Annotated in this window: 52 protein-coding genes and 1 riboswitch (2 of these 53 only partly in view); of the genes, 25 read left to right on the top strand and 27 right to left on the bottom strand. The window is 33.5% G+C overall.

What is annotated here, in order from left to right:
• Both DKT72_RS01650 and DKT72_RS01645 read right to left on the bottom strand, forming a co-directional pair.
• Nucleotides 1-318, bottom strand: partial view of a putative antibiotic biosynthesis monooxygenase gene (locus DKT72_RS01650; protein WP_111306971.1) — the 5' portion only. The gene continues 234 nt to the left of window position 1, outside the view; the window shows 318 of its 552 coding nt (coding positions 1-318); its start codon is at nt 316-318; its stop codon lies off the left edge, out of view.
• Between the two features lie 60 nt (nt 319-378).
• A complete protein-coding gene (locus DKT72_RS01645) occupies nt 379-1,677 on the bottom strand; it encodes an SGNH/GDSL hydrolase family protein (RefSeq protein ID WP_111306970.1) in 1,299 nt (432 codons plus the stop codon).
• Nucleotides 1,678-1,936: 259 nt separating this feature from the next.
• Between DKT72_RS01645 and DKT72_RS01640 the strand changes: the two genes are divergently transcribed.
• Both DKT72_RS01640 and DKT72_RS01635 read left to right on the top strand, forming a co-directional pair.
• A complete protein-coding gene (locus tag DKT72_RS01640; protein ID WP_111306969.1) occupies nt 1,937-2,704 on the top strand; it encodes a threonine/serine exporter family protein in 768 nt (255 codons plus the stop codon).
• A gap of 9 nt (nt 2,705-2,713) precedes the next feature.
• Complete coding sequence (locus DKT72_RS01635; protein WP_111306968.1) at nt 2,714-3,202, top strand: threonine/serine exporter family protein; 489 nt, start codon at nt 2,714-2,716, stop codon at nt 3,200-3,202.
• 64 nt (nt 3,203-3,266) lie between these two features.
• Here DKT72_RS01635 and DKT72_RS01630 read toward each other — a convergent pair whose 3' ends face one another.
• Both DKT72_RS01630 and DKT72_RS01625 read right to left on the bottom strand, forming a co-directional pair.
• A complete protein-coding gene (locus DKT72_RS01630; RefSeq protein ID WP_111306967.1) occupies nt 3,267-3,668 on the bottom strand; it encodes a MotA/TolQ/ExbB proton channel family protein in 402 nt (133 codons plus the stop codon).
• 10 nt (nt 3,669-3,678) lie between these two features.
• Entirely contained in the window at nt 3,679-5,019 is a 1,341-nt protein-coding gene (locus DKT72_RS01625; RefSeq protein WP_162623212.1) for a serine hydrolase domain-containing protein, read from the bottom strand.
• Between the two features lie 189 nt (nt 5,020-5,208).
• Between DKT72_RS01625 and DKT72_RS01620 the strand changes: the two genes are divergently transcribed.
• Together DKT72_RS01620 and DKT72_RS01615 are read left to right on the top strand one after the other, a co-directional pair.
• Entirely contained in the window at nt 5,209-6,261 is a 1,053-nt protein-coding gene (locus DKT72_RS01620) for a sensor histidine kinase (RefSeq protein ID WP_111307048.1), read from the top strand.
• Nucleotides 6,262-6,978 carry a LytR/AlgR family response regulator transcription factor gene (locus tag DKT72_RS01615; RefSeq protein ID WP_111306965.1) on the top strand — a complete coding sequence of 239 codons (717 nt, stop codon included), beginning with the start codon at nt 6,262-6,264 and terminating at the stop codon, nt 6,976-6,978. It abuts the gene before it with no gap.
• A gap of 33 nt (nt 6,979-7,011) precedes the next feature.
• Here the strand turns inward: DKT72_RS01615 and DKT72_RS01610 are convergent, their stop codons facing one another.
• The 3 genes from DKT72_RS01610 to DKT72_RS01600 form a co-directional block, all read right to left on the bottom strand.
• Nucleotides 7,012-7,848, bottom strand: a complete 837-nt coding sequence (locus DKT72_RS01610) for a hypothetical protein (RefSeq protein ID WP_111306964.1) — start codon at nt 7,846-7,848, stop codon at nt 7,012-7,014.
• 69 nt (nt 7,849-7,917) lie between these two features.
• Nucleotides 7,918-9,318: a dihydrolipoyl dehydrogenase gene (lpdA, locus tag DKT72_RS01605; RefSeq protein WP_111306963.1), complete on the bottom strand. Its 1,401-nt coding sequence runs from the start codon at nt 9,316-9,318 to the stop codon at nt 7,918-7,920.
• A 113-nt stretch (nt 9,319-9,431) separates the two neighbouring features.
• A complete protein-coding gene (locus tag DKT72_RS01600; RefSeq protein ID WP_111306962.1) occupies nt 9,432-11,018 on the bottom strand; it encodes a S41 family peptidase in 1,587 nt (528 codons plus the stop codon).
• A gap of 141 nt (nt 11,019-11,159) precedes the next feature.
• Here DKT72_RS01600 and smpB point away from each other — a divergent pair, with 141 nt between their 5' ends.
• The 3 genes from smpB to DKT72_RS01585 are packed head-to-tail and all read left to right on the top strand — an operon-like array spanning nt 11,160 to nt 12,963.
• A complete protein-coding gene (smpB, locus tag DKT72_RS01595) occupies nt 11,160-11,618 on the top strand; it encodes an SsrA-binding protein SmpB (RefSeq protein ID WP_111306961.1) in 459 nt (152 codons plus the stop codon).
• Nucleotides 11,619-11,636: 18 nt separating this feature from the next.
• The gene (locus tag DKT72_RS01590) at nt 11,637-12,386 is read left to right on the top strand and encodes a phosphatase PAP2 family protein (RefSeq protein WP_111306960.1); all 750 of its coding nucleotides are present in this window, start codon (nt 11,637-11,639) and stop codon (nt 12,384-12,386) included.
• A 46-nt stretch (nt 12,387-12,432) separates the two neighbouring features.
• Nucleotides 12,433-12,963 carry a hypothetical protein gene (locus DKT72_RS01585; RefSeq protein WP_111306959.1) on the top strand — a complete coding sequence of 177 codons (531 nt, stop codon included), beginning with the start codon at nt 12,433-12,435 and terminating at the stop codon, nt 12,961-12,963.
• 7 nt (nt 12,964-12,970) lie between these two features.
• On the opposite strand, the gene DKT72_RS01580 is transcribed toward DKT72_RS01585, so the two are convergent.
• Nucleotides 12,971-13,627: a TrmH family RNA methyltransferase gene (locus tag DKT72_RS01580; protein ID WP_111306958.1), complete on the bottom strand. Its 657-nt coding sequence runs from the start codon at nt 13,625-13,627 to the stop codon at nt 12,971-12,973.
• Between the two features lie 172 nt (nt 13,628-13,799).
• On the opposite strand from DKT72_RS01580, the gene DKT72_RS01575 reads away from it, so the two are divergent.
• Entirely contained in the window at nt 13,800-14,474 is a 675-nt protein-coding gene (locus DKT72_RS01575; RefSeq protein WP_111306957.1) for an SIR2 family NAD-dependent protein deacylase, read from the top strand.
• Between the two features lie 7 nt (nt 14,475-14,481).
• On the opposite strand, the gene DKT72_RS01570 is transcribed toward DKT72_RS01575, so the two are convergent.
• From DKT72_RS01570 to DKT72_RS01550, 5 genes are all read right to left on the bottom strand, one after another.
• A complete protein-coding gene (locus DKT72_RS01570) occupies nt 14,482-17,064 on the bottom strand; it encodes an FIDD domain-containing protein (protein ID WP_111306956.1) in 2,583 nt (860 codons plus the stop codon).
• 173 nt (nt 17,065-17,237) lie between these two features.
• Nucleotides 17,238-18,377 carry an efflux RND transporter periplasmic adaptor subunit gene (locus tag DKT72_RS01565; RefSeq protein ID WP_235841577.1) on the bottom strand — a complete coding sequence of 380 codons (1,140 nt, stop codon included), beginning with the start codon at nt 18,375-18,377 and terminating at the stop codon, nt 17,238-17,240.
• A 17-nt stretch (nt 18,378-18,394) separates the two neighbouring features.
• On the bottom strand, nt 18,395-22,729 hold the full coding sequence (locus tag DKT72_RS01560) for a CusA/CzcA family heavy metal efflux RND transporter (protein WP_111306954.1): 4,335 nt from the start codon (nt 22,727-22,729) through the stop codon (nt 18,395-18,397).
• Between the two features lie 74 nt (nt 22,730-22,803).
• A complete protein-coding gene (locus DKT72_RS01555; RefSeq protein WP_111306953.1) occupies nt 22,804-24,177 on the bottom strand; it encodes a sensor histidine kinase in 1,374 nt (457 codons plus the stop codon).
• A complete protein-coding gene (locus DKT72_RS01550; protein WP_111306952.1) occupies nt 24,174-24,842 on the bottom strand; it encodes a response regulator transcription factor in 669 nt (222 codons plus the stop codon). Before DKT72_RS01550 ends, DKT72_RS01555 begins: the two co-directional genes overlap by 4 nt.
• 269 nt (nt 24,843-25,111) lie before the next feature.
• Between DKT72_RS01550 and DKT72_RS01545 the strand changes: the two genes are divergently transcribed.
• On the top strand, nt 25,112-25,906 hold the full coding sequence (locus DKT72_RS01545; protein ID WP_111306951.1) for a transglutaminase domain-containing protein: 795 nt from the start codon (nt 25,112-25,114) through the stop codon (nt 25,904-25,906).
• Between the two features lie 48 nt (nt 25,907-25,954).
• On the opposite strand, the gene DKT72_RS01540 is transcribed toward DKT72_RS01545, so the two are convergent.
• The 4 genes from DKT72_RS01540 to DKT72_RS01525 all read right to left on the bottom strand — a co-directional run bounded on the left by DKT72_RS01540 (nt 25,955) and on the right by DKT72_RS01525 (nt 33,260).
• Nucleotides 25,955-27,382, bottom strand: coding sequence for an SDR family oxidoreductase (locus DKT72_RS01540; protein ID WP_111306950.1), 1,428 nt, complete (start codon nt 27,380-27,382; stop codon nt 25,955-25,957).
• Between the two features lie 116 nt (nt 27,383-27,498).
• Entirely contained in the window at nt 27,499-29,088 is a 1,590-nt protein-coding gene (locus DKT72_RS01535; protein ID WP_162623211.1) for a serine hydrolase domain-containing protein, read from the bottom strand.
• A 132-nt stretch (nt 29,089-29,220) separates the two neighbouring features.
• Nucleotides 29,221-31,362, bottom strand: coding sequence for a family 43 glycosylhydrolase (locus tag DKT72_RS01530; protein ID WP_111306948.1), 2,142 nt, complete (start codon nt 31,360-31,362; stop codon nt 29,221-29,223).
• Nucleotides 31,363-31,622: 260 nt separating this feature from the next.
• Nucleotides 31,623-33,260 carry an ABC-F family ATP-binding cassette domain-containing protein gene (locus DKT72_RS01525; protein WP_111306947.1) on the bottom strand — a complete coding sequence of 546 codons (1,638 nt, stop codon included), beginning with the start codon at nt 33,258-33,260 and terminating at the stop codon, nt 31,623-31,625.
• A gap of 371 nt (nt 33,261-33,631) precedes the next feature.
• Between DKT72_RS01525 and DKT72_RS01520 the strand changes: the two genes are divergently transcribed.
• Nucleotides 33,632-34,078, top strand: a complete 447-nt coding sequence (locus DKT72_RS01520) for a KTSC domain-containing protein (RefSeq protein WP_111307047.1) — start codon at nt 33,632-33,634, stop codon at nt 34,076-34,078.
• 54 nt (nt 34,079-34,132) lie between these two features.
• Nucleotides 34,133-34,699 carry a hypothetical protein gene (locus tag DKT72_RS01515; RefSeq protein WP_111306946.1) on the top strand — a complete coding sequence of 189 codons (567 nt, stop codon included), beginning with the start codon at nt 34,133-34,135 and terminating at the stop codon, nt 34,697-34,699.
• On the opposite strand, the gene DKT72_RS01510 is transcribed toward DKT72_RS01515, so the two are convergent.
• Together DKT72_RS01510 and DKT72_RS01505 are read right to left on the bottom strand one after the other, a co-directional pair.
• Nucleotides 34,692-35,930: a glycosyltransferase gene (locus DKT72_RS01510; RefSeq protein ID WP_111306945.1), complete on the bottom strand. Its 1,239-nt coding sequence runs from the start codon at nt 35,928-35,930 to the stop codon at nt 34,692-34,694. The genes DKT72_RS01515 and DKT72_RS01510 overlap by 8 nt on opposite strands.
• 7 nt (nt 35,931-35,937) lie before the next feature.
• On the bottom strand, nt 35,938-36,411 hold the full coding sequence (locus tag DKT72_RS01505) for a heme-binding domain-containing protein (RefSeq protein ID WP_111306944.1): 474 nt from the start codon (nt 36,409-36,411) through the stop codon (nt 35,938-35,940).
• A gap of 40 nt (nt 36,412-36,451) precedes the next feature.
• Between DKT72_RS01505 and DKT72_RS01500 the strand changes: the two genes are divergently transcribed.
• From DKT72_RS01500 to DKT72_RS01490, 3 genes are all read left to right on the top strand, one after another.
• Nucleotides 36,452-37,027 carry an adenylosuccinate lyase gene (locus tag DKT72_RS01500; RefSeq protein ID WP_111306943.1) on the top strand — a complete coding sequence of 192 codons (576 nt, stop codon included), beginning with the start codon at nt 36,452-36,454 and terminating at the stop codon, nt 37,025-37,027.
• 63 nt (nt 37,028-37,090) lie between these two features.
• A complete protein-coding gene (gene purB / locus DKT72_RS01495; RefSeq protein ID WP_111306942.1) occupies nt 37,091-38,434 on the top strand; it encodes an adenylosuccinate lyase in 1,344 nt (447 codons plus the stop codon).
• A gap of 9 nt (nt 38,435-38,443) precedes the next feature.
• Nucleotides 38,444-38,635, top strand: a complete 192-nt coding sequence (locus tag DKT72_RS01490; RefSeq protein WP_111306941.1) for a hypothetical protein — start codon at nt 38,444-38,446, stop codon at nt 38,633-38,635.
• Nucleotides 38,636-38,698: 63 nt separating this feature from the next.
• On the opposite strand, the gene DKT72_RS01485 is transcribed toward DKT72_RS01490, so the two are convergent.
• From DKT72_RS01485 to DKT72_RS01470, 4 genes are read right to left on the bottom strand one after another with little or no spacing between them, the layout of a single operon-like run.
• A complete protein-coding gene (locus tag DKT72_RS01485) occupies nt 38,699-39,241 on the bottom strand; it encodes a GFO_1091 family lipoprotein (RefSeq protein WP_111306940.1) in 543 nt (180 codons plus the stop codon).
• A gap of 15 nt (nt 39,242-39,256) precedes the next feature.
• On the bottom strand, nt 39,257-39,814 hold the full coding sequence (locus tag DKT72_RS01480; protein ID WP_111307046.1) for a GFO_1090 family protein: 558 nt from the start codon (nt 39,812-39,814) through the stop codon (nt 39,257-39,259).
• A 43-nt stretch (nt 39,815-39,857) separates the two neighbouring features.
• On the bottom strand, nt 39,858-40,334 hold the full coding sequence (locus DKT72_RS01475; RefSeq protein ID WP_111306939.1) for a PG0215 family putative anti-sigma factor: 477 nt from the start codon (nt 40,332-40,334) through the stop codon (nt 39,858-39,860).
• The gene (locus tag DKT72_RS01470; RefSeq protein ID WP_111306938.1) at nt 40,321-40,830 is read right to left on the bottom strand and encodes a GFO_1088 family ECF-type sigma factor; all 510 of its coding nucleotides are present in this window, start codon (nt 40,828-40,830) and stop codon (nt 40,321-40,323) included. The genes DKT72_RS01475 and DKT72_RS01470 overlap by 14 nt, the downstream gene beginning before the upstream one ends.
• A 147-nt stretch (nt 40,831-40,977) precedes the next feature.
• Between DKT72_RS01470 and DKT72_RS01465 the strand changes: the two genes are divergently transcribed.
• Nucleotides 40,978-42,471 (top strand): GFO_1087 family putative carboxy terminal peptidase, encoded by a 1,494-nt coding sequence (locus DKT72_RS01465; RefSeq protein WP_111307045.1) that lies wholly within the window; start codon nt 40,978-40,980, stop codon nt 42,469-42,471.
• Here DKT72_RS01465 and DKT72_RS01460 read toward each other — a convergent pair.
• Nucleotides 42,468-44,339 carry a TonB-dependent receptor plug domain-containing protein gene (locus tag DKT72_RS01460; RefSeq protein ID WP_111306937.1) on the bottom strand — a complete coding sequence of 624 codons (1,872 nt, stop codon included), beginning with the start codon at nt 44,337-44,339 and terminating at the stop codon, nt 42,468-42,470. The genes DKT72_RS01465 and DKT72_RS01460 overlap by 4 nt on opposite strands.
• A gap of 67 nt (nt 44,340-44,406) precedes the next feature.
• Nucleotides 44,407-44,710, bottom strand: a riboswitch (cobalamin riboswitch).
• 207 nt (nt 44,711-44,917) lie between these two features.
• Between DKT72_RS01460 and DKT72_RS01455 the strand changes: the two genes are divergently transcribed.
• From DKT72_RS01455 to DKT72_RS01420, 8 genes are all read left to right on the top strand, one after another.
• On the top strand, nt 44,918-46,063 hold the full coding sequence (locus tag DKT72_RS01455) for an ABC transporter substrate-binding protein (RefSeq protein ID WP_111306936.1): 1,146 nt from the start codon (nt 44,918-44,920) through the stop codon (nt 46,061-46,063).
• Nucleotides 46,064-47,095 (top strand): FecCD family ABC transporter permease, encoded by a 1,032-nt coding sequence (locus DKT72_RS01450; RefSeq protein WP_111306935.1) that lies wholly within the window; start codon nt 46,064-46,066, stop codon nt 47,093-47,095.
• A 103-nt stretch (nt 47,096-47,198) separates the two neighbouring features.
• Nucleotides 47,199-47,993: an ABC transporter ATP-binding protein gene (locus tag DKT72_RS01445; protein WP_111306934.1), complete on the top strand. Its 795-nt coding sequence runs from the start codon at nt 47,199-47,201 to the stop codon at nt 47,991-47,993.
• Between the two features lie 94 nt (nt 47,994-48,087).
• On the top strand, nt 48,088-49,404 hold the full coding sequence (locus DKT72_RS01440; protein WP_111306933.1) for a DNA recombination protein RmuC: 1,317 nt from the start codon (nt 48,088-48,090) through the stop codon (nt 49,402-49,404).
• A gap of 11 nt (nt 49,405-49,415) precedes the next feature.
• A complete protein-coding gene (locus DKT72_RS01435) occupies nt 49,416-49,760 on the top strand; it encodes a DUF8785 domain-containing protein (protein ID WP_111306932.1) in 345 nt (114 codons plus the stop codon).
• 156 nt (nt 49,761-49,916) lie between these two features.
• On the top strand, nt 49,917-50,552 hold the full coding sequence (locus DKT72_RS01430) for a SatD family protein (protein ID WP_111306931.1): 636 nt from the start codon (nt 49,917-49,919) through the stop codon (nt 50,550-50,552).
• Complete coding sequence (locus tag DKT72_RS01425; RefSeq protein ID WP_111306930.1) at nt 50,549-51,265, top strand: DUF3307 domain-containing protein; 717 nt, start codon at nt 50,549-50,551, stop codon at nt 51,263-51,265. Before DKT72_RS01430 ends, DKT72_RS01425 begins: the two co-directional genes overlap by 4 nt.
• Nucleotides 51,252-51,794 (top strand): acyl-CoA thioesterase, encoded by a 543-nt coding sequence (locus DKT72_RS01420; protein WP_111306929.1) that lies wholly within the window; start codon nt 51,252-51,254, stop codon nt 51,792-51,794. Before DKT72_RS01425 ends, DKT72_RS01420 begins: the two co-directional genes overlap by 14 nt.
• A gap of 32 nt (nt 51,795-51,826) precedes the next feature.
• Here the strand turns inward: DKT72_RS01420 and carB are convergent, their stop codons facing one another.
• Together carB and rpmH are read right to left on the bottom strand one after the other, a co-directional pair.
• The gene (gene carB, locus DKT72_RS01415; RefSeq protein WP_111306928.1) at nt 51,827-54,679 is read right to left on the bottom strand and encodes a carbamoyl-phosphate synthase large subunit; all 2,853 of its coding nucleotides are present in this window, start codon (nt 54,677-54,679) and stop codon (nt 51,827-51,829) included.
• Between the two features lie 112 nt (nt 54,680-54,791).
• Nucleotides 54,792-54,953 (bottom strand): 50S ribosomal protein L34, encoded by a 162-nt coding sequence (rpmH, locus tag DKT72_RS01410; protein WP_038527912.1) that lies wholly within the window; start codon nt 54,951-54,953, stop codon nt 54,792-54,794.
• Nucleotides 54,954-55,204: 251 nt separating this feature from the next.
• Here rpmH and DKT72_RS01405 point away from each other — a divergent pair, with 251 nt between their 5' ends.
• Complete coding sequence (locus DKT72_RS01405; protein ID WP_111306927.1) at nt 55,205-56,104, top strand: DUF6263 family protein; 900 nt, start codon at nt 55,205-55,207, stop codon at nt 56,102-56,104.
• Nucleotides 56,094-56,669 carry a tetratricopeptide repeat protein gene (locus tag DKT72_RS01400; RefSeq protein ID WP_111306926.1) on the top strand — a complete coding sequence of 192 codons (576 nt, stop codon included), beginning with the start codon at nt 56,094-56,096 and terminating at the stop codon, nt 56,667-56,669. The genes DKT72_RS01405 and DKT72_RS01400 overlap by 11 nt, the downstream gene beginning before the upstream one ends.
• Nucleotides 56,670-57,048: 379 nt before the next feature.
• On the opposite strand, the gene DKT72_RS01395 is transcribed toward DKT72_RS01400, so the two are convergent.
• Nucleotides 57,049-57,671, bottom strand: partial view of a lytic transglycosylase domain-containing protein gene (locus tag DKT72_RS01395; protein WP_111306925.1) — the 3' portion only. 298 nt of this gene lie beyond the right edge of the window; only the last 623 of its 921 coding nucleotides appear in the window; its start codon lies off the right edge, out of view — the gene reads right to left on this strand; it ends in the stop codon at nt 57,049-57,051.

The raw sequence follows: 57,671 nt of genomic DNA, 5'->3' as shown, positions 1-57,671 counted from the left end.
TTCCGATACAAACAAAAAATCCAATCCACTATTTATATAATAATGATCGTCTTTAGCAAAGAGCGGTTTTACTTTTTCAATGAATCGTTTCCGGTCTTGAGAATCCATCCAATTTTTGAGATTTTCAATAGTATCAAATCTTATAATAACGGTATAAATAAATGTTAAGTTAGGAATGGGACGAATGATCTGCCAATCGATATGTCCGGGATAGCTTTTACAAATAGGAGCAATGTCGTTTAGCCATGCTTCGTATTGCTGATGTTTACCATCTAAAATGTGATGAGATATTACGACAGAAGCGCCTTGTTTTTCCATATAAAATCATATTAATTACTCAAGTAAAGTTAATTAATATGATTTATTTTTAATACTATCTTATTGAAACAATCCCAAATCGACGTATTCCCCCATTAACTTATAGCCTAATTCATTAGGGTGTAGAAAATCGCCTGAATGCGCATTCGGCAAAATAACTGATGGATTTTCAGGATCGCTCATCGCTTTATCAAAATCAATAACGGCATCAAAATATCCACTGTTTCTTATCCAATCGTTCACTTTATTTCTCACAGGTTCTCTAAAATCTTTATAATAAAACGATTTATCAATGGGCAAAATGGTAGCACCGTAAACAAGAATGTTTTGTGCATGGGCCTGATCTATCATCTTTTTATAAGCTGCAATTAAACCATCTCCAACCCTTGCTGCTGACACGCTATCGCGAGTACCTCCAAGATCATTAACGCCTATTAGTATTATGAGCCATTTAACGCCATGTTGTTTTAGAACATCCCTATCGAACCTGTTTAATGCGGTAGGTCCCAAACCGCCTCGAAGCACAGCATTTCCTCCAATTCCCATATTCAGAACCCCTACTTGCTTTGTTGCAGGGTTTTTAAGAAGTCGCTCCGATAAAACATCTGGCCATCTATTTTGCTTATTCGTTCCAGAACCTCGCCCATCGGTAATGGAATTTCCTAGAATAGCAATGGCTTTGGCCCCTTCTGGTGCTTTTACATCCATCCCGCTAATAACATACCAATGGTCTGTTTTGACCGCTTCATTAAAATCTGGTTCTGAAATTTTATTGCCGTCATATAAAAAAGATGTAGTACGAGAGCCTGGGTGACCCGTAACATCTGGTGATGTGTCCCCAAAATAAATGCTTATGGCTACATCCATTCTTGGCATTAATTTAAAAGCTATTGGATCGGATGTCATGGTCGTCCCAGGTTGCATCGTCACTGCTGAATTTCCATGAAAGGTTATATTTTTAATGGTATTAGGATCTATAACACTACTATCTTTTGATACGGCTATTTGCACGGCATTCATAGTAACGGGTGATTTACTGAATTCATTATTAAATCGTAACCTCACACTATCGCCCCCAATTGACACTCTTACTATTTGACGTATGGTATTATTGGATAACCCTGGTGCTGGTGGCATATTGTTCGGTTCTACAAGTTGTGGGGCTGTACCCCAAGTACCAACCCATACTTTACTTAAACCTGAATCGGTAATACTCGTACTTTTAGCAGGTTTATAACTCGAACAATTAAAAAGTATAAAAATAAATAGAAACAGAAAAAAAGAGTTTGAGAATAACTGTTTTAATAATAAAACGTCTTTCCTTAATTTGCTTGATAAGGCTTGTGGTTTAAAATGCATATTTAGTTTTTAGTGGTAAATAAAAGTAGCCTATCGGTTTAAAATGTATATTAAATAAATTAACTTATCCTTTTAAAAATTGAACATTTTTATATTTATTTGATTAAAAAAACACGTATATATTTCAAAAACACGCTTTATCGTTACGGAAAGTGATGATTATTTTGAGTATTTTTTTCCGTCTTTTAAAAAAATTTAAAGACCTTTAAATAGATAAACATACCTGAAACCCGTAAATTTACATCCAATTTTTAAATCGATGGATTCTTCAAAAGAACTTATAAAAACAGTGGATTTACTTTTAGATATTTCATCAGTTTTGATGGTATCTGGAGCGAATACATCTCGAGTAAATTTAAGTATAGACAGATTTGCTTCAGCTCTAAATTTTAAAGCATCTTGTTTTATAAGTCATAAAAGTATTATTATGACTTTATATGAAGAACACACTACGCTAAGTTGTACCAGGGTTAAAAATATTCCGCCACATGCTATTAATTTTTCAATCATTTCAGCCATAAGTAAGGCCAGTTGGAATGCTGTAGAAGAACGTTGGACTTTAAGTCAAATAGAAAGAGAAATTGAAATCATAAAAAAACAAACCAGATACCCTAAACTAGTGGTGCTTATGGCTGTTAGTTTGGCCGGTTCTGGGTTTTGTAAAATTTTTAATGGCGATTATTTTAATATGGGCGTGGCTTTTATTAGCACTTTTATTGGATTGCTTATTTTTCAATTAACGCATAAAGAAAAATTTAATGTATATCTCCGTATTTATTTCGCATCCCTTATAGCTTCTATAGTGGCAGCGACAGGTATTATTTTCCATATTGGAGAAAATCCCCAAACAGCTTTGGCAACATCTATTTTGTTTTTGGTGCCTGGGGTTGCTTTGATAAATTCGTTTACAGATCTTTTAGAGAATAACATCATTAATGGTATGGTTAGGTTTACAACAGGTTTAATGACCGTACTTGCCATTGCATTAGGGCTTTTTATTACAATGCTGTTATTTCAATTAAATTAAACAATAAATATGCTAACAACCCTTTTAAATTTACTGGAAGTTGCCGTTTGGTCTGGGATTGCAGCCTTAGGCTTCGGTATCTTATTCAACATACCGAGAAGTACCATTTTCACTGTTTTTATGCTGGGTTTTGCGGCAGGTTTCATAAAATTTACCCTCATACATTTTCACATCCACATTGTATTAGCCACCTTTATCGCCGTATTTGTTATTGGCATTATTTGCATGCCCATTGCCCATAAAATACATCATCCACCTGTGGTATTTTGTATTCCGCCAGCAATCCCCATGATACCAGGATATTTTGCCTACGAAACTGTTTTGTCTGTCATGAATTTTCTTTTTATGGAAGACAATAGTACCAAAAGAGCTGACCTTATAGACGCTATTTTCACGAATGGGTTTACCATGTTTTTTATATTGATTTCTATAACAATAGGTATTTCTTTACCGATGTTATTATTAAGAAAAAGTAGCGTTAAGAAGTTGGGGGATTAAATTTAAAAACAAAAGACTGTTTTAAAAAACAGCCTTTTTATGCAAAATATATGATTAAAAACTACTAAGCTTTTTTAATCCCTTTCAAAATAACCATTCCAATTCTGGAAACAATAAAGGTAAATGTGCCAAATAGCATGGTTAAAAAGGTCACTTTTAAACCTCCTGCCATCTTAGACATATCACCCGATCCATCTACAGTATCAAAGGCCGTAATTAGCCCTATTATGGATGCCAAAACTCCCAAAACCAATCCTAATAAACTCATCTCAGACACCAAAGAAATCATTTTTTTAAACTTGGCTTCGTTCTTATTTAAACTTAAGGCTGCTCTAATTAAAAAGAAAATGGACAGTAATAAAGAAATTAAAATAAGGGACATAAAAAATGGCCCACCTTCATGGAATCTTTGAACAAATACATTTCCCCTTGAAGAATTTTGAGTAATAAGAAATAATGTTTTCATAATTATAAATTTACTGTTTTTTAGTTAATGTTTTTGGATCCATACCTGCTTGCGAAAAAATTAAAGTTTTATTTTCTATATCAAACTTTAAATGAATTCCAAATTGTTCATTTACAAACTCATCTTTATTTATGGCTTTTAATGGAAATAATACATTAGGATTTGGTCCACCTTTAAGAAATTTACCATCAGCTACAAAAGTAAAAGCTACCTTATCATTCTCGATATAAGTTTCATATTCTCCAGCTATTATCTGTATCTGTTCCTCTGTTAACTCTATAGTTGGTGTGTTATCCATAGACTTTATCAAATCTTTATTTTGACTTGCTAAAAAGCCATTACTAGCAATAATGTCCATTGGATAATCTAAAGCATTGGTTAGTAGTACAATGGTCATTTTTTCCTTAGGAATATAAGCCACCTTTGACCTAAACCCATCTATACTTCCCTCATGCCCATATGCATCTTGACCATACATTTCTCCTTTCATTATACCAGATCCATATGGGAAATTTTTAATGTTAATCATTTTAGAAAAACTTTCTGAAGACATTAATCCTCCATTAAATAACGCTTCATAAAATTTAACTAGGTCATATGGTGAAGCTACTATACCACCAGCCCCACCAGGAACACTCATATCTGTTTCTTCGGATAATGTTGGCTCACCTTTATTATAGTTATAAGAAGAACACTCATTATTTGTTGCATTAATTTTACGTCCATAGTAGGTGCTTTTAAGACCTAGTTTATCTGCAATTCTTTTTTGAAGCGATTCTGCATAAGTCATTTTATCTATATCTTCAATTATGTAGCCCAAAAGGATAAAATTAGTATTAGAGTATTCGCTTTTTTCATTAGGCTTAAAAACCCCTGGATGTTTTTGCATCCTTTCCAACATCTCATTTCGGGTTGTTGTCTCCAAGTGCCATGTTTTAAAATCGGCATCTTTAGTAATTTCATATAAACCACTACTGTGAGTTACTAAATTTGCAATCGTAATATTTTCTGCATTTGGTATCTGAGGAAAATACTTTGAGAGTTTATCTGTTAGCTTTAATTTGCCTTCATCAACCAATTCATATACCATGGTCGCCGTATAAGTTTTCGTAATGGAGGCAATCCTGAATTTTGTTGCTTTTGTAATTGGTTGTTTACGACTGTCTACTACATTAGCATAGCCTATACTTTTATCGTAAATAATATGACCATTTTTAGAAACCACTATAGTTCCCATCATTTTATTATTGGTCGATAGGGTTTTAAAAAATGAATCCAACTTTTTAAAATTAGTGTTTTGGGCATCAGATAGACTAACAATAAAAAAGAATATTAAAAATAACTGCTTCATAAATTGTAATTTTAAGATTGGTATTACAAATCTATACAGTATCATGTCTCAAAAATTTCTAATGCGACAGATAACCAATTTAGCTATTTAAATAACATGATGTCAAAACAATTGCTAAATTGGTTATTCGTCTACAAAAAACAAAATAGCTTAAAAATTGTGCTATCATTGTATAGATATTTGGTAAATATGCTAACAAGACAATTCATATTAAAAAAAATAGGTCAGCTAGTGTTACACTCGTTGTTTTGGTGTGGCGTTCTTTTGTTTTACACTTATTTTTTTGGTTTTGATAGTACCAATTTCAACTACATCTTATCCTTCTCTTTATTTTTAATGCCTATTACCATTATTACTACTTATGTGTTTATTTATAAAGTAATTCCTGAGTATCTCATACAAAAACGTTATTTTCTCTTTGGTTTATACAGCTTGTACACGCTCATTATTTCTGCTTATCTTATTGTTGTTTCTGTTTTTTATGGATTGATTTATCTATCAGATTTTCAATATGCAAATATGGCGCCTATCAGCAGAAATATATTGTTTGTTGGTACTGCGGTGTATCTTGTTGTTATTATTGTGAGTGCTTTTAAATTATTGAAATTGAACTTAAAACACACTGAAAAAACGAAAAAATTAGAAACCAAAATTCTTGAAACACAATTAAAATTAAAAGAGCAGGAACTGAATTATCTCAAAATGCAAATTCATCCACACTTTTTGTTCAACACCTTAAACACCATGTATGGTTTTGCTTTAAAAAAGGCCGATGAAACTCCTGAAATGATATTAAAACTATCCAATTTATTGGATTATTTATTATACAAGATTGACAAACCTTTTGTGCTTTTAACGGATGAAATCAATTATATAAAAGATTATATAGAGCTTGAAAAAATGCGATTTAATGATACTTTGGATATTCGTTTTAAATGTAATAATATTTCGGAATCCGTTAAAATTGCACCTATGCTACTATTGACATTTGTTGAAAACAGCTTTAAGCATGGCAGATTAAAGAACAGTCTGCTCTCTATTAAAATTAATTTATCTTGTACTTCGGAAAGTATTCTTTTTTCAATAGAAAATACGACTTCTAAAAGTGAAAGCACAAATAAAGGCATTGGATTGATGAATTTACAAAAGCGATTGGACATGCTTTACAAAGACCAATACCATTTAAAAATTGATGATTCTGAAACTGTTTTTAAGGTAAATCTAGAACTAAAACACATTTAATTGCAAGCTCAAAAAAACATATCGTGCTTAATTGTAGATGACGAGGCCATCGCGAGAGATATTATTGCGACCCATATTTCAAAAATTGAAAATATAAGTATTGTGGCCAGTTGTAGCAATGCCATGGAAGCTTTTAACATTATTAGCAGTCACCCTATTGATTTATTGTTTTTAGATATCAACATGCCCGAGATTTCAGGAATTTCATTTGCCAAATCTATAAACAAAGACATTAAAATTATCTTCACAACCGCCTATCGCGATTATGCTGTGGAAGGTTTTGAACTTAAAGCCGTCGATTATTTACTAAAACCCATTTCTTTTGAACGGTTACTGAAAAGTATTAATACCTATTTTGAAGTCTATGGACTATCTAAAACACAAAATGAAAAACTTAGCGACACTACCAATTTTATGTTTGTGCGGTCTGATAGGCGCATGCTGAAAATAGATTTTGAAGCTATTATTTACATGGAGAGTTTTAGTGATTATATTAAAATCCATTTAGCCAATGAAACTATTATTACCCGCGAAACTATTAGTGCGATTGAAGCCAAACTACCAAAGAAGCAATTTTTAAGAATCCATCGTTCTTATATTATTTCCATTCCGCATATCAATGCTTTCACCAACGAACATGTTGAAATTAATAACAAAGCGTTGACGATTAGTCGAAGTTATAAAAAAGAGGTTTTGGAAAGGTTGGAACAATATTAATTAACTTAGTTTGACACAAAAAAGTGTCATTAATTAATTTGTTTTATACAAATCATATTTAGCCAGTTCTATCTCAACAATAGCTTTCCATGCCTCTTGTGTTTTATTTTTTGAACCGTGCTCAGTTTCATAATCATAATCATTTTGACGTTTTTGCCATTCTGTTTTAATTTGCTCAAAAATAATATTAGATTTACTGGAATTACTAGCAGTAACATTAGCATCAATTAAAGCCTTTCTCAACATTCGTGTATAAATTTCAGTAATATCAAAATGAATTTGTTCTTGATTTAAAACATAATCATTTCTCCCTTCTGGCAACACCCAACTGCCATGATTATAAAACATATTTGTCACGAAAAGTTTTCCGTCCTTAAATGGATTTAAGCTTTCAGATTCAAATCCAATAGCAGAATTTGTAACTGCGAGGGCATTAGGAAAATCAATTGTATTTGGTTCTCCTTTAAAATCATCCCAAGTTAATTTCCTATCTGATGTCCATTCTATCTGCGTTTCATATTTTTTCACATTTACCGCATAATAAATAGTTGCCCATAATCTATCACAAGAGCTCAATCTATCTGCAGGCTTATGCTTTGTTAACTTTATTAAATTAGCACCAGACTGTTTTGCTAAAGCCTTTAAATTAAGGATATTTTCATAATAAGAACAATTATTGGAAAATCCATTATCTATAGCTTTGATGTCTCCTATTTTCTCTTCTGATATGATTTGGTCATCCATAATGTCAAGTACCACAACCAATTCTTTCTCAGAAAGTGCCGGTAATTGTTTAGTTACTGCGCTCCTTAATTTGGGCGCACATGAAACTATACAAATAAGAAGAAAAATTGTTAATGCATTTTTCATATTGAGATTTTTTTAATTGAAAAAGCAACCTGAGAAAGGTTGCTTCTAAATATAAATCTTATTTTTTTATTACATATGCAAAGATCTATCATCTGTAGCAGCTAAAGCCGCTTCTTTGATTGCTTCTGTAAACGTTGGATGTGCATGAGACATTCTTGATACATCTTCGGCAGATGCTCTAAATTCCATAGCCACAACTGCTTCTGCAATCATATCGGCCGCACGCGCACCAATCATGTGAACACCTAAAATTTCATCCGTTTTTTTATCGGCTAGAATCTTAACAAAACCATCTAAATCCATGCTCGCTCTACTTCTACCTAAAGCACGCATTGGGAACGACCCGGCTTTGTATTCAACTCCTGCTTCTTTAAGTTGCTCTTCTGTTTTACCAACCGATGCTACTTCTGGCCATGTGTAAACCACACCAGGAATTAAGTTATAATCGATATGTGGTTTTTGTCCCGCAATAGTTTCTGCCACAAACACACCTTCTTCTTCCGCTTTATGAGCTAACATGGCACCTTTTACCACATCGCCAATCGCATAAATGTTTTTAGCCGTTGTTTGTAAATGGTCATTTACTTCAATTTGTCCTCTATCCGTGATTTTTACGCCTGCTGCATCAGCATTTAAACCATCTGTATAAGGTTTACGCCCCACAGACACCAAACAATAATCTCCTTTAAACTCTATTTCTTCTCCTTTTTTATTATCTGCTTTTACAATAATTTCATCCCCTTTTCTTTCAACAGATTTTACTTTATGAGATACCGCTATATTAAACTTAGCTTTCTTTAAAACCTTATTTAATTCTTTAGAAAGTCCTGCATCCATAGTTGGGATGATACGATCCATATATTCAATAACAGTGACTTCTGAACCTAAGCGTCTGTATACCTGACCAAGTTCTAAACCAATAACACCACCACCAATAACAATTAAATGTTTTGGTATTTCTTTAAGCTTTAAAGCTTCTGTAGACGTTATAATCCTGTCTTTATCCAAATTGATAAAAGGTAAATTTGATGGTTTACTACCAGTGGCTATAATAGTATTTTTAGCTTCAATGTCTATGGTTTCTTCACCAGTAATGGTAATATGAGTCGCATCTTTAAAACTACCTACACCACGATATACATCAATTTTATTCTTGTTCATTAAGAAATCAATACCACCAACCGTTTGATCTACAACAGACTGTTTACGGGCAATCATTTTCTCTAAATTCACTTTAATATCGCCAGGAATATCAATACCATGTTCTTCAAAATGCTTTACAGCATCTTCATAATGATGTGAGGAATCTAAAAGGGCTTTACTTGGTATACAACCCACATTAAGACAGGTGCCTCCAAGTGTCGCATATTTTTCTATTATGGTAGTTTTCATTCCTAATTGAGCGCAACGTATCGCTGCTACATACCCTCCAGGACCCGAACCTATAACGGCTACATCGTATGAATTCATAGTGTTGATTTGATATTCGTTTGTTATAATTATGAGACACAAAAATACAAATGTTTTATGTGAAGGCAATAAAAAACAATGCTTTATAATGTGAATTTATAATATTAGCAGGACTATTCTCTTTTTTCTTTAATATCATTTAAAATCCACTGTAACTCGGTATCTTTTTTTAAAATTAAATCTTCTAAGGAGGGTGTCACAACAACATCAGGTTTTACGCCGTAGCCATCGGGCGTTTGTTTGTAAGGGGTATCAACATGCATTAATCCCATTCGTATTTTTAGTTTGGAGTTTGGTAATTCATAAATTTTATAAATTCCAGCTACCGTACCATTGTAGGCTCCTCCAGTTTCTTCACCAACAAAAACGGCTCTTTTAGTGGCTTTTAAATGTGTTGAAATTAAAGATGATGCTGAAAACGAATTACCATTTATAAGCACATACATATCGCCTGTAAAATGGTTTGGTTTGGGTTTTCTGATTTTTATGTACTTAAATGAATAATACAGTTTACCATCTTTTTTTTTGGTTTTAAGCAAATTTTGAACAATAATTATGGGCGATAAAATACATGCCAACACTTTTAAACCATTAGGTGTTGTATTGCTCATCGCTGCTGTTAAAAATGGCGTCCGACTGTTTACTTCACTATCCTCTAAAAACTTGTAATTAGTATGGGTTAGATAGGAATACAAATAATCTATTTCAGAGATTCTTCCTCCTCCATTATCCCTTAAATCCAAAATTAAATATTTTGTTTTGGCGTCATTTAATTCTTTAAAACTATCCTTGTAAAATGTTTTATATTTGCCATTTGTAAAACTTCGAATGTTCATATAAGCAACGGTACTATCCGCTTCCATAAAATGGAAATTCCTTGTATAATTTTTTGTTTCTGCTATATAACCGTGCCTTCTATTGTACTTTCTTTTTTGCTTGGATGCCAATCTAGAAGCCTTTTTTTCTGCCTTGGTTAATTTTATTGGCTTTTCAACAGATTTAGTAGCATCTTCTTTTTTCTTGTTTTCTTCTTTTAATAATCGCTTAAATGTTTTTGTAAAAATGGAGTCTTTATTTTTGAAAGACATTTGCAAACTATCCTTAAAGCCTTTGTCTTTGAAATAAAAATTAGAAAAATATTTTCCGACAAACTTATCATATAAGGTGGTATTGTAACCATCGGACGAAAAATTCTTTTTATAACTTTTAATTAATGTAGAGATGGAATCGTCTTCTATTTTAACAACTTCCCAACCAATCATAGAAGAGTCTTTGCCTTTAGTATTTTTTACCCAAAGTTTATTTTGTAAGTAATCGAAAGCCAAATCGTAAAACTCAAAAGGCTTCTTTTTTAATTCTTTATTTTCTTTTTTAGTGTATCGCTTATTTGCAGAACCAACCGATATATGACCTTGTCTTATATAACGAACCACAGGTGCTAACTTTTTATAAAAATCTTTGGAATTAATGGGTTGTGTTATAGATTTTTTTAAACTATCAAACTTAACATCTAAAACCTCTTTACTTGTATATTGATATAATCTGGGATGGTGTTTTTGGAATTGACGGTATAATTTATCAACATCACTTCTCAAATCGTTCACAGAATGTAAATTAGTGATTTGCTCATTGTAATGTTTAACACTTTTACAAGATGTCAATACCAATAGCACCGATACAAATAAAATTGCTTTTTTCATTAAAAAACTTAGATAGACAAGTGCTAAAATAAATGTATTTCCTTTAAAATAATGGTATTATTACATTCTTTAACTTCAAAATTATTTTTATAAAGATAACTCCCATTTAAAAACTCATAAATTTGTGTAATTTTGTAGGCCATGCAAAAAACCATTAACATTCAAAACAAAAAGGCGCGTTTTCTATATGAAATATTAGATACGTACACTGCTGGTATTGTTTTAACTGGTACCGAAATAAAGTCTATACGCAGTAGTAAAGCTTCTATTGCTGAAAGTTTTTGTGAGTTTAATGAAAAAGGCGAACTGTTTGTAATCAATATGAACATTGAAGAATATGCTTTTGGGAATTACTACAATCACCGTCCAAAAGCAGAACGGAAATTACTTTTAAATAAAAAAGAGCTTAAAAAGCTGTTAAAAGAAGTTCAAACTAGCGGACTTACCATCGTTCCTTTAAAATTATTTATTAACGACAAAGGCTATGCTAAAGTGGATATTGCTTTAGCAAAAGGTAAAAAATTATATGATAAACGTGAAACTATAAAAGACCGTGATAATAAACGGGATTTAGATCGCGTTAAAAAAATCTATAAATAATTTTTATAAAGAAGTTTTATGATTTCAAAAGTGATTGTTGTATTAATAATTCTTAAAACATCTTTATTATTCGGACAATCAACTACTACGGATTCTCTTAATACCAATCAAAACATTAAATTCAATTATAAATCCCTAATTGTTCCTACTGTTCTTATCAGTTATGGTATTATTGGTATTGAAAGTGATGCTTTAAAATCAATAAACGCAGAGATAAAAGAAGAGGTTAATGAAAATATAGACGAGAAAGTAACCATAGACGATTTTGCTCAATATGCGCCTTTTATGTCTGTTTATGCTCTTAATGCTATGGGTATACAAGGCAAAAACAATTTTAAAGACCGTACTATTATTTTAGGAACTGCTTATCTAATCATGGGCTCTACTGTGTATGGCTTAAAAAAAATAACAAAAATTGAGCGTCCTGATGGCTCATCTAACAATTCATTTCCTTCAGGACATACCGCCACAGCTTTTATGGGCGCTGAATTTTTATGGCAAGAATACAAAGACGTTTCTATTTGGTATGGAATCACAGGTTACGCCGTTGCTGTAGGTACGGGCACTTTTAGAATTTATAACGACCGTCATTGGCTAACAGATGTAGTAACAGGTGCAGGAATCGGGATATTAAGCACCAAAATTGCTTATTGGCTTCACCCATTAGTAAAAGAAAAATTATTTAAAAAAAACGAACAGGCATCGGGTATAATCATGCCATTTTATGATGGTAACCGTTATGGCGTTAAGATGGCTGTAAGCTTCTAAATATTAATTTGTAAAACGATATCAGCTCAATAAAAATCTATAAATAATGAAAACACTTATATCCTCTATTTGTATTATTTTTTTAACGGTATCCATAAATGCCCAGAACAAAGAAAACACCATCGATAATGCAAGTGTGACAACTATTGATAACACCATAAAAACACTTTACAACGTCATTTCTGGCGAAATAGGCAAAAAACGGAATTGGGAACAATTCAAATATTTATTCCATTCGGAAGCGAAATTAATAGCCGCTGGAAAAGATAGCAAAAGAGAAAATAAAATAAGCTACATGAAGCCGGATGATTATATTAAAAATTCTGGTAAATGGCTAGAAACCAATGGTTTTTTTGAAAAAGAAATTCACAGAACCGTAAATACCTTTGGAACTATGGCAGAGGTATTTAGTACTTATGAATGTTTTTATAACATTACGGACAAAAAACCTTTTATGCGTGGTATTAACAGTATTCAGTTATGGCATGATGGTAAACGCTGGTGGATCATCAATTTATATTGGACTCAAGAAACTACAAGCAATCCCATTCCAGAAGCATATTTATCAAAAAAATAAAAGGCTTTTAATTGTTTTCGTAAAAACGCTTGACAATATCATCGTAACTTTTTATACTTTTCTTAACCCAATCCAATCGCTTTTCAATAACCTCCTCTTGTGTTAGTTGCCAATTAATATTAGATTGTCTTAATTTGGACGTAATCCGTTGTAAAATAATAGCAGCAGAGACAGAAATATTCAAACTTTCGGTAAAACCAACCATAGGTATTTTCAAAAAACAATCGGCGACTTCCAATACTTCTTGCGAAAGCCCTTCCACTTCTCTTCCAAAAAAGAAACAAGATTTTTTAGTAATATCAAAATCCTGTAAAACACAATCATTCGTATGCGGCGTAGTGGCTACAATTTGATAGCCTTTTTGTTTCATGTCTGCAATACAATCTTTAACGGAATGAAAGCGATTCACATCTACCCATTTTTGAGCTCCCATGGCTATTTCCCTATCAATACGTTTGGTATTGCGTTCTTCAATAATTTGGACTTCCTGTATGCCAAATACATCGCAGGTTCGGATAACGGCACTGGTATTATGTAATTGGTATACATCTTCTGTAGCCACCGTAACATGCTTAGTACGTTGCGATAATACGTTATTGAATTTTTCTTTTCGAGAAACGGTTAAATACGTTTCTAAATGTTCTAGAAGCTTGATGTCTATCATGAGTAAAATTAAAATGGAAAATTAATAAAAATGAGTGGATTGCTGCCTGCGAGGGAATAACAAATAATAACTATTTTTATAATATGAAATCGCTATTAAAACAAGTTTGCGTTAGCAAACACCTATGAAGATAAGCGATACCATATGACCTTTAAAAATAATAAAATTCCATATGAAAAAACACATTGTTGTACTTACAGGGGCGGGCATCAGTGCCGAAAGTGGTATTAAAACTTTTAGGGACGCTGATGGCTTATGGGAAGGTCATGATGTGATGCAAGTTGCCACACCTGAAGGTTTTGCTGCGAATCCTGAATTGGTTTTAAATTTCTACAACCAACGTCGGAAACAATTATTTGAAGTAGAACCCAACCAAGCCCATATAGATTTGGCTTCTTTAGAAAATGATTACCATGTTTCCATCATTACACAAAATGTAGATGATTTGCATGAACGTGCAGGAAGTACGAACGTCATTCATTTACATGGTGAACTGCTTAAAGCACGTAGTACTTATGATGAAAATGATATTTTAGAATGCAAAACGGATATACTTTTAGGAGATCTATGCCAAAAAGGATACCAACTACGACCACATATTGTGTGGTTTGGGGAAGATGTGCCTATGATAGAACATGCCATGCACATTTGTGAGACTGCCGATATATTAGTGATTATTGGAACTTCCATGCAAGTTTATCCAGCAGCAGGATTAATGCATTATGTGCCTGCTCATATCCCTATATTTTTTATTGACCCCAAACCAACTTTAAGCAGTAAACAAAACCTTACTGTCATTGCTGAAACAGCAACCATAGGTGTTAGTAAACTTAAAACGTTACTTTAAAAACATTTTATCTCACCAAACTAAAATGACCACGGTAGGTTTTTTTATTGCCTTCAGCATCTAAAAGGTCTACCATAAACCAATAATCAGACGATGTTAATCTTTGTCCATTACATGTCCCATCCCAACCATCACCCCTAGGATTTAATTGCTTGATTAACTTCCCATAACGATCAAAAATTAAAATTTTGAACTCTTGGGGAAACGTTTCACTCAAGCCTTTAATATTCCACCTATCATTATGGCCATCACCATTTGGAGTAAAATACTTGGGAAAGCCTAACACAAAAACTTCCAAAGGTACAATACCACAACCATTTTTATCCTGTACATAAATGGTATGAACTCCTGCTGCTACATTATTGAAAACAGGTTCGTCTTGATAAGGTCCTGAGCTATCATCCAAAGAAAATTCGTAATCACCAATACCAAGATTTGCTGTATTGATCGTTATAGAATTATTATCGGAAAACTCCACAATGCTAATATCATCTAATGTCATATTAGCGATAGCAGACTCCTCAACAGAAAATACTAAAGGAAAAGATTCACAACCAAAATCTGATATTGCGATTACAGTATACGTGCCTGACTCATTTAATGTCAACACGTCCTCATCTCCCACCATAAAACCATTTGAGTCTCTCCATTCATAAGTATAAGTCCCTTTGGGATTAAATACACTTAAAGTTATAGGATTATTATCAAAACAATATGCATTTGATTGTTTCACTTCAAATTCGGGACGTGGATGAACAGTTAAAGTTAAATAAGGACCAATACCAAAACAGTCTCCATTATCTTCACTTTCCACCCGAACATACAAGACTTGTGAAAAAGGCACTTCACTTAAATAATTAGTTTGGTTTGTAATTTCATTGAATTCCAAATGGGCATCGTTTAAATTCCTGTAATAATGAACTGTTAAATTTTGTCCCTGAGGAAATTGATGAATAAAATCTTGAGAAGCTGCCGTTAAATCAAATTCATGCAATCCATCAATAACAGCATCATCATCACAAACTGGTGGCAATTCTTGCATATAACCTAAAGGAAAAGATGTTGTAGAAACATCTAAATTCACAGTAGATACTCGGTAGCATCCACTCGCATTTTCAACACGAACATATACCATATCAGATGTGGCATTATTAAATGGTACAGGATTAATGGCAGACACAGCATCTCCTGAATTTGCTTCGGCAGAAGTAAGATAATATGTAAACTTAAAATTTGCTGAATTATCATTAGTAATGATGTCATTAATCTCATTTAAATTAAAATCGGTAAACCCATTACGTGGATCGGCATCACCATCACAATTTTTAAACACAATGGAAGGTTGAATTACAGGCAATGCATCCACTTGAATCAAAAAAGAGGTATCTGTATAACAACTCGTATTCAAGGTATTACTAATTCTAACATAAATAATCTGACTATCCTTCTGTGTGTTTACAAAGGCCTTTGGATCGAGAATTTCATCGGTGTTGGCATAGGCGGGGTCTGTAAAATAATTTATTTGAAACTCTGAAGCTGGACTTCCATTCAATAAAATAGTTTTATAAGATGTTAAATCAAACTCTGTAAAACCATCCGTATCATCCCTATCTAAATCGGTATCACACATTCGCATTGGTGGAATGTCTGAAATTTTCACTAATGATAGTATGGTTATTTTAGTACTTGCAGATATATCAACTATAGGATCACCAGGCATCCCTCCATATTCTACAATGTAACCTTGAGGAAAATAACTACCGGTGCCTCCTATATTTGGCAAATCGTTCCAAGAACCTGGAGTACCAACACCAAAAGTGACATGAATATAATCTTCGTCAACTAAATTATTTGGCTCGTTATTATTCCAATTGGCATAATTGGGAGTGGAACCGTTGGCTCCGCCATTCCAAAAAACAGTTCCTGCTTCAGAAGGGGGGCCTGTTACCCATTTCCAAACACCTTCGGTTTCTTCATCTGTACCTCCTAACCAACCCACGCCACCAGCCTGTTCTCCAGATAATTGTGCCTCATCTGCTGTTAATATGGTTGCCAAATAGCCTTGCAAACCATAATATTTGTGATTAGCAGCATCAATTCTAGCATCAGACCACGTAATTCCAGATTCGGCAATGTATTCATAATAATGACCTGTAGAAGGCAAATAATTAGCATCACCAATGGTAAAAGAAAAAAACTTTTCCCCAGAAGTTGTTGCAGAAAGACTTTCATAGACAACATCTTTAACAGCTGCGATTAAATCTGCATAAATCATTTCTGCACCACCTATCCCAGTTAATTTTAATTTACCAGAACTAGGATTCCAAGAGGGTACAATATTAGGATGAGAACCTGTTAAACTTAATTTATCCACTCCATTTACATAGCCTGATGAAATTTGAATGCTAAAGGATTCTATTCCCTTATCATCTTCATCAGTAATATTAAAACTAGTTACAATAGGTATGCTTTGGGTTGACGGACATAAGTATTGATCTCCAACAGCCGTTATATTTGGTGGTTTATTATCTACTTGAGATATACAAACACAATTAAAAAGCAGTAATAAAAGTGTAATTCTGTAAGTCAAAATATTTAGTTAGTAGTTCAATTTCTAAAATTAGAAATTAAATTCATTAATTAAACATGTAATCGACTAAATGGAAATTATGCAAGAAGAATTAACATCTGGCTATGATGATATAATCACCAACAACGTCAAAACAATAGCATTTATGGTTAATCATGTCATTACATCATCTTTTAATCTGATATCAAATTAAAAACACCCTTGATTAAAAACTCTGTATCAGCACTAAAATCTTCGGGATTAAGAATTTCAGTAAATCCATTATTGGTCTCCCCTATATCAACCACTGTCTTTTTATAGGTAGTTTGATTTTCTTTAACCAAAACAAAAAAATCATTATCAATAGCTGCAATGGCTTCCATGGGGAGAGCAGCATGTTTTGAGGATGAGGTTAAAATCTCCCCTTCAATATACATCCCTGGGGCAAACAGTTTGGCTTCTTCTTCATTATCCAAATCTCCATGAATATCTATGGTTCTTTCTTGTTCGTTTATGGTTCTATTAATTAAATGTACTTTCCCTTTATACACATGTTCAGCATCGTTTTGTAACCTTATATGTATGGGTTGCTCTGCTTTTATTTTTGGCAAATCTTTTTCAAAAATCTTTAGCTCGATATGAAGATTATCTGTGTTTGTAACGGTTACAGCAATATCAGACGGATTTAAGTACATCCCTTTTTTTGCATTAATATGGGTTACATAACCAGCAATGGGAGATAATACACTTATAACAGACCGAAGATTATCTCCCGTTAAAGTATTTGGATTTATTTGCATTAATTCCAATGTCTTTTTTAAATATTGAAATTGCGATAAAGTAACGGTGTATTCTGATTCTGCTTTAAGAAAGTTCTTTTTTGAAGTGATATTATCTACCAATAATTCTTTCTGTCTTTCGTAGTCTGACTTTAAATAATTCAATCGTCCTTTCGATTCTAAAAAATCTTGTTGCATTTGCAAGTATTCAGGATTTTCAATTGTAAATAATACTTGGCCTTTCTTTAAAACATCACCAGGCAATAGAAATATATCTTTTACATAGCCTGCAAAATAAGCACTTACATCGGCTTGATTTTCAGGTGGCACGGCAAACATCCCATTGGCCTTCACAACAGTATTAAACTCTTGCAGGGTTATTTTACCCAGTTCCATGTTACCAGAAGTAAATTGATTTTCAGTTATTGTAATAACATCTGGGGTTTCAACAATAGCCTCTGCATTGGTTGTTTCAGACTTTTCTTTTGAATTACAAGATGCTAGCATTATTATGAAAATAAAAGCTATAAATTTTAAATAATGTTTAAGTTTCATGAAGGTTATTTTCATAATTAATTGTTTAAATAATTTAATTCTAAAACCGTATTATTATAATCATTAAGGTTTTGCAAATAGGTGATTTCAATATTCTTGGCACTTTCTAAAAGTTGAACATATTGAAGGAAATCTATTTCTCCATTTTGAAATGCTTTGGATGCATTTGATGTAAGCTGTTGAGATAGTTTTTTACCCGAGGTTTCATAATAATCAATGGGTTCTTTGAATATTTTTAAATTGGATAACAATCGTTGATATTTAGATTGTAGTTGAATTTTATAGTTTTCTGATTCATCGGCCAAAATCATCGTCTCAGTTTTTGCTGCATTGATTTTTGATTTGTTTGCTCCGAACCACAATGGTATTGAAATTCCCGCTTGAAAGCCATTATATTTTTGGGCATCCAATCCATTGTTAGTGCCTTGGAAAACGGATACATGTATATCTGGTAATAATTTCTGCCTTTCTAAAGCTAATGACAATTTGGTTAATTTTTGTGCTGAATCATAATATAAAATTCCTGGATTATCCTCAAGATTTCCTGTTTCTAATGCAAGCGGGTATAAATGATTGACTTCAACAACATAAGTAGAATCTATCTGTACCAATTGATACAGCATAGTGTAAGCTTTAGCGACACTTTCTTCAGCTTTGGCAAGCTGTATCGATATTTCTTTTTGCTTGGCTTGAGCTGTTAGTTTTTCCAATAAATTAGTTTCACCAACCTCATACCGCCTGTTTGCGGCTTTAGAAAATTGACCATACAAACTATCTAGGAAAGTGTATTGAGCTACCAAACTATTATTATAAACCACTTGATAATAAGCCTTATAAACCTCTTTAATCAATACCCTTTCATTTAATCTATACTGCTGAATGGATACATCAATTTTTTGTTTTTCTACTTTATGTTGTGCGCCATAAACAGTTGGAAATTGCATGGACTGACTGATACCAAACACTTTTAATGGAAGTCCGTTTTTCGCAATATTATTTTGATCATAGGCATAATAAATCTGTGTCTTGTCTATATTTATAGCACTGCCAACCAACTGTTTTGATTGTTCTACCCTTTTGGCATACCCCAGGAGGCCTTTATTATTTTCAATAGCCATTTGTATAGCTTCTTCTGCACTCATAGGTTTTTGCTGAGCCATACCAAACATAGGTACAGCTAATAGTATTCCAATACTAAATGCCTTTAAGTTTGGTTTTCTTTTTACTTTAGGATGATGTCCTTTTCTATCAAAAATGGCATATAAAATAGGCAAAACTAGCAGCGTTAAAGCCGTTGCCGTCATTAATCCACCCACTACAACAGTCGCCAACGGCCTTTGCACTTCTGCACCAGCAGACGTTGATATTGCCATGGGCAAAAAGCCAAGTGCGGCAGCGGCGGCGGTTAATAGTACGGGACGTAATCTATTTTTAGTACCCATTAAAATTCTTTTATTAATATTAGAAACACCATGAGCTTTGAGTTCTTTAAATTCTTCAATTAATACGATTCCGTTTAAAACCGCAATACCAAAAAGTGCTATAAAACCAACACCTGCAGAAATACTAAAAGGCAAATCCCTTATATAAAGTAACATGACACCACCTATGGCTGATAAAGGAATCGCACTATAAATCATTAAAGCTTCTTTTACCGAATCGAAAGCAAAATAAAGCAGCACAAAAATTAGAATAAGGGCAATAGGAACAGCAATTTTTAAACGATTTGTTGCTGTTCTAAGGTTTTCAAATTGACCACCATAACTTACGGTATATCCAACCGGCATTTTCACATCTTTATCAATGATGGATTGCACATCTTTCACAACAGATTCTAAGTCTCGGTTCCTTACGTTTACACCCACTACAATTCTTCTTTTTGTATTATCCCGCGAAATTTTTGCAGGTCCTTTGGTATAGCTTATTTTGGCGAATTCACTAAGAGGTAATTTATTTCCATTGGGTAATGTTATCGAAGCGGTTTCTATATTTTCTATATCTTTTCTATGGGCAGCATCAAAACGAATGACCAAATCAAATTGCTTTTCTCCTTCAAATACGGTTCCTGCTGGCATACCTGCAAACCCCATGGTAATAATCTTGTTTAAATCTTCAATGTTCAATCCGTATTTGGCTATCATCTGTCGGTTGTATTTAATAGACATTTGCGGTAATCCTGCTGTTTTTTCTACCGAAATATCCGCAGCTCCTTCTACATTTTTAATGGCATGTTCTATTTCCAACGCTTTTTTGTACAACACATCTAAATCTTCTCCAAAAATTTTAATGGCCACATCAGCACGTACCCCCGTAATTAATTCATTAAATCTCATTTCTATAGGTTGTGTAAACTCAAAATCAACACCTGCAATTTCAGACAATGCGTCTTTAAATTTATCTGCCAATTCATCTTTCGTTTCGGCTGATGTCCATTCTCCTTTTGGTTTCAGCTTTATGATGACATCACTTTCTTCCATAGACATGGGATCTGTTGGTACTTCGGCTGCACCAATACGACTCACCACTTGTTCTACTTCTGGAAACTTCTTCAATATTTTTTCTATACGTGTTGTAGCTTCAATCGTTTTACTTAACGATGTTCCTGTTTTTAATACGGGCTGGATTACAAAGTCACCTTCATCTAAAGTAGGCACAAATTCACCTCCCATTCTAGTAAACAAAAACACAGTAAACAACAACAATCCTATAGCCATGCATAAAACCAGTTTCTTTTTGCGTAATGCCCATGCAATGGTTGGTTGGTATTTTTCTTCCAAAAATCCAATCAATCTAGCTGAAATAGTTCTTTTTTCTATATTGGATGGTTTTATAAATAAGGAAGCCATTACAGGAATATAAGTGAAACATAATACCATAGCACCTATTAGAGCAAAACAAAATACCAACGCCATTGGGCGAAACATTTTGCCTTCTACATTGACTAAAGACAGAATAGGAATAAAAACTATGATGATAATGAGTTGCCCAAATACAGCAGAATTCATCATTTTGGTAGCTCCTTGATACGTGATACTATCTATCAAACCTTGTCTTTCTCCTTCTGGAAGCGCTAATAACCTAGTGCTTTGACTGGTGATTTTAAAGGCTATAAATTCTACAATAATGACGGCTCCATCTATGATGATTCCGAAGTCAATGGCACCTAAACTCATCAAGTTGGCATCCACTCCAAAAATGTACATTAAGGAAAGTGCAAACAATAAACATAAAGGAATTACCGAAGCCACAACCAACCCGGAACGCAAGTTGCCCAGCAGTAAAACCACTACAAAAATGACAATTAAACACCCCAAAATGAGGTTTTCGGCAATGGTGAATGTTGTTTTGGCAATCAGTTCACTTCGCTCTAAAAATGCATTAATGGAAATACCAGGAGGCAATGACGAGTTTATATCTGTAACCCTTTGTTTTACAGCTTGTATAACGGCATTTGAATTGGCATCTTTTAGCATCATAACCTGGCCTAATACTTTTTCGCCTTCGCCATTTCCTGTAATGGCACCAAACCGATTCGCATGGCCAAAGCCAACAGAGGCAATATTCCTTACGTATACAGGAACTCCATCTTTTGTGGTGACCACAATATTTTCAATATCTTGTATAGAACCTATCAAACCTTCTCCCCGAATAAAATAGCTTTCATTCGCTTTTTCAATATAGCCACCTCCTGCGATACTATTGTTTTTTTCTAGAGCTGTAAAGACATCAAAAATAGACACATGCATGGCACGTAATTGCTGAGGATTGATAGCTACTTCATAGGTTTTTAAATAACCTCCCCAAGTATTCACCTCAACAACGCCTGGAATTCCAGATAGCTGACGCTTTACTATCCAATCTTGAATGGTACGTATATCTGATAATGAATATTGATCTTTATACTTGTCGTCAACATCTATGATATACTGATATATTTCACCCAAACCTGTCGAAACGGGTCCCATAAAAGGTTTCCCAAAGCCTGCTGGAATTTTTTCTTCGGCATTTTTAATTTTCTCTGCAATTAATTGGCGGGGCAAGTAAGTCCCCAAGTCATCATTAAAAACAACCGTCACCACTGAAAGTCCAAATTTAGATACCGAACGAATCTCCTTAACTCCTGGTAAATTTGCCATTTCCAGCTCTACAGGATAAGTTAGGAATTTTTCAACATCTTCGGTCGCTAAATTTCTAGACGTTGTAATAACTTGTACTTGATTGTTTGTCACATCGGGAACGGCACCAATTGGAATATGGGAAAGTGAGTAAAGTCCAAAACCCACAATACCCAAGGTAAACAACAGAACAATAAGCTTGTGATGGATACTATATTGGATGATACGTTCTAACATGTCTTGTTTATTTGAATGAAGTCAAATTTAGAACACTTATATAAAAGCTTTTAAAATAGCTCCTTAAGATTTGCTTAAAATTCTACAGTAAAAGTAGAACCCACTCCAAATTTACTCTCTACTTTTATGGTAGCATGTATGGCCTCCGCAGATTTTTTAGCAATGGATAAGCCTAGTCCATTTCCAGAAATATTTTTATGATTCAATGCTTCAGACCTGTAAAAATGATTGAATAAATAATTTAAATCTTCTTCTTTAATGCCAATGCCTTCATCTTTTACTCTGCAAATAATCCTAGAATTTACTTCTGAAATAGTAATATAAATTGTCGTGGATTCTTTAGAATATTTAATGGCATTGCCAATAATATTATCTAAAATTAAGGTCGAAAAATATTGTGGCACTTGGCTTTCCTTAGCCGTTTGATTATCAAACACTATAGACAATGTCTTTTGGGTAATACTTTTTTTATATTTTGAAAGAATTCCGTCTATCAAAGTTGGCAACGCCACCGACGATTTATCTAATGATTTTGAATTAACATCCAACCTTGCCAATAATAAAAGTTGTTCTATAGTTTCCGTCATTTTATCTATTTCAGATAGACTATATTTTATTTTATCAATATATTCAGATTGTTCACGAGGTTTACGTATCAGCACCTCCATGGTTCCTCTCAAGATGGATAACGGCGTTCGTAATTCATGTGAAGCATCCGAAGTGAATTGCCGCTCTCTCTCAATAGCATTTTCAATACGTTGCAATAATTCATTGATATTCGATGACAAATCATAAAGTTCATCTTTATTTTGAGGAAGAATCACGCGTTCATTCAAGTTATTTTCGGTAATCCTCTTTGTGGTTTCAGACATTAATTTAACGGGGATAATACCGCGTCCAGCGATGTACCTAGAGATAAAATACAGACCAACCAAAAGAATTAAATATGAAAAAAACAACACATTTCTTAAATTCAATAACACCATTTGAGATGATTCCAAGGACATGGCGGCTAGTATAAAGCCTTTAACTTCTCCATTTTCTTCAATAGGCATTTGCACTTGCCTAATGGTTCTATTATTCAATGTTGCGTTAAAATGACCGCCATGGTCTTCATTGGGTTTATAGAAAAGAAGATCTTCTTTGAGATTAGGAGACTTATCCATAAATTTTCCATCCGCATCCAATATTTGAATAAAAACAGGGTTTACTTGTACTTCTCTATGCTCTCTTTCTTCCCATTCTTTTTTATTCTTAATCTTGATGCTATCCCTTATAATTATAATCTCTTCGGTATGTTTATTAGCTTCATAAGACAGGTCGGCATCTAAATTTTGGTAAACAGTTCCTTCTACAACAAAATAGATAACCATAAAAGCTACAGCCATAGTAATAGCTGTCGCCAGCATGTAATGTAAAGCAATCCTGTTTCTAAAACTTAAACTCATAATTCTTTTGCGATATAACCAACACCTCTCACCGTTTGAATATAATTCTCCTCTTCACTTAATTTTAATTTTTTACGCAATGCATTAATATATACATCTATAACCCCAGTATCATAATCAAAATGAATATCCCAAACGGACTCTATAATACTGGTTCTTTTACACACCATGCCTTTATTGCGTATTAGGTATTCTAGCAGTGCAAATTCTTTCTGGGTTAGGTTAATGTCTTCATCCCCCTTTAACACTTGGTAACTATCGGTATTAAGTGTGATATCTCCCAATTTAAAAATTGAATGTTCCCCAGATTTTGGTCGTAGTTGAACTTTAATACGTTCTAAAAGTTCTTCAAAATGAAATGGTTTTTTAATATAATCATTCGCCCCAGCTTGCAAGCCAAAGATGGTTTCCTCTAAAGTATCTTTGGCTGTTAAAAAAATAATGGGGGTGATTTCAAATTCCTTTCGGAACTGGCGACATATTTCAATCCCACTCATTCCAGGAAGCATCCAATCCAATAATAACAAATCATAATCTCCTGAAAGTGCCAATTCAAGACCTTGCCGTCCTTCATTGGCTGTATCCACTAGATAAGACTCTTCTTCCAAACCTTGTTTAAGAAAGTTTAATATGCCGGGTTCGTCTTCTACAATTAGAATTCTCATATTACAAAAGTTAGTCTTTTTAATGAAAGTTGCATTAGATTTTCCTTAAGATTTGCTTAAATAAAACTTGTCATAATTTTGACAACGCATAAAATTACAAAAAGCCCTATACTTAGAGTTATTGATAATTTTAATTCTGATTTTTTATTATAAGTCCAAATTGATGCCATCATTAATAAACATAATTTAACGTCATTACATTAAAAATCATTTATTTTTGGTAAAACCTTGTTTCAATAAACACCTTGGTTTTATGATGCTTTAGGCTTATGTGGTTACGAGTAAGTTGTGAATTGGTATTTGATATTGAAATACCCACCCCTTTTATATTAATGTTACGCCCCAGAAGTGGTGCCCAACAATGGGTCGCGCGTGAAACCTATAATATCGAACCTAACTTACAGGCCTACGAATATACCGATATGTATGGCAACTTATGCCAACGGGTTTTGGCTCCCCCAGGCATATTTAAAATACATACCGAAGCTGAGGTAAAAACGGCTGACTTTATTGACATCGCACCAGATGCCCCTTTTATAGACATTCAAAATTTGCCCGATGGCATGCTTAATTATTTGTTACCTAGTCGGTATTGTGAATCGGATCGGTTTAGTGATTTAGCCAATAGCATAACAAACGGTCATTTGCCTGGTTACAACCAAGTGGCTGCTATAGAATCTTGGTTACGAAATACCATAAGTTATATTCCTGGAAGCAGTGATTACCCCTTATCTGCCATAGAAGTCAATTACAGACAAAGCGGTGTTTGTAGAGATTTGGCTCATTTAGGCATTGCGCTGTGTAGAAGCTTAAGCATTCCGTCACGATTTGTAGTGGGGTATTTGCACAACTTACAACCAATGGATATGCATGCGTGGTTTGAAGCCTATGTTGGTGGGCGTTGGTATGTTTTTGATGCCACACAAACTGCCAAAAAAGGCGGCTATGTTTCTGTGGGTTACGGACGGGATGCTTCCGATGTACCCATGTTTCATCAATTTGGACCTTCTGTGTTTGCCATAAAACAAGTGGTGAATGTAGAACAGTTTGAAAATGGGAAGTAGTTTTTTGAGGTTCGTTCAACGGTTTGGGCAACTGTGTCTCAATGAAGTTTAGGTTTTGTTGTGTTTAGTTATATTTCTTATCATTCCTCTGAAAATCAAACCATGAAAAGGTAAAACGGAGTACCAATATAGTCTCCCTAATATACCTAAAGGTCTAAATGTGGCTGTCTGTTCAAGTTGATCCTCTACGATTTTGAATTCCAGCCAAGCTTCTCCAGGTAATTTCATTTCAGCAAATAATAATAAGCGGCCATCATTTTTATTTGCGTACAAAACTCTCCAAAAATCTACTGCATCCCCTGCCTTAATTGAAGTAGGATTAGTTCTTCCTCTTCTTAGCCCAACTCCACCTACCATTTTATCTAATAGCCCTCTTAACTTCCATAACCAATTGCCAAAGTACCAGCCCGTTTCACCACCTATGCCCCAGATCTTGTTTAAGCAGGATTCACGGTTATCGAATTTTCTTTTTCGCTTGTCAACAAAACATCCAAAAACCGGCACTTTAATATAGTCAGAAACATTGAAATTGATACCACTGCTGGCATATGAATCTTTCCAGCTTGATATAATCTCGTTACTTTCAATTTTGTCGAATGCTTTCTTTAAAGCATAATTGTAATCAATTGGTTCCACCTCAAGAATAGAGTTAATAGTATTGTCGCGGCAAACAACTTCAATTTTCATGCTGTCAACGAGAGATGCGGCAAGCTTGTAAGAGGTAGATGTTACGAAATAGAGCCAGTATGAAGACAATTTTGGTGTCATAACAGGTACAATAAGAATAGTACGTTTCAAATTCCTAAATTTCGCAAAACCTAGCAACATTTCTTTATAAGTGAGTACATCAGGACCTCCAATGTCAAAATTCCTGTTATATGTTTTATCGTTAAGCAATGATTTAATCAAGAACAAAATAACATCAGATATCCCAATGGGCTGGCATTTAGTTTTCAACCATTTGGGTGTAATCATGAACGGTAGTTTTTCTACTAGATCTCTTATAATCTCAAAAGAGGCACTACCTGACCCAATAATGATTCCGGCTCTGAGTGTGGTGAAACTATAGTTCCCTTTTCCTAATTCGGATTCAACATTCCTACGTGAACTCAAGTGATCTGATAACTCTGATTCATTCACAATTCCACTCAGGTAGATGACATGTTTGATAGTTGATCCTTCAAGTGATTTTTTAAAATTGAGGGCAGAGGTGTGTTCCAAAGATTTGTAGTCCTTCGAGGATGACATGGAATGAATCAAATAATACGCACCATCAATGTCTTTTGGAACCCGATCTAGTGTTGTTTCGTCCAAAAAATCAATTTCGATTACCGATACCTTTTGTTTTATAGATTCAGAAGGATTAAACCTCTTAGAATCGCGAACACAACAAACTACTTCATATCCTCCTTCAATTAAAACAGGTAATAATCTTTTTCCTATGTATCCGGTCGCACCGGTTAGAAGTATTTTCATATTCAATTAAACACAACTTATAAATTATGGATTGTTTTAATTATCAATAAAGGTAGTTAAACGAAGCTAGTCAAAAAATTATTCTAAAATCAATAACACCAACACTCTAAATTCTATCAATCAGTTAATTTAATTCCCTTAAGCACTATATTATTCATTGGTACTTTCTGGCGGTCTGGCGGTCCTGGCAAACTCGCAGGTGCCTCTATTTCCATAGTTATGTTTTCATCTTCAAATGTAAAATGAAATGTTTCATTGGTTCCTGGATTAAAAAATGACTGGTAATATGCCGATAATTTATTGGAAGCAGTCCAAGTATAAATACCTGCTGTTTTTACAGGCGTTACTCCCATAGAATTTGGATAAACTGTTTTTGTGAACGAAAATGTACGGTCTGTTTCTCCATAGATCCACGTATCCAAACCAAAGGGAATATTATGAATCGCACTAGGAGTTACCAATGTAAGATAACAATGGCCTTCAACATCAAAACGGAACAAAACCGTCTGAATATTAGAGCTGTTATCTTCCATTTTATAGCGACGTGTTTCCATGGTTACTTTAGTTGCTGTCGCCTCTTCAAAGGGTTTCTTGATTTCATAATCGGCGATTTCAGCTTCTAAATCAAATGCTGGGTCTGCTTCTAAGGGTTTATCACTAAAGGAAGGTAACATATCATAAATTAAATTGTTAAAGCCTGCCTCATCACTAATTTTACTATGGCAAACCAAAATAAAATCGTACTTTGGAATTACCATGATTAACTGGTTTTGCCCACCGATGGCGCGATACGAATCATGGCGTCCCATCCAAATTTGATAGCCATATCCTTGCGAACCATCATCATTTGTTTTTTGCATTTCTTCTTCTGTCATCTCTGGATGTTGAAAAATATGCGGCGTTGTTGCCGCCTCCACCCACGTAGAATCCAATAATTGTTTGCCATTCCATCTTCCTTTGTTTACTAAAAACAATCCCATTCTAGCTAAATCAGAGGTTTTCATATGGGTACCTCCATTCCCCATATTGATACCATCATTATCCATTTCCCATATCACATCTTTAATGCCTAATGGCTCTAACAAACGTGGTTTTAAATAATCGTGAATGGTCATCCCAGTAACTTTCGTAATAATATGGGATAACATATGAGAAGCTGTAATATTATAGGCAAAAAACGTTCCTGGTTCGTAGGCAAATGGTGCTGCCAAAAAGGAGCGCACCTGACTTAAACCAGAACCTACATATCGTGTTGGTTTATGTCCAACAGACATGGTAAGAAGATGCTTTACCGTGAGTTTTTCCAACTGGGGTGAAATGGTATCAGGAAGCAATTCTGGGAAAAAGGAAATCATCTTGTCTTCAATATCTAACAGCCCTTCTTGAACGGCAAAGCCAACAGCTGCTCCAGTGAATGTTTTTGTAGCTGAATATTGTGCATGCTGAATTTCGGGTTGATATGGTGCCCACCAATGTTCCGCAATCACCTTACCATGACGCAACATCATCAATCCGTGTACATCGTAACCCTTGGAGGCTACTTGTTCGAAAAAATGAGCTATTGTTTTAGAAGGGATACCCTCTGCTTCTGGTGCACTATAAGACAACTCATTTTCTTTGGTTTCTTGCTTTTCGGGTGGTTTAGTACATCCTATAATCAATAAAACACATGAAATAATTAAAAGAAGAAAAGATTTTAGTTTCATATTTAGTTGGTTAACGGTTTTAACAAAAATAAGCTTGGTATTCATAAGAAAGTCAATACAGAGAGCAAAACTTCAAATCAAAACCATATGAAGTCAAAGTCTATGTATTTTCCCCTCTAATATTTATTTATTTTAATCGAATGTAATGATTATTTTTCCGAATTTTTCTCCAGGAATGACTTTAAAATTCATTTCACCAGTAACATCCATGCCTTTACCTAATTCGGTAAGCTCAGCCGTTACTGTGGGTTCATCACCAGATCCAATAAGTTCTGCTTCAGTTAGTTTACCACTCCAAAGTACAGGCCCAAACGTATGTTTAACCGTATAAGTGTCTGGTTTAATACTATCAAAAACATATTCGTTTACGCCTTCACGCGTCATTTTTCGCTCTAGTAGCGTACCGCCTCTATATCCTATACTTATTCCTTGAGAAAGTTCAATTTCAGCACCTCTCCCCATGGTTTCTTCTGTTCTTTCTTTATAATAATCTGTTCCGCTATCAAAAGCTTCCACCTCAAAATAATATTCGGGTGTTTTGTTAAGACTATGCATAGTGAGTGTATTGGTATCATATACCATATAATTATTATAAAGTTTATTGGGTTCAATGCCATAACGAACCACATACCCATCGGCCCCTTTAACAGGTTCCCATAAAAGGGTGGCGTCGCGACGATCTTCTGGATTGCGCACAGCCATTATAGCATCAACTTTTGTAAATGTTGCTACATCGGGATTGCCAAAAATGCGTAAATCCTTCACCGCAAATTTTCCTTTACTAGGAGTAAACACATTGGTTAATTTTACATACCTCGCTTTTATAGGTTTTTGAAGTTCAACATAATCATGTCTTAAATCCTGAATGTTATGACTCTTATCTATAAGCATGAACCAATTTTTGTTATCACTTGACACTTCAATGGTGTAAGATTGGTAACGATCAAGACCTCCGCCACCGCCAAAACCGAATCCACCACCTGATGGCATTTCAGCACCATATTGGTCGAAGTTTGTTTGAATAGCATAAATATTGGCATCTTTACCCAAATCAACCGTCATATATTCCCCTGGGTCGCCAGTTCCCGCAGACCAAAAGGTCATAAAATTTTCATCAACAGCGTTCGCCGGTTTATTTTCTTCAAACGTAGAAGATACTTCAACCTTTTTTTTCTGTGATAAAAGCATCCATCCTGTAAAATTAGTATCAACTGCATCTTTTTTGACACCAGGATAATACTGCGGATAATCGCCAAAAGCCGTATTGGAATGCATCACGCCATCTGCATCTACAGCAGTGGGGAACAATGATATTTCAGCACCTCCTCTGCCATTATAAAAAGACGGAATCATACAAATAGTCCATAATTGTCCATTTTTATCATGAAAGGTACTACCATGTCCTGCCCCCGGAGCAAAGCCAGTTGTTTTGAATGTTAAAGGATTGTGTTGGGAATATTCAAACGGTCCCATAGGAGTGTCTGACACATAAACACCATGTGAATATGATAAAAATTCGAGACCAATAGATGCATATTGCAAATAATATTTGCCCTTGTGTTTTGTAATCCAAGGCCCTTCTATCCAAGGATATTCTTCTGGGAAATAGTCTCTATGATTGAAGAATGGAAATATAACATCGTCTTTCCTTCTGCGCTCAAAACCATGTTCTTCATAGTTGCCAAAGAAACAGATTTTTGGCTCTCCAATTTCCTTAAATGTTTTAGGATCCAGTTCAACAACCTTGAACGGCATCAATTGAGACCAACCATAATACATGTACAACTTGCCATCATCATCGTAATACATATTGGCGTCACCATAACGGTCACTGTCAAAACTACCAGCTTTTGTCCATTCCCCACTTTTAGGATTGCTACAAGAGAACACATCTTTTTGGTTCATCGCACAGGCATATAAAGTGCCATTCATATTGATAACGGACACGACACCACCCGGAAAATTAGGGGCATCTACATACGTCCAGTACCGCATATTTTTGGAAAACCAATATCCTCTGCTACCAGTAACAAAAAGATAATAATCATCTTTATAAATAAGCACAACGGGTTCGCCTCCTCTTCGAGCTCTTTCCGATCCTACAACCAAATTAATTGGATTGCAAAATGTTAAAGGGTTATCCGTTATTTGAACGGTAAAATTTTCTGAATTATCTGAACTTTGACTTTGATTTTCTGAAGCGCTTTCTTTACAGGATGTACCAATAATAGTAAGAAAAACTAAGAGCATTACCCCTTTCATTGGATGTTTCATAATAATTTAGTTTGGTTTATTTAGTTGATTGTTTTGCTTATTAAAATGGAAATTACTTGTCATTTTAATAAGCTACTAATTTAACAGATTGCTACTTAAAAATCAAGCAAAAGTATAGCTATCAAACATATAGGCACATATTTTTTGCACACTTACTGGAATACATTATAACTATAAATGAGCGATACCTATGGAAACTAAAAATGTCAATAAATGGTTTTCCAATCACTTATTGACATTTACTTATAAAAACAAAAAAATTATTTCTTTAAATCAATCTGCTTTAAATTCTCAATGCGGTTTCTTACCAAAAAGTCATCAATAGTTTCAAAATGTTCAAGAACACGTTGGTCTTTAAATTCGAATACTTTTTGTGATAAACCTTGAAGAAAATCACGGTCATGCGATACTAAAATCAAAGTACCATCAAAGTTTTTTAAGGCTTCTTTTAAAACGTCTTTCGACTTTAAATCCAAGTGATTGGTTGGCTCATCCAGAATCAGCAAATTAACGGGTTCTAAAAGGAGTTTTACCATGGCTAATCTGGTTTTTTCACCACCAGACAGCACACTTACTTTTTTGTCGATATCATCGCCTTTAAACATGAAGCCACCTAAAATGGTTTTTATTTGGGTACGGATATCGCCTTCGGCAACTTCATCAACCGTTTGAAAAATAGTTAAATTCTCATCCAATAAAGACGCTTGATTTTGTGCAAAATAACCAACCTTTACGTTATGCCCCAAAGCACATTTACCTTCAAAATCGATTTCACCCATAATAGCTTTAATCATGGTTGATTTTCCTTCGCCATTTCTTCCAACAAAGGATACTTTTTCGCCACGTGAAATAGACATATTAGCATTTTTAAACACGATATGGTCATCATAAGATTTCGATAAATCCTTAACCGTTACCGGGTAATCGCCCGAACGGGGAGCTGGTGGAAAACGTAGTTTTAAAGCTGATGTATCGACTTCGTCTATTTCAATAATTTCTAATTTTTCAAGCATCCGCTCTCGGGAACTTACTTGATTGGTTTTTGAGTAGGTGCCTTTAAAACGCTCAATAAATGCCACATTGTCGGCTATGAATTTTTGTTGTTCGTTATACGCTTTTATTTGGTGGGCGCGCCTGTCTTCCCGTAACTGTAAATAATGGGAATAATTCGCTTTATAGTCGTAAATCCTTCCCATAGTCACCTCAATAGTCCTATTGGTAATATTATCAATAAACGCTTTGTCATGTGAAATCACCATGACTGCTTTAGCTTTATTCAGTAAAAAGTCTTCCAACCAAATAACAGACTCTATATCAATATGATTGGTAGGCTCATCTAAAAGAATTAAGTCTGGTTTTTGCAATAAAATTTTTGCCAATTCAATACGCATTCTATACCCACCACTAAACTCGCTGGTTAACCGTGTAAAATCTTCGCGTTTAAACCCTAAACCTCGCAAGGCTTTTTCCACTTCGGCATCATAATTCACATCTTCTAACGCATAGAATTTTTCACCTAAATCAGACACTTGTTGGATGATTTTCATATACTCATCAGAGTCATAATCGGTTCTGGTTTCCAATTCTTTATTAAGGCGTTCCATTTCGTCACGCATTTTAAAAATATGGTCAAAGGCTTTCGAGGCTTCTTCAAACACGGTGCAATTGTCTTCAGTCAATAAGTGTTGAGGCAAATAAGCAATAATCACGTCTTTTGGATAGCGAACAGCACCACGAGAGGCTTTTTGCTCGCCAGCAATAATTTTCATCATGGTAGATTTTCCTGCCCCATTTTTCCCCATAAGGGCAATTTTATCATTTTCATTAATGGTGAAAGACACCTCACTAAATAAGGCACTACCGCCAAATTCTACTGCTAAATTATCTACTGAAATCATCGTATATTTTTTAAAGCTGCAAAGCTATAAAAAGATGTTAGATTTAGCCCGCTTCGCTTTTAGATTTTCCTCACATTAAAAAAGCAGCTACTCATTTCATTAATTTACATGAATTTCAATATCAGCAAAGTTTATATGTTTGTGCTAATGAGGGGAATTAGTGGCAAAAAAGAATAAATACCCTAAAGCCTTTGCCTATATTTTTACTCTTTTCTCTCTATTCTAGCGTCTTACATCTTAAAAAAGATTATCTTCGCGCCTTATTTTGAAAAAATCAGGTTATAAAAACATCCATACTAAACTTTTGTTCTTAGTAAAAACGAATGAAATGGATGTACCGTGAGGCCCATAAAAAAAGTAAAAAAGACCATATGAAACGTATTAGCGAGTATAAAAAATTGTTTAGTGTTGAAAAAGATATTGATCTTAAACAATTAAAATCTACTTATAGAAATTTGGTAAAAGAATGGCATCCTGATAAGTTTCAAGCTGGTCATGAAAAAGCTATGGAAGCCGAATTAATGAGCAGACAGATCATTGATGGCTATCACTTCTTGGTAAGCATTGCTCCAGAAACCAAAGCTGCTAATTTAGATGAATACAACAATACTATTAATAGCCCTATTATAGATTGGCAACATAAAGGCTTGGTTTTAGAAATGAGTTTTTTAGATGGCAACACCTATGAGTTCTTTGGTGTCAACAAGGCTTTATATATTAAACTTTGTCAAGCGGATAAACTAAACCGTTTTGCTAAACGTAATATTTTCAATACCTATACTTATAGAAAAATTAAAAAAAGTGAGGTTGAAGCTTAACAGCTTGGTAACGCAACCTTTTATTTGTTTGAGCATCTAGGTTATAAAACCGACATGAAAACAAAACTCTTTATTTCTGCTTTAATAGCTTTAGCTTTAGGATGTAACTTAAGTTGTGATACAAATAGTGACACAAACTATAAACACATAAAAGAATTTGAAACAAGTCTAGAAACTTGGAAACGTTTAAAACTGGAGCATGGAACATCTTATACTTATGAAATGAGCTCGGGTTCTGTGTTTGGTTTTGGTAGCACTACTAAAATAACGGTTGAAAATAATATAGTGATTTCTAGAACTTTTGAATCTTATTCTATCTATGATGATAGCCATAATTACTTAGGTTATGAAAACAGATTGATTACGAGCTCTTATAATGAAACTTCTGAAACCATTGGAACCCATGTTAATGGTACTTCTCCTCTAACTATTGACGAGCTATATGATACCTGTTTAAACAACTATCTATCTGTAGATACCCGTACCAACCAAGTCACTTTTGCCGTAGATGATTTGAATGTCCTTAAAGATTGTTATTATATTGCCAATGGCTGCCAAGATGATTGTAGCACTGGTATCATGATTAGTAAATTTGACTGGCTAGGATTAAACACTAATTAATCTTATTCTTCTCCTCAATCCATTTACTCATAAACTTAGTACTCTGCATGGTATGATGGTGCAACATTTGACCTGTAAAATTGTCTAATCGATGTAGCTGAAGGTTATTTAGAATTGAATTTACTTTAAATATAAAATCTGAAACAAACAATTGTCTATCAAAACGGGCATTTATAATATGAAAGCCATTTTTTTGTTTTCCATTCCAGAAAATCTTGTCTGTATATAATTCTATGGCTTTATGTACAAATTCTTCGGTATCATCAGCTATAAATCCATTTGGTTCAAACGTGCTAAACATACCTTCAGCGGCAATGGTCGTCATAACACAAGGTGTTCCGTTTAGCATTGCATCAATTAACTTTCCTTTTAAACCTGCACCAAAACGCAACGGTGCTAAACAGACTTTGGCATGTTGCATCACTGTATTAACATCATCAACAAATCCTTTTATTATAAATCCCTCTTTTTCATCGGTAAGCTTTAGAATTTTATCTGAGGCATACGACCCATAGATGTGAAGCTCGACTTTTGGGAGTTTTTTTCTAATTAAAGGCCAAATTTTTTCTTTTAAAAACAGTGTAGCATCGTAATTAGGAGCATGCAAAAAGTTTCCAATGGTAATAAAATGTTCTCTTTGATTCAACTTTGGCAATTTACGTTTAGCTTCCATTGTAACAGCTTCTGTTAAAAATGGCAGATAATACAAATGATGTATGCTAACTTTAAATTGATTCTTTAATATCTCGATTTCTTCTTCTGAAATAATAAGACTTAAATCGCAACGATATAAACTTGCTATTTCACGTTTCGCGATATCGTTAAACAAATAGGATTTATCAAACATCACCTCATTTTTAAGGGCTTGTTCCCTGCCTTTTCTTAAGCAATGTAAATCTTCGGTATCTAAAATCCGTAAGGCATTTGGACAGTGTTCAGCAATTCGCCAACCAAATTGCTCTTCAACCATAAACCGGTCAAAAATCACAATATCGGGATTCAATTGCTTTATAAATTCATCAAAACTAGAGTTGTTCAATTCAATGGCAACCTGTTTTATTCCGATAGTTTCAAGATTAAAAGCATTATCGGTTTTGGCACAAGCACTAGCGAATGTTATTTTATAATTATGGTGTCGAAATATATCTATAAGTTGCATCATACGGCTACCCGCCGCAGAACTTTTAGGTTCTGGCCAAACAAAACCAATAATTAATAACGTCTTCTCCAAAATGATTCTATTCAGGTTTAGGTTCTAAACTGTATTTTAAACGGACTTGTTTAGCCCAATCTATAACAGATTTTCTTTGTGCATCGGTAAGCTTCGCATCTGTGTGCGACCAAGTGTAAGACTCCAAAGGCATTTCTTTTTCTTCAACCATTCCAATAAGTTCCTCAAATTTATGGTCTTTACGTTTGGTAGAAGTACCCTCCCAATTGGAGATATTAAAATGCTTTTTTCCATCGTTAACATGCTCTGCCAACCAATAATTTACAGGTGTTATTTTATTATACCAAGGATATCTGGTTACATTGCTATGGCAATCGTTACAACTAACCTCTAAAATATGTTTTACTTCTGCAGAAGGATTGGTTTCTGCATAAAAAGCATCCATAGAAGCCAATTCTCCTTCATTTTTTTCTGGACCAAAAAACTGGGCGATTACAAACACCACAAGTAAAGTGATAAGTATCTTTTTTAATAACTTCATGATTTATATATTTAAAGTTTAAAAATAGTAAAATAAATTGATGACTAAAGACCAATTATATAATGAATTAACAAAAGTAAGTGCTTCGCGTGAAAGCAGATTAACATGTGCTCAACTTGTTAAAAATAACATGAGTTTATTTCCTGACCTTATTGACATACTTTTCAATGTAAATGATGAAAATTCCTGCCATGCTGCTTGGGTTTTTGAATTTGTGTGTGCTGATTATATGTATGCCATTATTCCATATTTAGATACGTTTACTAAAAAGGCCTCTAAAATTCATTTAGATTCTGCTATGCGCCCTGTGGCTAAAGTTTGCTCGCAGATTGCTACAGCCTATTATTCCAAAGAAAACAATACTTTTAAAAGACTCCTAAAACCAGAACATAAAAAACGTCTTGTTGAAACCTGTTTTGATTGGATGATTAACAAACATAAAGTCGCTGTAAAAGTATTCGCTATGGAAACATTGTTTCTTTTCGGACAAGATAACGCTTGGATCCATAAAGATTTAAAACAAATTTTAGAACAAGATGCCCCAACACAAAGTCCTGCTTACAAATCTAGAGCCAAACATATTCTTATTAAAATGAAAAAAACATCAAAATCATAAAAGGCTAGTCGGAAATCGAAAATCAAAACCCTATCTTTGCAACTTCAAAAAAAACAACCAAACATGTCATTATCACAACTAAATGCCATCTCACCTATTGATGGAAGATATAGAAATAAAGTTAACGAATTAGCACCTTATTTTTCGGAAGAAGCTCTTATAAAATATCGTGTTTTAGTTGAAATTGAATATTTTATTGCTCTTTGTAATATTCCATTACCACAACTTAAAGGAATAGATTCTAATATTTTCGAAAACTTAAGAAACATTTATAAAAATTTCTCCTCGGAAGATGCACTTGCTATAAAAGAGATTGAAAGTGTTACCAATCATGATGTTAAAGCTGTTGAATATTTTATAAAAGAAAAATTTGACAAGCTAAGCTTGACTAAATATAAAGAATTCATCCATTTTGGTTTAACATCACAAGACATTAATAACACAGCCATTCCTTTAAGTATTAAAGAAGCTGTCCATGATATTTATACACCTGAATATTTAAACGTTTTAAATAAACTAAAAGTATTGAGTCAAGATTGGTCGGCCGTTTCCATGTTGGCCAGAACACACGGACAACCAGCATCTCCCACCCGATTAGGGAAAGAGCTAAACGTTTTTGTGGTGCGATTAGAACAACAGTTCAATTTATTAAAAACCATTCCTCATGCTGCAAAATTTGGGGGAGCCACCGGTAATTTTAATGCACATCATGTTGCTTTTCCAAATATAGATTGGAAAGCTTTTGGAAACACATTTGTTCAAGACACTTTAGGTTTACAACATTCATTCCCCACAACTCAAATAGAGCATTATGACCATATGGCAGCTTTGTTTGACAATCTAAAACGAATCAACACCATTTTAATAGATTTAAACAGAGATATTTGGACCTACGTGTCTATGGATTATTTTAAACAGAAAATCAAAGCTGGTGAAGTAGGCAGTTCTGCGATGCCACATAAAGTAAACCCCATTGATTTTGAAAATAGCGAAGGGAATTTAGGGATTGCTAATGCCATTTTTGAACATTTATCTGCTAAACTTCCTGTTTCAAGATTACAACGCGATTTAACAGATAGTACTGTATTAAGAAATGTTGGTGTGCCTTTTGGACATACATTAATAGGATTTAAGTCTACTGTAAAAGGATTAGGTAAATTATTGCTAAATGAAAGCAAATTTGCAGACGACTTAGATAATAACTGGGCCGTTGTTGCTGAGGCCATTCAAACCATTTTACGTAGAGAAGCCTATCCAAACCCTTACGAGGCATTAAAAGGTTTAACAAGAACCAATGAAAAAATAAACCAAGATTCTATTTCAAATTTTATTGATACATTAGATATTTCCAATATCATAAAAGAAGAATTAAAACGTATAACTCCTAGTAATTATACTGGAATTTAAAACATACTGATGTTAACAGACCAACAATCATTAATACTTTGCGGCATTATGGGAATGGGCATTTTTGTGACCGGAATACTAGACTTTTTAGGTAATTCTGTTGTCCTGGCCATATTTACTCTTATTTTTTCTGCCATTATAATTAACCTTTTCTTTTGGAAACATCCAAAAGAAGAGAATGACCAGGAAAATATAGACTAAAAAACACGGGCTTTCCAAATTATGGAAAGCCCGTGTTTTTAAATTACATGACTTGACTATTCTTTATTTAAAGAAATTCATAACATTATTGAATTGCGATGTATCCACATTAGATGTATCAAACAGTTGTCCTAACGTTATCATCTTTTCAGGACTCATATCGTTTCCTAATACACGCACAATCCCAAAACCCATCTCTTTTGAACTACCAAAAATAACCACTTCATCTGCATCTTCATCACTACCAATGTATTTGACACTTACTTTAGCTCCGTTATAATTGAAATCTATAAGTTCATTGTATTTTTTGTCTTTTAAAATGCTTTTCACTTTAGCCAATTCAGAATTAAATACATCAACCTGAGTCGAATCTTTTTTATAACCTAAAAAATTTAATCGTTCAACGGAATGGTATGCTTCTTTTTGCTCTGATGTTAATGTAGATTCATCAATGTTTAACATGGAAAGCGGAACATCTTGGGAAAGAAAGTTTTTAGAATTTTGATGCTCTACAAAATAACGTTGCAATGATAAACCATTATTACAGCCTACTAAACAGAAGGCTGCAATAATGATTGTTATTATATTTTTGATGGGTCGTTGCATGATAGATGTGTTGTTTTATTTCTTTTTTTCTAATTGCTTAGCTCCTGGAATATTCATTTTATCGGTAAGCTTAGAGATTTCGTTCAAATCTATATCACCTGTTAAAGACACCACCACGGTTTCAACTTTACGCTGTTCGCCATTAATTTCAACACTTTCTTTCATCACTTTATTTATACCATTAACAAAAATGAGTAGCTCTTTCACATGATCTGCATCTTTACCTTCTTTTATATAGAATTTAACTTCGGCACCATCATCTTTAACTTGCATTAATTCTTCCAAAGAACCTGAACGTGACTTTACCCATTTGGTAAGGTCGGCAGAAATATTTTTATTATCCGTTACAATCGTTTTAAAGCTTGTGATACTTTTTACCATATCCATATAAGCTTTTGCTTCAGGATCGTCTACATTAATCCCCATTTTAGCTATCATTTGAAACATTTTGGGTTTTATAGATACATAAGTCACATCTGTATTGTCACTATATTTTTCAAAAATATCTTGCGCCATTCCTGACATTGGCAATAACATGATTGCCATTACCATTGTGATTATTATTTTTTTCATGAGAGTTGTTTTTAAATTATTTATTGATTGCATGGTTCGTTTTTTATTGATTTGTTTTAAAAATAATATTTGTTGTGTTTTCAATTTCGTTGAGATATCCCAATGTTGAAGCACCTTTATCGTATTCATCAAGATATTGTAACGTTGAAGTTCCTGTATTGAAACTTTTAGAAATCATTTCTAACGATTTTGAAACTTCGTTAAAAGCTATTTCTGGATCATTAATAGTACCTAAATCATTATTTAAATTCGATTTAAGGTAAACACCCAACATGATAACAGCTACTGCAGCAACAGAAATCCATTTATAGTTAAATACTTTTTTAGTTTTTAATGGAATGTCCTTAGTAAATTGTTCTTGTTGGTTTACCAAAAAATACGCAAACATAGGTTTATACATTTCTAAATGTGGCGCGACAGTTTCTTGCGAAAAATAGTTTTTTAACTGTTGCTCTTCTTTTAGGGAGGTTTCTCCGTTTTCGTACTTTTCAAGTAATTTTTCTATATTATTTAATACCATAATTATGCGTATTAGTTAATTTTTCTCTTATTGTTTTTCTAGCTCTAGATAAGGTCACCCGTACTGCTGTATTATTCATATCCAACATTTTGGCAATCTCGTCTAAATCGTATTCTTCTATATCCCGTAATTGAATGACCATTTTTTGTTGCTCTGGTAAATCTTCAATAATTTTCGCTACCCAATTAACACTATCATTTAACTCAACCTGCTTTTGTAACGATGTATTATTATCTTCATAATTACTATGTACAATTTTTAAATTTTGCGATTGTTTAGACTTCAACCTATCAAAACAAAAATTCTTCGTCATGGTCATTGAAAAAGCCTCTACATTCTTATAATCTTCCATCTTTTCCTTATGGTTCCACAATTTCAATAAAACCTCTTGTGTAGCATCTTCCGCTTCTTCCGTAGATATAAGTAATCGTTTTGCTAAACGAAATACCTTATCTTTAAATGGCATCACAATATGTAAAAACTCTTTTTGAGTCATCGCTTGGTTTTGATTAGTTAAAAACAACTTAGTTATGGTTATTTTAGATTACGACGAACGACCATCTTTTTTGTTACAAAATATTTATATTTACATAATAATGTAAGCCAATTTACAGTTTACATGACTAAGCTTATAAAAAAAACAATGAAACATTATAAAGCCCTAATTCTATTAATAGTCGTTTCTTTTTTAAACACGAGTTGTTTTAAAGATAATGATGATACCCAAGTTACTTCAAGTTCTATAAATGATTTTGTATGGAAAGGCATGAATTTATTTTATCTCTATAAAGATAATGTGCCTAATTTAGCTAATGATGCATTTACTAGTAATGAGGCTTATGCCAATTATTTAAATAGTTTCGCAAAACCAGAAGATTTATTTGAAAGCTTAATATATCAACGAGAAACCGTTGATAGATTCAGTTGGATTGTTGATGATTACATAGCATTAGAACAACTATTTTCTGGGGTAACTACTAGCAATGGCATGGAATTCAGCTTATTTCTTCAACCAAACAGTAACACAAAATTAATTGGTATTGTACGTATCGTTTTCCCAAATAGTAGTGCCAGTAATAACGGACTTAAAAGAGGCGATATATTTAATGCCATTGACGGTACTGAATTAACAACAGGTAACTATACAAGTTTATTGGGTTCTAACTCTTATACTTTAAATTTAGCCAGTTATAATGATAATGGAACTGCTTCCATAACTGACGATACTATAATTTCTAAAAATGAAAGCATCCATTTGACTAAAGTTGAATATACTGAAAACCCCATTTTTGAAACCAAAGTTTTTAATGTGGGAGGTGAAAATGTGGGCTACTTAATGTACAATGGTTTTACAGCTGATTTTGATCAGCAACTTAATAATGCTTTTGCAACATTTAAATCAAATAACGTACAACAACTTGTGTTGGATTTAAGGTATAATTCAGGGGGTTCTGTAAATTCGGCGATATTATTATCAAGTATGATAACTGGGCAATTTACTGGAGAGGTTTTTAGTACCGAAGCATGGAATAGTGACTTTCAAGCGGCTTTTGAAAAAGACAACCCTGAAGCGTTAATAAACAGGTTTGTAAATAATAATAAAGGCTCCGCTTTAAATAGTTTAAATCTTCAAAAAGTATATGTCATTGCTTTAGAATCCTCTGCTTCCGCCAGCGAATTGGTTATAAACGCCTTAGACCCTTATATCAACGTCATTCATATAGGCGAACATACCGCTGGAAAATATCAAGCCTCTACCACCCTTTACGATTCCCCTGATTTCTCACGTAATGGTGCAAACCCAAGCCACAGCTATGCCATGCAACCATTGATATTTAAATCATTAAATAAAGTTGGAAGAACAGATTATTTTGACGGTTTAACCCCTGATATCGAACTCTCAGAAAGTTATTTAAACTTAGGTATTCTTGGGGATGAAAATGAAAAATTGTTAGCTGCAGCCTTGGCTGATATTCAAAACCCTACTGCAAAATCATCTTCAATAAAACCTGAAAAGGAAGCTTTTTTAACATTATTTAGAGATAGTAATAGTTTTAAACCATTCTATGACAATATGTATGTTGACAAAAAACTTCCTTCAGATTTATTAAGCAGATTTATGACTGAAAAAAATTAAAAGTTCAAATTCAACCCTAAACTCACATTTCTACCTTTAGTGGTATAGCCAATAATTTCTGTATAATCTTCATTAAACAGATTGGTTACAGTTGCAAAAAGTTTCACCTTGTTATTTATTAATTTCTGGCTGAAATATAGATCAATTAAAGAAAATGATTTTAAATCTACATCTTCATAGGTTGAAAAATCGGTATCTATTCTATTGCCTACAAATTGACAACTCAAGGATGCATAGGTTTTTTCAGAAAAATTATATCCAAAACTGGTATTTACCTTGTGTTTGGGTAAACGCAATCGTATACCATCTTTCAATTCCGTAAACGTATAATTTGCCGTTACTGTTAAATCTTCAATCATATTAAATGCAGCTTCAACTTCTAAACCTTGAACAGTAGCATTCTCGGTAGCATTCACATAACCCGTTGTATAAATAATGGATTTTTCTTCTTTTCGGTTAAAATAAAGTCCGTTTATACGAAATCCTTTTCTATTGGAAAACTCTAAACCACCTTCAACAGTTCTATTCTCTTCTGGTTCTAAATCAGGATTTGCTCCAAAAAAACCAAATAACTGTGATAAATTAGGTGATATAAACGAAGTGGCATACGAACCCAAAACCTTCACATATCCAGAATTCACATCTATACTGTAAGACGGATTTAAACTATATACAAAATGGGATCCATATTCACTATGGTTATTCAATCTAGCCCCAGCATTTAAATTCAATCCAAAATCAGATACATAAACCGCATTTATATAAGGATCGGACGTTGTATATGAACGTTCTTGGTCAAACAAAGTGTTATAATCGGCATAATTAAATCCAACAATGGTATAAAACGTATCGTCAAAAGTATATTTATTAAAAGCATCCACCACATAGCTTTTGGCTTCATAACTTGTTACAATATCTGAAATGCTTTCCCTATTTATTTCTGTATAAGCTGCGTTTACCTGAAAACTTCCGTTGGCATAGGTGAATTTAGGTGAAATTCCGACTCTTTTCTGTTCGTTTTTATAAGCATCATCTGTATCTGCAATGGTATAGTTTGGTGGTGGGAAACCATCGGTATCTGTTTTTAATTTATCATAACTTGCAAAGGCAGATAATTCAAAAGCATTACTAAAAGTATATCCTAATTTAACATTTGTATTAAATCTTGAAAACGGATCTTTTTCTGGCGTATCAGATTTGGCTGCCGATAGGCCATCGACATATCTATTTGCAAAACTTGCCAAATACCTGAATTTGTTTAGGTGTCCATTTACAGATATGTTATTGTTAAAACTAGAACCATTATAATTTTGGTCATCTGCTGATTGATTGGTTCCGACAACCGATAAAAAACTGGCTGATATGGGTTTTCCAGACTCTTTTTTAGTCGTAATATTTATAACCGCTGTAGCAGCTGCATTCCCGTATAATGTACTGGCGGCACCTTTAACAACCTCTATAGATTCAATGGTATTCAAATCTAGCAAACGTAAATCAAATTCATTGGAAACCAGTGATGGATCGTTCACCTGAATACCATCAATAAGTACCAAAACCTGCCTATTATTACCACCTCTTACAAAATAACCTAAATTTAAGCCTTCAACACTTCTAGTACCATTAATCTCAACACCACTTTTGGAATTAATCAATTCTGAAATGTTCCGCCCTTGGTTATTTTCAATTTCTTTTTGGGTAATTTTAATAACCGTTTTACCTGAATGTTCACGTTTCAAATTAAAGCGTGAATCTGAAATGACAACTTCGTCAAGTTGCTCCACTTTTGTAGAATCGGCTTGCTGTTGCGCAAAGCCACATAAGGATATACCAAAACACAGTACTCCACAAATAGTTGTTTTTTTGTTCATTTTAATAAATAATTACTCGAGAATCGCATGGACTATCATACGCAAACTTTTATCCCGAAAGTTTAACTTATTTGTTTTGAAAATGGCAGGTCTCCTGACTTGTTTTATGTTATTTCACCTTCCCAGCCATCAAGCCAGTGGTTTTAGAAGTATATAACATCCCATAATAGGGTGCTGAATCAAGTTCAGCAAAAACTCACAGTTGCGGGAACAGTTCAGGAATTAATGAATTACGATATCCGATTTACGATTTTTTGAGTTGATACATACCAAAATCGTAAATCTAAATTCTACAATCGTAAATCATTGCACCTGATTCCCTTTTAATTTATTCACGTGAAATGAACAAAACCAAATTTCGATGCAAATGTAAATATTAACTTTATAATACGAATTGAAAGCCTACTTTTTCTTAGTCATTTTATAGATTAAATACATAAATCCAATTAAAAAATGAGCTATTATAATGCCTGCAACTATATATATTGTTAAATTTGAACCATCTCGCATTGTTAATATTTTCACCAAAAATAACAAGCATAAAAATATTTAAAAATGACAATTGTCATCTTATACAAATGAAATATAAATCACATCTTTTAATTATTCTATTAACATTACTTAATTGTAAAAACGAGCCAAAAAAACAGCTATCAGAAAGTTTTGAAAGCGAGCAACTCCCTTTAAAATATGCCAAAGGTTTTTCGGTTGAAGATTATGGAACTTATAAAATTTTAGAAATTAAAAATCCATGGCCAAAAGCTGAGAATGTTTTTAAATATGCCATCATAAACAAAGAAAATGCTGCAAAAACGACTTTCCCAGCAGGTGCTTACGATGGGATTATCATAAACCCCATCCAAAAAATAGTTGTCACCTCCACAACCCATATTCCCGCTTTAGAACTTTTAAATGTTGAAAAAACGTTGGTTGGTTTCCCTGGAATCGATTATATTTCTTCTGAAAAAACAAGGCAAAGAATTGAAAAGGGACTGGTTAGGGAATTGGGCAAAAACGAAGGAATCAATACCGAAGTACTTTTGGAATTACAACCAGATGTCGTTATTGGTTTTGGTATTGATGGCAATAACAGAACGTTTGAAACTATAAAAAAATCGGGTATTCCCGTTATTTTTAATGGTGATTGGGTAGAAGCATCGCCGCTTGCCAAAGCCGAATGGATTAAGTTTTTTGGCGTATTATTCAACAAAGAAAAAGCAGCGGATTCTATTTTTAATACGATTGAAAAAAATTATTTAGAAGCTAAAAGTCTAGCTAAAAACACCAAAAACCAACCTACTATTTTAAGTGGGGCGATGCATAACGATATTTGGTATTTACCAAATGGGAACAGTACGGAAGCACAACTTTTAAAAGATGCCAACACCCATTATTTGTGGAGCGATTCCGAGGGAACAGGTAGCTTATCGCTTAATTTCGAAACTGTTTTTTTAAAAGCTAAAAATGCTGATATTTGGTTAAGCCCGTCCAATTACGCCAGCAAAGAAGCACTTAAAAACGGAAATACCCATCATGCCATGTTTAAGGCTTTCCAAAACAACACTATTTATTCTTCAATAAATACGACTGGTGCCTCTGGGGGAATTTTATATTTTGAGTTAGGCACCACCCGACCCGATTTAGTTTTAAAAGATCTTATTAAAATTTGCCACCCAGAACTCTTAAAAAATTATGATCTTTACTTTTTTAAATCCTTAGATTAATTGCCTAATTCAAATACATATAAATTATCATTTTTAGTATTATCTATCATACTTATCATATGTTTTTTAGCAAATATAAGTTTAGGGTCCATTTATATTCCTTTTAAAGACGTGTTACATAGTCTTATTGGAAACTCTACAGAACAAGAAACTTGGCAGCACATCATTCAAAATTACCGATTACCAAAAGCATTAACAGCCATATTGGTTGGCTCTGGTTTGGGCATTTCAGGCTTATTAATGCAAACACTATTCAGAAATCCACTAGCTGGGCCTTTTGTTTTAGGGATTAGTTCTGGTGCCAGTTTAGGTGTGGCTTTAGTGATTCTTGGCTCGTCTATTTTTGGTGGTGTTTTTATGTCGCTTTTAATCTCAAAATGGAGCATCGTTATAGCAGCTAGTTTAGGGAGTTCATTAGTATTATTCGCTGTTTTATTAGTTTCTTTAAAAATAAGGGATACTATGGCAATACTTATCATTGGTCTTATGTTTGCCAGCATGACCTCGGCCATTGTAAGTGTCCTTTCATATTTTGGGTCTGCACAACAACTGCAACAATACATTTTTTGGGGTTTTGGTAGCTTAGGAAATCTATCTTGGGATGAATTAATGATCTTTTTTATGATTTATAGCCTTGGACTACTTATCAGTTTAGCTTCTGTAAAATCGTTAAATACCATGCTTTTAGGTGAAAATTATGCTAAAAGTTTAGGTTTAAACATTAAAAGAAGTCGGTTTGCCATCATTATTTCAACCAGTTTATTGGCAGGAACCATTACAGCATTTACAGGTCCCATCGCTTTTATAGGTCTCGCCATTCCGCATTTAACCCGCCAAGTTTTCAATACATCCAACCACAAGATATTATTACCTGGGGTGTTTCTATTTGGAGCTATTGTCATGCTAATTTGCGATAGTATTGCACAGGTTCCTAATAGCGATTACACATTACCCATTAATGCCATTACGTCTTTAGTGGGGGCGCCTGTTGTTATTTGGCTATTGGTAAGAAAACGGAAAATGGTGTTTTAGACCAGTTAGATTGTTAGACAAATTAGATTTTTAGATACTTATGAAATTTTGTAACCCTGTAACCTTTTAACTTTATAAACTTGCAACTTTGTAACTCTAACAAATGATAGAAAAAAACAAACATATCATTTTAAAAACCAAGGAGGTATCCATTGGCTATGCTTCTAAAAAAGAACGCACCGTGGTAGCCTCCCATATTAATATAGAATTGCATCAAGGCGAATTGGTTGGTTTAGTGGGGGTAAATGGGGTTGGAAAATCAACACTTTTAAGAACCCTCACCCATGTTCAAAAGGCGTTGAGTGGCGACATTTTTATTAATGGCAAAAACATACAACAGTATGCCGCACTCGATTTGGCTAAAGTGCTAAGTTTAGTTTTAACCGAGAAATTGATCTCTAAAAATTTATCTGTTTTTGAAATCGTGGCTTTGGGCAGGCAACCTTATACCAATTGGGTTGGCAATTTATCTGACCATGATATAGCAATTATAAATTCTGCTTTAAGTAAAACCAATATTTCCGATTTAAAACAAAAAAAATGTTTTGAATTAAGCGATGGTCAATTACAAAAAGTCATGATTGCTCGTGCCTTAGCGCAAGACACCGACTTAATTATTTTAGATGAACCCACTACACATTTAGACATTTACCATAAAGTATCTACCTTAAAATTGCTACAAAAATTAGTTAAAGACACCCATAAAACCATTTTATTTTCGTCGCACGAAATAGATTTAGCCATTCAATTGTGTGATAGATTAATTGTTATGACACCCGATAGCGTTGTATCAGACATGCCCTGTAATTTAATAACAAAAGGCGTTTTCGATTCTTTATTCCCAAAAGATTTAATTGCTTTTGATGATAAAACGGGGACATTTCGGGTAAAAAAATAAGCTGCATTCAGTTTTAATTTGCAGTTAAAAACTTCACGTTTCTATATTCTTACTTCAAACTAAAACATTTATCTTTGAGTAAATCTTTTTCTTAATGGACAACAACCTTATCATAGTTCTAACCATTTTAATTTCAGGAGCCATTGGTGCCTATATTGGTATGACTTTCACCAAACTTAAAAGCAAAAGCGAGCAAAGCACCTTGGAAGAACGCCAAAACCAAATGACCAATACAATCAATGAATTAAAACAATATGTAAACAAAATTGAAGTTGAACGGGAAGCCATAAGAACAGAAAAAGACTTTTTAAATGCTGAATTAACTAAACGGAATACCGAATATGACAATCTGTATCAACTCAATTTAAAACGCGATGAAGAGTTAGAAAAACGGCAAGAGGCATTGCGCAAAGACTTTGAATTGTTGGCAACTAAAATACTGGATGAAAAATCGGAAAAATTCACACTTCAGAATAAAGAAAACATCAAAAACATATTAACTCCGCTACAAGAAAAAATAAAACTTTTTGAAGACAAAGTAGATTTAACCCAGAAGGAAAGCATCAGTATGCATTCGGCTTTAAAAGAGCAGTTGATTGGCTTAAAAGACCTCAACCAACAAATGACAAAAGAAGCCACCAATTTAACCAGAGCCTTAAAAGGTGACAGTAAAATGCAAGGAAATTGGGGCGAGTTGGTATTGGAGCGTGTTCTTGAAAAATCCGGTTTAGAAAAAGATAGAGAGTATTTTGTACAGCAAAGTTTCACCTTGGCAGATGGTTCCCGTGTATTGCCCGATGTGGTTTTACACCTGCCCGATGGTAAAAAAATGGTTATAGATAGTAAAGTATCATTAACCGATTATGAGCGTTTGGTAAATGCCGAAGATGATGATAAAGCCATGTATTTAAAAGCTCACGTCAATTCCATTAAAAAACACATCGATCAGCTTTCAGATAAAAATTATCAAGATTTATACGATATTGAATCGCCAGATTTTGTGTTGATGTTTATCCCCATCGAGCCAGCCTTTGCAGTCGTGGTCAATGAAGATAATAGCATTTACAACAAAGCCTTTGAAAAAAACATTGTGATTGTTACACCTTCTACCCTTTTGGCCACCTTACGTACCATTGATAGCATGTGGAATAACGAAAAACAACAACAAAACGCCATTGAAATTGCCAGACAAGCCGGTGCCTTATACGATAAATTTGAAGGATTGGTTATAGATTTAACAGGCGTTGGTAAAAAAATTGATGCTGCAAAAAGTGATTATTCCGCTGCCATGAACAAACTGGTCGACGGTAAAGGAAACCTCATTACCAGTGTTGAAAAACTTAAAAAAATGGGCGCCAAGGCAAAAAAAGCACTACCCGAAGCGATATTGAAACGTGCTGAAGACCATTAAAAATTAACAAAATGAAAATTCTTAAAAAAATTGGTATTGGCATTATTCTTTTAAGTATCCTTTATATCTGTTTTCTTTATTTTTCCAGTTATAGTAAAGGTGTTAGAGCTGGTGAATTAATTAAATTCACACATAAAGGGGTTATTTTTAAAACTTGGGAAGGCGAAATAAGTCAGGGCGTTTCCGAATCTCAAAGATTTCAATTTTCAGTAGAAGACAAAGAAAAACAAGTCATTGAAGATTTAAATAATTTTCAAGGTAAAATGGTCAAGCTTCATTATTTCGAACGTTATAAAACCTTATTTTGGTTAGGAGATGCTAAATATTTTGTAACAAAGGTGGAAGTTGAGCAATAAAAACAAGTATTATTTCATTTAAAAATCCGATATATTTGTTAATCCATTAAATATGTGATATATTTAATTATTCCTTTAAAAAGGCATATTATTAATTATTCCTTAAAAAGGGCATATTTATAATTATTCTATAAAAACGGAATATTAAATTTTGATATGGTAAGTGTTATAACAGGAGATATTATTAAATCTAAAAAATTTACAAATCCAGAAACATGGTTAACTCCTTTAAGAGAAGCATTGACCAATACTGGAATTGATAAAAAGTACTGGGAAATTTTTCGCGGTGATAGTTTTCAAATTGAAATTAAGGATAATAAAAAAGCCTTTAACATTGCGATTTATATTAAAGCCTGCATAAAAACCGTAAAAGGTTTAGATGTACGCATGGCTATAGGGGTCGGTAATAAAAATTTTGAAGGTCATTTGATAACCGAATCGAATGGAGAGGTGTTTCAATTTTCAGGAGACACCTTGGCGAATCTTAAAAAAGAAAAAACAAACTTAAAAATAAAGTCTCGCTATAATTTTTTAGACGAAGAGCTTAACTTATATTTTAAGCTTGCTTTAATGTCCATGGATCATTGGACCGTGAATTCAGCAGAAACCATTAAGGTTGCCCTAGAAAATGAAGATGTATTGCAAACAGAAATAGCAGAAATTTTAGGAATTAGTCAGGATGCCGTAAGCAAACGTTTGAAACGTGCTTATTTTAATGAAATAATGGATTTGGATAGTATGTATCATCAAAAAATAAAACAACTGGAATTAAATCTCTTGGAAGAAAAATGATACTATTGATAAAATTATTGTTAGCACATTTTATGGGCGATTTTTTTCTTCAACCAGAATCATGGGTGAAGGAAAAAGAACAAAAAAAATTAAAATCCCAAAAGCTTTATTTACATGTATGCATCCATATTTTGGTAACAGCATTCATTCTTTGGGATATATCACTTTGGCCCATCTTATTAATCATTGGTAGCTCACATTTTATAATAGATGCTACCAAACTTTCCATTCAAAAGGAAAATACAAAACGCTATTTATTTTTTATAGATCAGTTACTACATATCATCGTTATTGTTATTTGTTATTTTTCCTTTTCTGAAAATACGTTGAAAATTGATAATATTATAACAGAAAGCAACTTAATGTTATTGGTTTGCTTGCTATTTTTAACCATTCCTGTTTCTATATTCATGAAAATTATTTTTGCAAAATGGAATATTGAAGAGTTAACAAAAGACAATCAATCCCTAGAAGATGCTGGTAAATATATTGGCATTTTAGAACGTGTGTTGGTTTTTATTTTCATCATATTTAACCATTGGGAAGCTGTTGGTTTTTTAATAACAGCAAAATCTGTTTTTAGGTTTGGAGATTTAAAAGAATCTAAACACAGAAAACTAACTGAATACATTTTAATTGGTACACTAATAAGTTTTGGTATTGCCATAATTACAGGAATTATATACACCTATATTATTTATGCACATGTTTAAAAGCACCGAAGAATCACAAGTAAGTATGACCCAATTAATGCTGCCATCGCATTCCAATTTTAGCGGAAAAATACATGGCGGTTACATATTAAGCCTTATGGATCAAATTGCATTTGCTTGTGCTTCCAGACATTCCAGAAACTATTGTGTAACGGCATCTGTTAACAAAGTCGATTTTTTAAATCCTATTGAAGTAGGCGAACTGGCAACCCTTAAAGCTTCGGTTAATTATACAGGCAGAACCTCTATGGTCATTGGGGTAAGGGTAGAATCTGAAAATATTCAAACAGGAGAAAGAAAACATTGCAACTCATCATATTTTACTATGGTCGCCAAAGATGAGAATGGACATAATGTGACCGTTCCGGGTATTATATTAAACACTAAAGATAAAGTTCGCAGATTTGCCAGAAGTATAGCAAGGCAAGAGCAAGCCAAAAACAGAACGACTGCTTTTAGAACTTCGGAATTTAAAATGGAATTGTATTTAGATTCCTTGAAAGATCAGAATGCTAAAATTGAGCTTTAACTAAAAAATGCCGCTGTTAGCGGCATTTTTTATTATTTATTAAGATACATTTTTCGTCTGGAATATAGCTCATAAAACTCATCGTCTTTTAAACTATCAATAAACAAAATGCTTTCTCCTGTACTCTTCATTTCTGGGCCTAATTTTTTATTCACATTATGAAACTTATTGAAAGAGAATACGGGTTGCTTAATAGCATATCCTTTTAATTGCGGATTAAAATTAAAATCTTTCACCTTTTTATCCCCTAGCATGACTTTAGTAGCATAATTCACATAAGGCTCTCCGTATGCTTTTGCAATAAAAGGAACGGTACGAGATGCCCTTGGATTGGCTTCAATAATATATACAATATCATCTTTAATGGCAAATTGAATGTTTATTAAACCAACGGTATTCAATGCTAAGGCAATTTTCTTAGTATGATCTTTTATTTGTTGCATTACCAAATCGCCCAAATTGAATGGTGGCAACATGGCATTACTATCACCCGAGTGGATACCGCAAGGTTCGATATGCTCCATGATACCTATAATATACACGTCTTCACCATCACAAATAGCATCCGCTTCCGCTTCTATGGCACCTTCTAAATAATGATCCAATAATAATTGATTCCCTGGCATTTGACTTAACAAGTCAACCACATGTTTTTCAAGATCTTGTTTGTTAATAACAATCTTCATACCTTGTCCACCAAGCACATACGAAGGTCTTACCAAAATTGGGAAATCCAACACATCTGCAATGGCAGAAGCTTCATCAGCGGTTGTTGCAATATCAAACTGAGGATAAGGAATATTATTCTCTTTCAGTAAATTAGAAAAATGCCCTCTATCTTCAGCTAAATCCAATGATTCAAAGCTAGTTCCTATAATTTTAACACCATATTTGGTTAATTTTTCAGCAAGTTTCAAAGCCGTTTGTCCACCTAATTGAACAATAACACCTTCAGGTTTTTCATGCTTAATAATATCGTAAATATGTTCCCAAAAAACGGGTTCAAAATAGAGTTTATGTGCTGTATCAAAATCCGTTGAAACGGTTTCTGGGTTACAGTTAATCATAATGGTTTCATAACCACATTCAGCAGCAGCCAAAACACCATGCACACAGCAATAATCAAACTCGATACCTTGACCGATTCGGTTAGGCCCTGAGCCTAAAACAATCACTTTTTTCTTATCGGAAACAATACTTTCATTATCGGCATAACGCTTTCCATCGGCAGTTTCCATATCACTTTCAAACGTTGAGTAGTAATAAGGTGTTTGCGCTTTAAATTCCGCTGCACAGGTATCAACCAATTTGTAAACTCTATTGATGCCAAATTCTTCACGTTTATTGTAGACCTGACTTTCTAAACAGCCCAACATGTGTGCTATTTGTCTATCACCATAGCCTTTTTGTTTGGCTTCAAGCAATAAGTCCTTTTGAATGGTATCAATTTTAAATGTAGAAATCTCTTTTTGCAGTAAAAACAATTCTTCATATTGCTTTAAAAACCACATATCTATTTTTGTGATTTCGTGAATTCTACTCAACGGAATTCCCATAGCAATCGCATCATAAATAATAAATACTCTATCCCATGATGCGTAAGTTAATTTTTCTATAATTTGATTGTAATCTTTATTTTCTTTACCGTCAGCTCCTAGCCCATTTCGTTTAATTTCAAGAGATTGCGTGGCTTTATGAAGAGCTTCTTGAAACGAACGACCAATCCCCATAACCTCACCAACAGATTTCATTTGAAGTCCTAACGTTCTATCGGATCCTTCAAATTTATCGAAATTCCAACGTGGTATTTTTACAATTACATAATCTAAAGTAGGCTCAAATAATGCTGAAGTCGATTTTGTAATTTGATTTTGTAATTCATCTAAATGATAACCAATCGCCAACTTAGCAGCAATTTTCGCAATGGGATACCCCGTTGCTTTACTTGCCAATGCCGACGAACGTGATACACGTGGATTAATTTCAATCGCTATAATATCTTCATGTTCATCTGGACTTACAGCAAACTGTACATTACAACCACCTGCAAAATCACCAATACTACGCATCATATGGATGGCCATATCACGCATTTTTTGGTAGGTTCTATCACTCAAAGTCATCGCAGGGGCAACCGTTATAGAATCACCAGTATGAATTCCCATAGGATCCATATTCTCAATAGAACAGATGATGACCACATTATCATTTGCATCTCTAAGCAGCTCTAACTCATACTCTTTCCAACCGATCAATGCTTTATCAATCATCACCTCATGGATGGGAGAAATCTCTAGTCCACGGGTTAATAATTCATCAAATTCCTCCTCTTTATGTACAAAAGACGCACCTGCACCACCCAATGTAAAAGAAGCTCTAATTACCAGTGGAAATCCGAATTCCTGAGCAATTTCTTTACCTTTTAAATAAGAGGTTGCAGTCGCTTGTGGCGCCATGGGAATGCCTATTTTAAGCATCAATTCTCTAAATTGCTCTCTATCTTCCGTAATATTAATAGCGGCAATATCTACACCTATAATTTCTACATTAAAATCTTTCCAAATCCCTTTTTCATCTGCTTCAATACATAAATTCAATGCTGTTTGTCCTCCCATAGTTGGCAAAACGGCATCAATTTGTGGATGCTCTTTTAAAATTTTAATGATTGATTTGGTTGTTAATGGAAGCAAGTACACATGATCGGCCATAGAAGGGTCGGTCATAATGGTTGCTGGATTGGAATTTATAAGAATGGTTTCAATTCCATCTTCTCTAAGCGATCTTAAAGCTTGAGTTCCTGAATAATCAAATTCGCATGCTTGTCCAATAACAATAGGTCCTGAACCAATAATTAAAATAGATTTTAGTTGTGAATTTTTTGGCATTTTTACTGTTTATATATTGTATTATAACTGATTACAAAAATACAGATAAGAAGATATAAAAAAAGGCGTTACACTTAAGTAACACCTTTAATTTATAAACAATTGTTAATCATTATTTTTTATGTCTTGATTCAGATGACACAGACAATTTCTTTCTTCCCTTAGCTCTTCTACGAGCAAGCACTTTTCTTCCATTAGCAGATGCCATTCTTTCTCTAAAACCATGTTTGTTTCTTCTCTTTCTTTTTGATGGCTGAAATGTTCTTTTACTCATTGTCTTATATCTTTAAAATCTGTATTGTATTTATCTATTTGGTGTTTCTCCAAAACTGGGGGCAAATATACAAAGAGTTTTTACTTTGACAAACCTTATTTTAAAAATATTTTTTAATTGATAAAAATTTAAAATTCCAAGATCAAATAGCTGTATTTATTTATATTATTAACATCATTTTTGTTAAAAGCCTATATAGTTCTTTCGATAAAAATTTAGTTTCTTTGTACTCCGAAAGTAAAATCAAGCCAATGTCTGTTTTTTTTAAGGGAATATTGCTATTTACAGCCCTATTTTCTAATAGTATGTATGCTCAAAACACCTTACAATATAATTTAAAGGTTGGGGATACCCTAAGTGTGTTTCAAAAAGCAACACAAGATATTATTCAAGACATTGATGGTAACAAACATGAGCTGAAAAATATTTTAGAAGCTGAATTTACTTTTATTGTATCTCAAAAAACAGATAGCACCTACATTATCAGTTTTAATTTTGAAAGATTTAAAATGACAACAACTTCAAACCTATACGGAGAAGTTATTAATGTTGACACCAAAAACAGTATTTCTAAAGATGATGTGCAAGCAAAGGTTTTTTTAGGAATGATTGGAGCCAAATTAAAAATGGATTTGCTTAAAAATGGCAAAATAAAATCCATTTCAGGCACAGAAAAAATGATTACCAAAATGATTGGCAATGCTGGAATTTCCGATGAATTAACGAAGCAAGTCATGATTGAGAGTATGAGAAAGGAATTTGGAAATGAAAGTCTTGCCAGAAGTTTTGAGCAAATGACGTTTATTTATCCAAATAAAAAAGTTAACATTGGGGACACATGGGTAAATAATTATAAAGGCGACTTGATAGCAAAAAATACTTGGAAACTTGAAACCATTACTGAAAAAGCTATAGAATTGAGTGCCGATAGTAATATTACCATGCAAACCAGAGAAGAAGGATCTTCTATGACATTAACTGGCAAACAACAAACAACCCTAACAGCAAATAAAGCTACTGGTTTTATTAAAGATATGGTTGTCAAGCAATCTGCAAAAGGAGTATCTGTAATGACACAAATGAAAGATTTAGAGATACCAACTACGATAACATCTACTACAACATATAAAACCATTAAACATGTACAATAAAATAATAAAACTCATCATTGCTGCTGGTATTATTGCCTATGCAATATATCAATTCACTGAAAATAATATTGGTAATGGTATCATGCTTATATTACTATCATTAATCTTCGTGTTTTTATATTTTAAAAATGAATTTATTCTTTTAGCGTTTTTAAGATTACGTAAACAAGATTTTCCTGGCGCAAAAAAATGGTTGGATAAAATTAAAAATCCAGAATCCGCTCTTGTAAAAAAACAACAAGGCTATTATAATTATTTGCATGGTATCATGGTATCTCAAACCAACATGAACGAAGCTGAAAAATACTTTAAAAAATCTGTGGAATTAGGGTTATCTATGGATCATGATTTAGCCATGGCAAAACTAAATTTATCTGGTATTGCATTTTCTAAACGCAGAAAACAAGAAGCTCAAAAATTACTTTCAGAAGCTCAAAAGCTTGATAAACAAGGCATGTTAACAGACCAAATTAAAATGATGAAAGAAAACATGAAACGTGCCCAAATGCCAAACCAACATTTTGGAACTGGAGGTTCTTTACGAGCGCAGAAAAAGAGAGGGTAAGCATTTCAATTTGATGATGTGTAATACTATTAATTATACACTCTAAGAGAATCTGAAAATTGAAAACACTCCCCTAAAAGTCTTGTATAATTTTCAGCTTTTAATTAGGTAGAAGTCTTTTTATAATATTCATTCATAAAAAAGAGTTAAATCAATTTCTTTTGAAATTTCACGATTTTCATATTCCTCCCCTATATATCTTATGAAATTATTTTCTAAATGATGAAAATAGGTTTTTTCAAAGAATACATTTTATTTGATTCTTTTTTATACTCATATGCATGGTAGTCAATTTAATTATATTATTACTTTGGAATTTCAATAACATATTTTGTGTTTACTAACATGATAGAAATATCAAGCTAAATGATTCTAGTTATTAATTATAATACCCTTTCTCAGGAATTTCAATAGTATACGTTTTTCCTGTTTTATTATAAAGCATACGGTCTCTTAACCAAGGATTATGAAGTTTTAAAATTTTATAATTAATACCATATTGTTCAGCAAATTTGGTAAAATCTGTCACAGGCTTATCCACTTTAACCTCATAAGTTGGAATATGGGTATATAAATCTTTCTCTCTAAAATTGAAACCATATTTTTGTGGATTATTTAAAATCTCCTTTAATGCCACAATTCGGAATACATAACGTCCTGTTTCTTCACCTAAAAGCAAATCGTAATAATCAGAAACATTTTGTTCTTTTAATCGTCTAGAAATCCCTGAATTACCAGCATTATAGGCCGCCGCCGCCAATGTCCAAGATCCTAATTCATCTTTAGACTTTTTTAGATATTTACAAGCTACTTCTGTAGCTTTTTCAAGATTGTAACGTTCATCAACATTATCATTTACCTCTAGACCGTTCTCTCTACCAGTAGCAGGCATAATTTGCCAAACACCCGTAGCTCCAGCTGGAGACACGACATTGGTCAATCCACTTTCAATAACAGCCAAATATTTAAAATCTTCTGGAATCCCATTCTTTTTTAAAATAG

The sequence above is a fragment of the Confluentibacter sediminis genome (genome assembly GCF_003258355.1).
GTDB classification, from domain to species: domain Bacteria; phylum Bacteroidota; class Bacteroidia; order Flavobacteriales; family Flavobacteriaceae; genus Confluentibacter; species Confluentibacter sediminis.
The sequence above is the reverse complement of the archived record's forward strand: the minus strand, read 5'-3'. Positions and strand labels throughout refer to the sequence as shown.

Excerpts from the sequence above, each read along its gene's own strand:
- DKT72_RS01645 (WP_111306970.1), bottom strand. The coding sequence starts at position 1,677 with ATGCATTTTAAACCACAAGCCTTATCAAGCAAATTAAGGAAAGACGTT.
- DKT72_RS01640 (WP_111306969.1), top strand. The coding sequence starts at position 1,937 with ATGGATTCTTCAAAAGAACTTATAAAAACAGTGGATTTACTTTTAGAT.
- DKT72_RS01635 (WP_111306968.1), top strand. The coding sequence starts at position 2,714 with ATGCTAACAACCCTTTTAAATTTACTGGAAGTTGCCGTTTGGTCTGGG.
- DKT72_RS01630 (WP_111306967.1), bottom strand. The coding sequence starts at position 3,668 with ATGAAAACATTATTTCTTATTACTCAAAATTCTTCAAGGGGAAATGTA.
- DKT72_RS01625 (WP_162623212.1), bottom strand. The coding sequence starts at position 5,019 with ATGAAGCAGTTATTTTTAATATTCTTTTTTATTGTTAGTCTATCTGAT.
- DKT72_RS01620 (WP_111307048.1), top strand. The coding sequence starts at position 5,209 with ATGCTAACAAGACAATTCATATTAAAAAAAATAGGTCAGCTAGTGTTA.
- DKT72_RS01610 (WP_111306964.1), bottom strand. The coding sequence starts at position 7,848 with ATGAAAAATGCATTAACAATTTTTCTTCTTATTTGTATAGTTTCATGT.
- lpdA (WP_111306963.1), bottom strand. The coding sequence starts at position 9,318 with ATGAATTCATACGATGTAGCCGTTATAGGTTCGGGTCCTGGAGGGTAT.
- DKT72_RS01600 (WP_111306962.1), bottom strand. The coding sequence starts at position 11,018 with ATGAAAAAAGCAATTTTATTTGTATCGGTGCTATTGGTATTGACATCT.
- smpB (WP_111306961.1), top strand. The coding sequence starts at position 11,160 with ATGCAAAAAACCATTAACATTCAAAACAAAAAGGCGCGTTTTCTATAT.
- DKT72_RS01590 (WP_111306960.1), top strand. The coding sequence starts at position 11,637 with ATGATTTCAAAAGTGATTGTTGTATTAATAATTCTTAAAACATCTTTA.
- DKT72_RS01585 (WP_111306959.1), top strand. The coding sequence starts at position 12,433 with ATGAAAACACTTATATCCTCTATTTGTATTATTTTTTTAACGGTATCC.
- DKT72_RS01580 (WP_111306958.1), bottom strand. The coding sequence starts at position 13,627 with ATGATAGACATCAAGCTTCTAGAACATTTAGAAACGTATTTAACCGTT.
- DKT72_RS01575 (WP_111306957.1), top strand. The coding sequence starts at position 13,800 with ATGAAAAAACACATTGTTGTACTTACAGGGGCGGGCATCAGTGCCGAA.
- DKT72_RS01565 (WP_235841577.1), bottom strand. The coding sequence starts at position 18,377 with ATGAAACTTAAACATTATTTAAAATTTATAGCTTTTATTTTCATAATA.
- DKT72_RS01560 (WP_111306954.1), bottom strand. The coding sequence starts at position 22,729 with ATGTTAGAACGTATCATCCAATATAGTATCCATCACAAGCTTATTGTT.
- DKT72_RS01555 (WP_111306953.1), bottom strand. The coding sequence starts at position 24,177 with ATGAGTTTAAGTTTTAGAAACAGGATTGCTTTACATTACATGCTGGCG.
- DKT72_RS01550 (WP_111306952.1), bottom strand. The coding sequence starts at position 24,842 with ATGAGAATTCTAATTGTAGAAGACGAACCCGGCATATTAAACTTTCTT.
- DKT72_RS01545 (WP_111306951.1), top strand. The coding sequence starts at position 25,112 with ATGTGGTTACGAGTAAGTTGTGAATTGGTATTTGATATTGAAATACCC.
- DKT72_RS01540 (WP_111306950.1), bottom strand. The coding sequence starts at position 27,382 with ATGAAAATACTTCTAACCGGTGCGACCGGATACATAGGAAAAAGATTA.
- DKT72_RS01535 (WP_162623211.1), bottom strand. The coding sequence starts at position 29,088 with ATGAAACTAAAATCTTTTCTTCTTTTAATTATTTCATGTGTTTTATTG.
- DKT72_RS01530 (WP_111306948.1), bottom strand. The coding sequence starts at position 31,362 with ATGAAACATCCAATGAAAGGGGTAATGCTCTTAGTTTTTCTTACTATT.
- DKT72_RS01525 (WP_111306947.1), bottom strand. The coding sequence starts at position 33,260 with ATGATTTCAGTAGATAATTTAGCAGTAGAATTTGGCGGTAGTGCCTTA.
- DKT72_RS01520 (WP_111307047.1), top strand. The coding sequence starts at position 33,632 with ATGAAACGTATTAGCGAGTATAAAAAATTGTTTAGTGTTGAAAAAGAT.
- DKT72_RS01515 (WP_111306946.1), top strand. The coding sequence starts at position 34,133 with ATGAAAACAAAACTCTTTATTTCTGCTTTAATAGCTTTAGCTTTAGGA.
- DKT72_RS01505 (WP_111306944.1), bottom strand. The coding sequence starts at position 36,411 with ATGAAGTTATTAAAAAAGATACTTATCACTTTACTTGTGGTGTTTGTA.
- DKT72_RS01500 (WP_111306943.1), top strand. The coding sequence starts at position 36,452 with ATGACTAAAGACCAATTATATAATGAATTAACAAAAGTAAGTGCTTCG.
- purB (WP_111306942.1), top strand. The coding sequence starts at position 37,091 with ATGTCATTATCACAACTAAATGCCATCTCACCTATTGATGGAAGATAT.
- DKT72_RS01490 (WP_111306941.1), top strand. The coding sequence starts at position 38,444 with ATGTTAACAGACCAACAATCATTAATACTTTGCGGCATTATGGGAATG.
- DKT72_RS01485 (WP_111306940.1), bottom strand. The coding sequence starts at position 39,241 with ATGCAACGACCCATCAAAAATATAATAACAATCATTATTGCAGCCTTC.
- DKT72_RS01480 (WP_111307046.1), bottom strand. The coding sequence starts at position 39,814 with ATGAAAAAAATAATAATCACAATGGTAATGGCAATCATGTTATTGCCA.
- DKT72_RS01475 (WP_111306939.1), bottom strand. The coding sequence starts at position 40,334 with ATGGTATTAAATAATATAGAAAAATTACTTGAAAAGTACGAAAACGGA.
- DKT72_RS01470 (WP_111306938.1), bottom strand. The coding sequence starts at position 40,830 with ATGACTCAAAAAGAGTTTTTACATATTGTGATGCCATTTAAAGATAAG.
- DKT72_RS01465 (WP_111307045.1), top strand. The coding sequence starts at position 40,978 with ATGAAACATTATAAAGCCCTAATTCTATTAATAGTCGTTTCTTTTTTA.
- DKT72_RS01460 (WP_111306937.1), bottom strand. The coding sequence starts at position 44,339 with ATGAACAAAAAAACAACTATTTGTGGAGTACTGTGTTTTGGTATATCC.
- DKT72_RS01455 (WP_111306936.1), top strand. The coding sequence starts at position 44,918 with ATGAAATATAAATCACATCTTTTAATTATTCTATTAACATTACTTAAT.
- DKT72_RS01445 (WP_111306934.1), top strand. The coding sequence starts at position 47,199 with ATGATAGAAAAAAACAAACATATCATTTTAAAAACCAAGGAGGTATCC.
- DKT72_RS01440 (WP_111306933.1), top strand. The coding sequence starts at position 48,088 with ATGGACAACAACCTTATCATAGTTCTAACCATTTTAATTTCAGGAGCC.
- DKT72_RS01435 (WP_111306932.1), top strand. The coding sequence starts at position 49,416 with ATGAAAATTCTTAAAAAAATTGGTATTGGCATTATTCTTTTAAGTATC.
- DKT72_RS01430 (WP_111306931.1), top strand. The coding sequence starts at position 49,917 with ATGGTAAGTGTTATAACAGGAGATATTATTAAATCTAAAAAATTTACA.
- DKT72_RS01425 (WP_111306930.1), top strand. The coding sequence starts at position 50,549 with ATGATACTATTGATAAAATTATTGTTAGCACATTTTATGGGCGATTTT.
- DKT72_RS01420 (WP_111306929.1), top strand. The coding sequence starts at position 51,252 with ATGCACATGTTTAAAAGCACCGAAGAATCACAAGTAAGTATGACCCAA.
- carB (WP_111306928.1), bottom strand. The coding sequence starts at position 54,679 with ATGCCAAAAAATTCACAACTAAAATCTATTTTAATTATTGGTTCAGGA.
- rpmH (WP_038527912.1), bottom strand. The coding sequence starts at position 54,953 with ATGAGTAAAAGAACATTTCAGCCATCAAAAAGAAAGAGAAGAAACAAA.
- DKT72_RS01405 (WP_111306927.1), top strand. The coding sequence starts at position 55,205 with ATGTCTGTTTTTTTTAAGGGAATATTGCTATTTACAGCCCTATTTTCT.
- DKT72_RS01400 (WP_111306926.1), top strand. The coding sequence starts at position 56,094 with ATGTACAATAAAATAATAAAACTCATCATTGCTGCTGGTATTATTGCC.